Annotated in this window: 38 protein-coding genes; 18 read left to right on the plus strand and 20 right to left on the minus strand. The window is 51.3% G+C overall.

Annotated features, from left to right (window positions below; translation table 11 throughout):
* Positions 1-100: 100 nt before the first annotated feature.
* The 9 genes from CODIS_RS18065 to CODIS_RS18105 all read right to left on the minus strand — a co-directional run bounded on the left by CODIS_RS18065 (position 101) and on the right by CODIS_RS18105 (position 14,467).
* Positions 101-2,755, minus strand: coding sequence for a nitrate reductase (locus tag CODIS_RS18065; protein WP_069127826.1), 2,655 nt, complete (start codon positions 2,753-2,755; stop codon positions 101-103).
* A gap of 9 nt (positions 2,756-2,764) precedes the next feature.
* Positions 2,765-3,079: a nitrite reductase small subunit NirD gene (gene nirD, locus CODIS_RS18070; RefSeq protein WP_069127829.1), complete on the minus strand. Its 315-nt coding sequence runs from the start codon at positions 3,077-3,079 to the stop codon at positions 2,765-2,767.
* Positions 3,076-5,547 (minus strand): nitrite reductase large subunit NirB, encoded by a 2,472-nt coding sequence (nirB, locus tag CODIS_RS18075; protein WP_069127831.1) that lies wholly within the window; start codon positions 5,545-5,547, stop codon positions 3,076-3,078. Before nirB ends, nirD begins: the two co-directional genes overlap by 4 nt.
* The gene (locus CODIS_RS18080; RefSeq protein WP_069127834.1) at positions 5,544-6,896 is read right to left on the minus strand and encodes a CmpA/NrtA family ABC transporter substrate-binding protein; all 1,353 of its coding nucleotides are present in this window, start codon (positions 6,894-6,896) and stop codon (positions 5,544-5,546) included. The genes nirB and CODIS_RS18080 overlap by 4 nt, the downstream gene beginning before the upstream one ends.
* Complete coding sequence (locus tag CODIS_RS18085) at positions 6,893-7,750, minus strand: ABC transporter ATP-binding protein (RefSeq protein ID WP_069127837.1); 858 nt, start codon at positions 7,748-7,750, stop codon at positions 6,893-6,895. Before CODIS_RS18085 ends, CODIS_RS18080 begins: the two co-directional genes overlap by 4 nt.
* Positions 7,751-7,781: 31 nt before the next feature.
* Positions 7,782-8,813, minus strand: a complete 1,032-nt coding sequence (locus tag CODIS_RS18090) for an ABC transporter permease (protein ID WP_083220889.1) — start codon at positions 8,811-8,813, stop codon at positions 7,782-7,784.
* A gap of 50 nt (positions 8,814-8,863) precedes the next feature.
* Entirely contained in the window at positions 8,864-10,282 is a 1,419-nt protein-coding gene (locus tag CODIS_RS18095; RefSeq protein WP_083220890.1) for a CmpA/NrtA family ABC transporter substrate-binding protein, read from the minus strand.
* Positions 10,283-10,611: 329 nt separating this feature from the next.
* Positions 10,612-11,202 carry an ANTAR domain-containing response regulator gene (locus CODIS_RS18100; protein ID WP_069127840.1) on the minus strand — a complete coding sequence of 197 codons (591 nt, stop codon included), beginning with the start codon at positions 11,200-11,202 and terminating at the stop codon, positions 10,612-10,614.
* 343 nt (positions 11,203-11,545) lie between these two features.
* Positions 11,546-14,467 (minus strand): M28 family peptidase, encoded by a 2,922-nt coding sequence (locus CODIS_RS18105; RefSeq protein WP_069127843.1) that lies wholly within the window; start codon positions 14,465-14,467, stop codon positions 11,546-11,548.
* Between the two features lie 180 nt (positions 14,468-14,647).
* Between CODIS_RS18105 and CODIS_RS18110 the strand changes: the two genes are divergently transcribed.
* A complete protein-coding gene (locus tag CODIS_RS18110) occupies positions 14,648-15,337 on the plus strand; it encodes a hypothetical protein (RefSeq protein ID WP_069127846.1) in 690 nt (229 codons plus the stop codon).
* A 379-nt stretch (positions 15,338-15,716) separates the two neighbouring features.
* On the plus strand, positions 15,717-19,613 hold the full coding sequence (locus CODIS_RS18115) for a retention module-containing protein (protein WP_069127848.1): 3,897 nt from the start codon (positions 15,717-15,719) through the stop codon (positions 19,611-19,613).
* A gap of 199 nt (positions 19,614-19,812) precedes the next feature.
* Here the strand turns inward: CODIS_RS18115 and dsrE2 are convergent, their stop codons facing one another.
* From dsrE2 to CODIS_RS21060, 4 genes are all read right to left on the minus strand, one after another.
* Entirely contained in the window at positions 19,813-20,340 is a 528-nt protein-coding gene (gene dsrE2 / locus CODIS_RS18120; RefSeq protein WP_154723200.1) for a sulfur carrier protein DsrE2, read from the minus strand.
* A gap of 99 nt (positions 20,341-20,439) precedes the next feature.
* A complete protein-coding gene (locus tag CODIS_RS18125; protein WP_069127851.1) occupies positions 20,440-20,670 on the minus strand; it encodes a sulfurtransferase TusA family protein in 231 nt (76 codons plus the stop codon).
* Between the two features lie 74 nt (positions 20,671-20,744).
* Positions 20,745-21,353 carry a TetR/AcrR family transcriptional regulator gene (locus CODIS_RS18130; protein ID WP_069127854.1) on the minus strand — a complete coding sequence of 203 codons (609 nt, stop codon included), beginning with the start codon at positions 21,351-21,353 and terminating at the stop codon, positions 20,745-20,747.
* A gap of 281 nt (positions 21,354-21,634) precedes the next feature.
* Positions 21,635-21,835, minus strand: coding sequence for a hypothetical protein (locus tag CODIS_RS21060; protein WP_154723197.1), 201 nt, complete (start codon positions 21,833-21,835; stop codon positions 21,635-21,637).
* A 246-nt stretch (positions 21,836-22,081) separates the two neighbouring features.
* On the opposite strand from CODIS_RS21060, the gene CODIS_RS18135 reads away from it, so the two are divergent.
* From CODIS_RS18135 to CODIS_RS18175, 9 genes are all read left to right on the plus strand, one after another.
* Complete coding sequence (locus tag CODIS_RS18135) at positions 22,082-23,923, plus strand: copper resistance system multicopper oxidase (RefSeq protein WP_069127857.1); 1,842 nt, start codon at positions 22,082-22,084, stop codon at positions 23,921-23,923.
* A gap of 77 nt (positions 23,924-24,000) precedes the next feature.
* Positions 24,001-24,639 carry a copper resistance protein B gene (locus CODIS_RS18140; protein WP_235615275.1) on the plus strand — a complete coding sequence of 213 codons (639 nt, stop codon included), beginning with the start codon at positions 24,001-24,003 and terminating at the stop codon, positions 24,637-24,639.
* A gap of 12 nt (positions 24,640-24,651) precedes the next feature.
* On the plus strand, positions 24,652-25,155 hold the full coding sequence (locus tag CODIS_RS18145; RefSeq protein WP_069127864.1) for a c-type cytochrome: 504 nt from the start codon (positions 24,652-24,654) through the stop codon (positions 25,153-25,155).
* Between the two features lie 31 nt (positions 25,156-25,186).
* Positions 25,187-25,675, plus strand: coding sequence for a DUF411 domain-containing protein (locus CODIS_RS18150; protein ID WP_083220892.1), 489 nt, complete (start codon positions 25,187-25,189; stop codon positions 25,673-25,675).
* A gap of 23 nt (positions 25,676-25,698) precedes the next feature.
* The gene (locus tag CODIS_RS18155; protein ID WP_069127867.1) at positions 25,699-26,130 is read left to right on the plus strand and encodes a DUF4399 domain-containing protein; all 432 of its coding nucleotides are present in this window, start codon (positions 25,699-25,701) and stop codon (positions 26,128-26,130) included.
* Between the two features lie 109 nt (positions 26,131-26,239).
* Positions 26,240-26,683, plus strand: coding sequence for an Hsp20/alpha crystallin family protein (locus CODIS_RS18160; RefSeq protein WP_069127870.1), 444 nt, complete (start codon positions 26,240-26,242; stop codon positions 26,681-26,683).
* 19 nt (positions 26,684-26,702) lie between these two features.
* Complete coding sequence (locus CODIS_RS18165) at positions 26,703-27,098, plus strand: Hsp20/alpha crystallin family protein (RefSeq protein WP_069127873.1); 396 nt, start codon at positions 26,703-26,705, stop codon at positions 27,096-27,098.
* Between the two features lie 325 nt (positions 27,099-27,423).
* A complete protein-coding gene (locus CODIS_RS18170) occupies positions 27,424-28,878 on the plus strand; it encodes a DegQ family serine endoprotease (RefSeq protein WP_069127876.1) in 1,455 nt (484 codons plus the stop codon).
* Between the two features lie 238 nt (positions 28,879-29,116).
* The gene (locus tag CODIS_RS18175) at positions 29,117-29,434 is read left to right on the plus strand and encodes a hypothetical protein (RefSeq protein WP_154723198.1); all 318 of its coding nucleotides are present in this window, start codon (positions 29,117-29,119) and stop codon (positions 29,432-29,434) included.
* A gap of 6 nt (positions 29,435-29,440) precedes the next feature.
* Here the strand turns inward: CODIS_RS18175 and CODIS_RS18180 are convergent, their stop codons facing one another.
* Positions 29,441-30,589, minus strand: coding sequence for a hypothetical protein (locus CODIS_RS18180; protein ID WP_154723199.1), 1,149 nt, complete (start codon positions 30,587-30,589; stop codon positions 29,441-29,443).
* A gap of 348 nt (positions 30,590-30,937) precedes the next feature.
* Between CODIS_RS18180 and CODIS_RS18185 the strand changes: the two genes are divergently transcribed.
* The 5 genes from CODIS_RS18185 (at position 30,938) to CODIS_RS18205 (ending at position 40,650) form a co-directional block, all read left to right on the plus strand.
* Positions 30,938-33,187, plus strand: a complete 2,250-nt coding sequence (locus tag CODIS_RS18185) for a bifunctional diguanylate cyclase/phosphodiesterase (RefSeq protein ID WP_083220893.1) — start codon at positions 30,938-30,940, stop codon at positions 33,185-33,187.
* Positions 33,188-33,626: 439 nt separating this feature from the next.
* A complete protein-coding gene (locus CODIS_RS18190; protein WP_069127895.1) occupies positions 33,627-35,690 on the plus strand; it encodes a sensor domain-containing diguanylate cyclase in 2,064 nt (687 codons plus the stop codon).
* Between the two features lie 307 nt (positions 35,691-35,997).
* Complete coding sequence (locus tag CODIS_RS18195) at positions 35,998-37,863, plus strand: methyl-accepting chemotaxis protein (protein WP_162420281.1); 1,866 nt, start codon at positions 35,998-36,000, stop codon at positions 37,861-37,863.
* Positions 37,864-38,601: 738 nt separating this feature from the next.
* Positions 38,602-39,078 (plus strand): GNAT family N-acetyltransferase, encoded by a 477-nt coding sequence (locus CODIS_RS18200; RefSeq protein WP_069127901.1) that lies wholly within the window; start codon positions 38,602-38,604, stop codon positions 39,076-39,078.
* A gap of 645 nt (positions 39,079-39,723) precedes the next feature.
* Entirely contained in the window at positions 39,724-40,650 is a 927-nt protein-coding gene (locus tag CODIS_RS18205) for a M28 family peptidase (RefSeq protein WP_083220897.1), read from the plus strand.
* Between the two features lie 137 nt (positions 40,651-40,787).
* On the opposite strand, the gene CODIS_RS18210 is transcribed toward CODIS_RS18205, so the two are convergent.
* The 6 genes from CODIS_RS18210 to CODIS_RS18235 form a co-directional block, all read right to left on the minus strand.
* Complete coding sequence (locus tag CODIS_RS18210) at positions 40,788-41,597, minus strand: phosphate ABC transporter ATP-binding protein (protein ID WP_235615276.1); 810 nt, start codon at positions 41,595-41,597, stop codon at positions 40,788-40,790.
* A 31-nt stretch (positions 41,598-41,628) separates the two neighbouring features.
* Positions 41,629-42,444, minus strand: coding sequence for a phosphate ABC transporter ATP-binding protein (locus tag CODIS_RS18215; protein WP_235615277.1), 816 nt, complete (start codon positions 42,442-42,444; stop codon positions 41,629-41,631).
* Positions 42,438-43,307, minus strand: a complete 870-nt coding sequence (pstA, locus tag CODIS_RS18220; RefSeq protein WP_083220894.1) for a phosphate ABC transporter permease PstA — start codon at positions 43,305-43,307, stop codon at positions 42,438-42,440. The genes CODIS_RS18215 and pstA overlap by 7 nt, the downstream gene beginning before the upstream one ends.
* A gap of 6 nt (positions 43,308-43,313) precedes the next feature.
* The gene (gene pstC, locus CODIS_RS18225; RefSeq protein ID WP_083220895.1) at positions 43,314-44,246 is read right to left on the minus strand and encodes a phosphate ABC transporter permease subunit PstC; all 933 of its coding nucleotides are present in this window, start codon (positions 44,244-44,246) and stop codon (positions 43,314-43,316) included.
* 1 nt (position 44,247) lies between these two features.
* Entirely contained in the window at positions 44,248-45,324 is a 1,077-nt protein-coding gene (phoU, locus tag CODIS_RS18230) for a phosphate signaling complex protein PhoU (RefSeq protein WP_069127906.1), read from the minus strand.
* Between the two features lie 219 nt (positions 45,325-45,543).
* Complete coding sequence (locus CODIS_RS18235) at positions 45,544-46,419, minus strand: phosphate ABC transporter substrate-binding protein (protein ID WP_069127909.1); 876 nt, start codon at positions 46,417-46,419, stop codon at positions 45,544-45,546.
* Positions 46,420-46,828: 409 nt separating this feature from the next.
* Between CODIS_RS18235 and CODIS_RS18240 the strand changes: the two genes are divergently transcribed.
* Both CODIS_RS18240 and CODIS_RS18245 read left to right on the plus strand, forming a co-directional pair.
* Positions 46,829-48,199, plus strand: a complete 1,371-nt coding sequence (locus tag CODIS_RS18240) for an NfeD family protein (protein WP_069127911.1) — start codon at positions 46,829-46,831, stop codon at positions 48,197-48,199.
* A 2-nt stretch (positions 48,200-48,201) separates the two neighbouring features.
* A complete protein-coding gene (locus CODIS_RS18245) occupies positions 48,202-48,954 on the plus strand; it encodes a slipin family protein (RefSeq protein WP_083220896.1) in 753 nt (250 codons plus the stop codon).
* Positions 48,955-49,211: the final 257 nt, after the last annotated feature.

Below are 49,211 nucleotides of genomic sequence, written 5' to 3' on the forward strand. Positions count from 1 at the left end.
TTGCTCGTCGCTCATTTGGAATCACCAAACCTCTCTCCTCGCGCCTTGATTGGCGCTTTTTCAGGCACAACAGGGTGCATTGGATTAGTGTTAACAGGCCCTAATAAGACTCATGAGTGTCAGATAAGAGGCCTTTAATCTCTGGAATGCAGGAGCCACAGCTGGTACCTGCTTTTAATTTATTTCCTATTGCCTCGATTGAATCCAGTCCACAATGGTTGATCTCATGCAGTAGTGTTTTGTTTCCTACACTGAAGCAGGCACATATAGTCTTTCCACAATCGTCTGCGGGATTCATGGGATGACCTGCCAATAGACTTCTCCGGTCATGGTGTGAAAGCTCTTTTTTGCAGAACAGCTTTCCGAGCCATGCATGATCTGCGAGTACACGGTCACGGGAAATATAGAGACAACCGAGTAGTCTGCTGTCTTCGATGACGGCAAAGCGGAAGCGGTGTTGTGCGATATCACTGAACTCCAGCAATTCCACGTTTGATGAAAACGGGTACTTCAGCAGTTCGAGCCAGTTCACTTGTTCCTTCTCTCCTGCAATCTCGTAACGCCAAAAACCGTTTCCCCGGCTCTTGATGCAATAGCCGGTGTAGTCGATATCAATCTCTTTATTGATAAGGATGAATCCTTGCCATAGTGGTGTGTAAGCCGTAATTTGAACCGGTGAATGTTTGAATTCAGGCTGTCCCGATATGGGATCGACGTTTGAAGCTACCAGTTTGTTTACACTGCTGTTCTGTGCAGTGGCATCACTCCAGTGCATAGGTATGAATAGTGATCCGGGACGTTGTTCAGTGCTTACCACGGCACGTGCTGTGATTGTATGGCTGGCCGTGGAGATGTTGGCAAGTGTGCCATTCCTGATATCGAACAGCTCTGCATCGTCCGGGTTGATCTCTACAAAGGGCTCATGGATATGCTGGTTCAGACGTGGTGCTGAACCGGTTCGTGTCATTGTGTGCCACTGGTCCCTGATACGTCCTGTGTTGAGAATCAAGGGCAGCTTGGGTTGTGTGGAGTTTGCCGGTTTCCCCCTGGTTACTGCAACGAAACGCGCTTTGCCTGAATCCGTGAAAAACCGGCCGTTGCTGAGCAGACGGACATTAGCGCCACTGTCAGTCTGGGTGAAGGGCCACAGGGTCGGCCGCAGCTTCTCATACTGGGAAGAGGTGACGCCGGCGTAGGCACTAATGTCAAAATCCCGGGTGCCATGGTTGTCCAGACCGGATAGTGCAGCGTGTTCACGGAGGATTTCCTCAACCCTCCGATAAGAAAATGCCTCCGAATACCCCATCGCCCTGGCAACATCGGAAATGATTTTCCAGTCATCCCGAGCTTCACCCGGTGTGTCCAAGAAGGCCCGTTGCCGGGATATACGCCGTTCCGAATTGGTTACCGTGCCATTCTTTTCTCCCCAGGTCGTAGCCGGCAAGAGAACATCGGCATACTTGGCGGTATCCGTATTGCTTACGCAATCGGACATTACCACAAATTCACACTGTTCGAGCGCGGTCTTGATCCGGTCGGCATCGGGCATACTGACTGCGGGATTGGTGGCCATGATCCAGACCGCCTTTATCCTCCCCTCTATCATAGCGTCGAACATGTCCACTGCATTGAGGCCGGGTTGTTTGGCCATATTGGGTGCCTTCCAGAAGCGTTTGACCCGTTCTATATCCTGTGGCTCAAAATCCATGTGTGCAGCCAGTTGATTGGCCAGTCCACCAACTTCCCGCCCACCCATGGCATTGGGCTGTCCGGTAAAAGAGAAGGGGCCCATGCCGGCTTTTCCGATTCGGCCAGTGGCAAGGTGGCAGTTGATAATGGCGTTTACCTTGTCGGTGCCAAAACTCCATTGGTTTACACCCTGGGAGTAAACCGTGACGCTCTTTTCCCTTTCCAGAAAAAGGCGGAAGAACTGCTCCAGAGCCACAGGAGAAACTCCGCATTTTCGGGCGGTTTCCTTTATCGGATCATCATGTGTGCGCGCTCTTTCAAGCGCCATTTCGAATCCCTCTGTATGTTGCGCGATGTACTCCCGATCAAGCGCATCATGGCGATCGAGATAGTCCAACAGGGCGAGAAAAATATCGATGTCACTGCCTGGTACTAGGGGAAGATGGATGTCGGCAATCTCACAGGTGGCAGTCCGCCTGGGATCAATCACCACTACCTTCATATGGGGGCGCCGGACCTTGGCGTCCCGTATACGTTGATAGAGAACCGGGTGGCACCATGCGGTATTGGAACCTACAAGTGTAATGAGGTTGGCCTGTTCCAGGTCTTCATAGCTGCAAGGAACGGTATCGGAACCAAAAGCCCGTTTATGGCCGGCAACAGAAGAGGACATGCAGAGACGGGAGTTTGTGTCGATATTGGCGCTGCCGATGAAACCTTTCATCAGCTTGTTGGCCACATAGTAATCCTCTGTAAGCAGCTGCCCGGAGACATAGAAGGCCACCGCATCAGGGCCATGATGTTCAATTATGCGCTTGAATCCGGAAGCCACATTCTCGATGGCTTGGTCCCAACTCGTCTGATGGCTTCCGCTCATGGGATGCAAAAGACGGTGATTCAGTTCAATGGTGTCAGCCAGTGCAGCACCCTTGGAGCAGAGTCTGCCGAAATTGCTGGGGTGCTTTGGATCACCTTGTACAATGACCTTACCGTTTTTTTCCGTTGTGGCGATAACGCCACATCCCACGCCGCAATATGGACATGTGGTTTTTACTTCGTTGGCCATTTTCTTCCGTCAGCTATTCAATTCGAGATAGATTAAATTACCTTCGATCTTTACCGGATAAGTATTGGTGCAGCCTTCATCCGGCGTAACGGCGATGCCGTTATCCAGCTGTATTCTCCAGTTGTGCAAGGGACAGGTGACCGTGCGGCCCGATACTGTTCCTTCTGAAAGGGGCCCTCCCTTGTGCGGGCACTTGTCACCCAGGGCAAAGATCTCATCGTTGCTGTTACGGAAAATTGCGATGTTTCCCTGTGCTGCCTTGATGACACGGGAACCCAGACGCGGTATTTCGTGCATATAGCCTATTTCGATCCAGTTGCTCATGATGCTGCTACCTCACGCTGGTCCTCGATGGGAGCCTCGATAATCTTTATGGGTGTGAATCCATGGGATTCAGCGTCCTGCACTAGTTTCGCCCAGGGGTCGAATTGGGCGATGCGTTGGGACAAGTAGAACCGCTCCGCCAATGCTTTTCGGCCTTCTGCATCATCTAGAATCCGTTCCTTTACGTAGTTGAGCCCGACACGCTCCACCCATGGCGCCGTGCGTTCCAGATAGCGCGCCTTTTCCCGGTAGATCTGGATGAATGCGGCGCAATACTCCATCACCTCCTCCTCGGATGTGACTCGGCAAAGCATATCGGTGGCGCGTACCTTGACGCCCCCGTTGCCGCCGATGTGCAGCTCCCATCCAGAGTCGATGGCCACCACCCCGAAGTCTTTGATAGTGGCTTCGGCACAGTTACGGGGACAGCCTGATACAGCCATCTTGAATTTGTGCGGCATCCAGGATCCCCAGGTCATCTTTTCGAGCGCTATGCCCAGGGTGGTGGAGTCCTGGGTTCCGAATCTGCACCAAGTGGAGCCGACGCAGGTTTTGACCGTGCGTAGCGCCTTTCCATAGGCGTGACCTGAAACCAGGCCCCGTTCATTGAGGAAGGCCCACATGGCGGGCAGATCCTCTTTTTGTACACCCAGCATGTTGATGCGCTGACCGCCGGTGATGTTCACTTCACCCACGTTGAACTTTTCCGCTGCATCGGCGATGGCGCGCAATTCATCCGGTGTGGTTTTACCACCCCAGATGCGGGGAATTACGGAAAAGCTGCCGTCCTTCTGGATATTGCCATGTACACGCTCATTGACGAAACGGGACTGACTGTCATCTTTTGCCTCTTCCGGCCAGGTGGATATGAGGTAGTAATTGATAGCGGGGCGACAGGTGTGGCAGCCATCAGTGTTGCGCCACTCCAATGCCTGGAATACGGAGGCCATGTCTATCAGTCTCTGTTGGCGGATCGCATCCCGTACCTGATCATGGCTGAAGTCCGAACATTGGCAGATAGGCCGGTGTTCCGGTGTGGAGTAGTCTCCTCCCACTGTGCTTTCCAGAATCTGCTCCACTAGCCCGGTGCAGGAGCCGCAGGAGGCGGCCGCCTTGGTATGGGCCTTAACTTCATCCAGGCTGAACAGTCCTTTGGTCGTGATTGCCTTGATAATGTCGCCTTTGCAGACACCGTTGCAATCACATACCTGTGCATCGTCACTCATGGCCATGGCTTGCTTCTCGCCACCGTGCCCCGAATCACCCAGGTGGGCCTGTCCAAACAGTAGATTATCTCTCAGACTGGAGATGTCCGTACCTTCGCGCATCAATTGGAAGTACCAGGCGCCGTCAATGGTGTCGCCGTAAAGCACGGCACCGTCGATCCTGCCGTCTTTGATAACAAGTTTCTTGTATACACCCGCACCTGGATCCCTGTAGATGATGTCATCGCTGTCATCATCACCCAGGAAATTGCCGGCGGAGAAGAGTTCGATGCCTGTCACTTTAAGTTTGCTGGACGTGACCGAGCCCTCGTAGCGTCCATATCCGAGATTGGCAAGATGGTTGGCGCAAACCTTTGCCTGTTCGAAGAGCGGTGCGACCAGACCGTAACAGACATCACGATGCTGTACACATTCACCCACGGCGTAGATACTGGGATCAAAGGTCTGCATGGTGTCGCTCACCAAGATACCCCGCTCACAGTGAATGCCTGAGGTCTTGGCCAAGTCGATATTGGGACGGATGCCCACGGCCATTATGACCAGGTCAGCCTCTAGATGTTCGCCGTCAGTAAAGGTGATGCCGGTCACCCGGTTGCTGCCGGTGATCTCCTTGGTATTCTTCTCGAGCAGAAAATTGAGACCTTTCTCTTCAAGTGAGGTTTTGAGCAGATCAGCTGCCGGCATGTCCAGCTGATTCTCCATGAGACTGTTCATGAGATGAACCACCGAGACTTGCATGCCCTGCTTCATCAGGGCGTTTGCGGCTTCAAGTCCCAGCAGGCCGCCGCCGATTACAACCGCCTTGTTGTGGGAATTCGCCACTTCCAGCATTTTTTCCACATCTTCGATATCGCGAAAGCCAAGAACGCCATCGAGGTCGGCTCCGGGAATGGGTAGCATGAATGGCCTGGAACCGGTGGCTATGATCAGCCGGTCATACTCCATGCTGATGCCGGAGGCGGTAACCACCCTGTTGTGTATGCGGTCGATTTCGGTAACGGGGTCACCACTGTGGAGGGTGATGCCGTTGTCGTTGTACCACTCCGGCGGATTAAGAATGATGTCATCGAATTTCTGTTCACCAGCCAAAACAGGTGAGAGTAGAATTCGGTTGTAGTTCGTATGGGGCTCTTCACCAAATACGGTAATCTCATAATTGGCGGACTCGTCGAGCTTCAATAATTCTTCGATTGTCCGGATACCGGCCATGCCGTTTCCAATAAGTACCAGTTTCTGTTTCATCGGGGTATCTCCTGATCAACCGGGACGGCTGCCGGTTGGAGCGATTGGTATCTGATTGAATCCTGAAGCTGCTGCAGGGCCAAAGACATGTTGTGAATGGGGAAGCTTTTGAGATAGTCCAGGGGCGACATGGGATCGAATATGGAGTCATCGAAAAAACTGTCGGCACCCAGGAGCGTGGTGACAGAAGACTCCACCAGCTTCCAGTTTTGGTGATGGGCGCCTTCAAGCTTGTGATCCGCGGTCGGCGCGGCAATACCCAGTAGTTTCCCAGCTGCGCGATAGATGTCTGGGCGATATACCTCGGCGGCTGTAGCATGGATATCGATCGGTTCCTCAATCTGTCCCCAACGAATCATCTGGGTCATGAACCATACCGCGTGGGAACGCCATGGATAATTTGCCGCATAGCGATGGAACACATTGAAGTCGGGCAGTGCCTGGGGCATGCTGTTCGGTGCGAACTGATAGGTACCCGTCATCGACATGCGTACAATGTTTTCCGGTGCGTTGATATAGATGCTTCGGGAGATGATCTCCGTCACTTTAGCGCGGTTCTCCCGGCTATCCACCCAACGACTCGCTTCGAGCAACGCTCTCAGAAGTGCAAGATGCGTGTTGGGGTGTTGGACGGCCCACTCCTCGGTGACGCCGAAGACCTTCTCCGGGCTGTTCTTCCAGATTTCATACTTGGTGATCAGTGTGTGACCGAGTCCTTTCTGCACGGCTATGCTGTTCCAGGGTTCACCGACGCAGTAACCATCGATCAAACCCTTCTGCAGCTGTTCAACCATCTGGGACGGTGGGACAACGACCAGGCGTACGTCCCTGTCGGGATCGATACCTGCAGAAGCCATCCAGTAACGCAATTCGTAGTTGTGAGTGGAGAAGGGAAACACGACGGCAAAAGAGAGGGGTTCCAGTCCTTTCTTGTTGCGATTGTCGATGACTGTTTTCAGAGCCAGAACGGTGGTGGAATGTTGCAACATGTCATCACTATCAACAGCGAGCATCTCCCTGTATAGGTCACTGGAAACCGTAATTGCATTGCCGTTGAGATCCATTGAGAAGGCAGTCACCATGGGTTTTTGTATGGGTCCGAGGCCAAGTGACATGGCCAACGGCATGGGTGCAAGCATCTGTGCTCCATCCAGGATACCGATGGCGACTTTATCTCGGATATTGGCCCAGGAGGTCTCTTTGGAAAGAGAGACTTCGAGGCCGTACTTCTCAAAGAATCCCATCTCCTTCGCAATCACCAGAGGTGCGCAGTCGGTGAGCGGAATAAAACCCAGGATCAGTTCATTTTTCTCAAGGGTATCCGGATTCAATGAAAGATTGTCACTCATATGTTTGCCACCAGGCTCAATGCCGGTTCTTCCCCATCCCCGAACTTGTCGGATGAAGGTGTCGGGACATCCGGTTGCGCATGACGCTCGTGCAGGAATTTCACCACCTCGGCGCGGTAGTGGTTGTACTTGAGGTCTTCAGCCAGAGCCAGGCGGTCGCGCGGCCTAGGCAGATCTATGCTGAGAATTTCACCGATTGTTGCAGCAGGGCCATTGGTCATCATGATGATGCGATCGGACAATAACACGGCTTCATCCACGTCATGGGTAATCATAATGACCGTATTCTTGAGCCGTGCCTGGATCTCCATCAGCGAGTCCTGCATGTGGGTTCGGGTCAATGAATCCAGTGCGCCGAACGGTTCATCCATAAGCAGTACCTTAGGTTCCATCGCCAGGGCGCGGGCAATCCCAACCCGTTGTTTCATGCCTCCTGATATTTCATCCGGTCGACGATCGAGGGCGTGAGACATGTGTACCAGTTCCAGGTTATGGCGTGTCCATTCGTCACGTTTCTGTTTGGACCAGGTTTTTTTAAAGACCTGGTCGACGGCAAGGCGCACGTTGTCGTAGACGTTAAGCCATGGCATCAGGGTGTGATGCTGAAAAACCACGGCCCGGTCCGGACCCGGTTCCCGCACCTCCTTCTCTTCCAGAATGACTCCGCCTTCCGTAGCATTGAGCAGACCGGCAACAATATTGAGTACCGTGGACTTGCCACAGCCGGAGTGGCCAATAAGAGAGATGAACTCCCCCTTCTGCACTTTGAGGTTGACACTGTTTAGCACATTCAGCGGACCCTTGCCGGTCGGGAAGGTGATGCTGATGTGGTCAATGTTGAGATAACTGTTCATTGCTATAATCCTTGGTTATTTAGATCCTGCATTAGCGGAGCACGGCGTTCTTGTCCCAGCTGAACACGCGCTGTAGAGAGAGCATGCCGCGGTCGAGCAGGAAACCGATGAACCCGATCACCAGCACCGCAACCATAATGCGGGCCAGGGAGTTGGAGCTGCCGTTCTGGAACTCGTCCCAGACGAATTTACCGAGACCCGGGTTCTGAGCCAGCATCTCGGCCGCGATCAGCACCATCCAGCCGATACCCAGCGAGAGACGCAGTCCGGTAAATATCATCGGCATGGATGAGGGCAGTACTATCTTCATGGTTTTGGTGAACCAGCTCAGACGCAGTACGCGGCTGACGTTGATCAGGTCTTTGTCCACTCCTGATACGCCTACGGTGGTATTGATGATGGTGGGCCAGAGACAACAGAGCGTTACGGTAATGGCCGAGTTCAGGAATGATTTTTCAAACATCGGGCTCTCGGATACATATAGCGCTGAGACCACCATGGTAACCAAGGGCAACCAGGCCAGTGGCGATACGGGTTTGAAAACCTGTATCAGTGGATTTACCGCCTGGTAAAGGGTACTGCTCATACCGCAGACGATGCCGATGGGAACAGCAATCAGCGATGCGATCATGAAACCGAACATAACCGTCCAGAGACTTGTCAGAATCTGATCGAAAAAGGTTGCGCGGCCGGTGTATTGGCGGCTCATCAGCTTTTCAATCCTCTCTTCTGGTTTTCCGGCGGCAACTGCCTTGTCGATACGCTTTTGCATGCGATCATAAAACGCGACCTCCTTTTTCCGCTCGGCAGTGTGTTCTTTGTAAAGTGAAATAGTCTGTTCCCAGACCTTTGCAGGTCCAGGCAGCACACCGAGAGATGTCTGAACGTTCTTGGCGCCCGCGCTCCAAAGGCCAAGGAAAATAAGTAGCGCGATTGCCGGTATCAATATTCCTTTTGTAAAACGTACAAATGCCTTGTCGATGTGATCTCCCGCAAGGTAGGCAAACAGCTTGTCCTTGCGGGGCATGTTAAATGTCTTGGCGGAAATGGTTGGTGTACTCATCTTCTGGTCCTTTTTGCAGGGAAGCGTTGAGTAGCTCCCCTGCAAGTTGGTTAGATCTTGTCCATACCTTTCAGGCCGATCTTGAACTGTTTCAGATAATCGTTGGGTTTGGTGCCATCGAAGGTGATGCCATCGATGAACTCGGTTTGGGGTGGACGGTAGCCGGTCTCCTTGGCGAAGGCTGGAAATTCGTCCGCGCTCAGCTTGTCTTCATTGATCAGCTCTTCGGCCGCCAAGCGGTAGATATCAGGGCGGTAGACACTCTTCGCAGTCTCGTCGTACCAGCTGTCAGGTTTGTGATCGGAGATCTGGCCCCAACGGCGCATTTGAGTGAGATACCAAATTGCATCCGAATAGTAGGGATAGGTCGCGTTGTATCGGAAGAAGACATTGAAATCCGGTACTTCACGTTTGTCTCCCTTCTCGTACTCGAATGTACCGGTCATGGAGTTGGCGATAACATCGTAATCTGCGCCCACATAGTTGGACTGGGAAAGGATCTTCACAGCCTCCGGACGGTTGGCATTGTTGTTCTCATCCAGCCACTTTCCGGCACGGATTAAAGCCTTCACTATGCGTACGGTGGTATTCGGATATTTCTCCGTGAATTCCCTGGTAAGGCCGAAGACCTTTTCAGGGTTATCCTTCCAGATTTCGTAGTCGGTGATAACCGGTACACCGATACCTTTGAATACGGCCTGCTGATTCCATGGTTCGCCCACGCAGTAACCGTAGATGGTTCCGGCTTCGAGAGTAGCAGGCATCTGTGGTGGCGGTGTTACGCTGAGCTGCGCGTCGGCCTTCAGGGTGCCGCTGATATCACCCTTGTGGGGTGCATAGTAACCCGGGTTGATGCCTCCGGCTGCCAACCAGTAACGCAATTCGTAGTTATGAGTAGAGACCGGAAAGACCATGCCCATCTTGAAGGGTCTACCCTCGTTCTTGAACTTGTCCACGATGGGTTTGAGCGCATCGGCCGTGATGGGATGAACCGGCTTGCCGTCCGACTGCTTGGGAATATTCTGTTTCATCTGTTCCCAGATCTCGTTGGAGACGGTGATGCCGTTGCCGTTCAAGTCCATAGAGTAGGGGGTCACAATGTGGGCTTTAGTGCCGAAGCCGATGGTTGCGGCCAGTGGTTGGCCCGCAAGCATGTGCGCGCCATCCAGTTGTCCATCGATCACGCCATCCAGCAACACCTTCCAGTTGGCCTGTGCCTCCAGAGTCACGTAAAGGCCTTCATCTTCAAAAAAACCTTTCTCATAGGCGATGGCTAATGGCGCCATGTCGGTCAATTTGATAAAGCCGAACTTCAGATCCTCTTTTTCCGGTTCGCCGACCGCTGCCATGGCGGTACCGGTGTTCAGTATCATGCTGCCTACTGCACTGATAGTGACCAGTGCCAGCAAACCCTTCTTCAGAAAACAACGGCGACCGTGGCTGTGTTTGTGTTCGCTCATCTGCTTCATGGTCTATTTTCCTCTGCGTAAAAAATAAAAAAGGCGTCACACCCATACACCTACGTGTGGTGTACGGATGGACGCCGTTGTCCTCTGTTTCTCTACCGGCTTTGGCAGGAAACTAAACTTTTGAAACCATCCCGTCGCCGTTGACGGGATGATTGATCTTGTCCTGACTATTGCAGTGACCGTGCCAGAAAACAGAGGATAAGAGTAAATTATTGATCCGAATAGAGTTGTTCGGATAAGTCATATCTCGTTGCTCTCAGGGTGGGAAGAAGATCATGCCCCATTTTGTAGCATTAGGATTCTCTTATGCGTGAAAATAGGGCGAACATTCAGCCCAGCAGTTCCAGGGAAGCGATCAGGTTGCGTGCCACGTCCACCACGCGTTGATTACTGCCCATGGCTGTTTTGCGCAGCAGTTGATAGGCGCTTTCTTCGTCACAGTCCTTGCGTTTCATGATGATGCCTTTGGCCCGTTCGATGATTTTACGCTCCTCCAGCGTATTCTTGACCAGTGTCAGTTCATCCTTGAGGGCCTGGTATTCACGGAATCGGGCAATGGCCACATCCATCAAAGGTTTGATGCGCTTGTCATTCAGCCCATCCACCACGTAGGCGCTTACGCCGGCCACTATGGCCTGTGTAATCGTGTTACTGTCGTTATCGTCGGAGAACATCACCACGGGCCTGGGATTGTCGCGCGAAATAGTGTGCATCTGCTCCAGGATATCCCGGTCGGGCGATTCAAGATCGATAATGATTACATCTGGCTGCAATGCGGCCACTTGTGCACTCAGGTTTTCACCACTATCGAGAATGGCAATTACCTGCTGTCCATTGTCCACAAGGGCTCTTTCCAGGATGGCGGAACGCCCCCGGTTTTCATCAACCAATAGGATTTTCAAGTTTTCGGTTTCAGGCATGAGTAGCTTGGAAATGACAAAATACCCGAATTCCAAGCAAAGATCGGTCCAAGTTGTTAAATACCTGGCGAGAAGAACGATGGCTTTGATATGTTCAGTAGAAGTGTCTACTTTAAAATTGCATAAAACCTAAGCACAGTAATTTATAATACTGCCGCTATCGGCCATCTAGAGACCTTTGGTCTGTTATGATCAATGTTCACTTTATTAGATCGGAGCGGTGCGTAGTGAGCTCACCCGCACTGAAATAAATATTCTCATCTCACTATATTTCAGGTTATTTTCAGACATCGGATATTCATAATTTATAAGATTGAGGTACTATTCTTTATTGTCTACAGAGTCACTCTCTAGAGGTGGGTACAACACGAAGCGTTACAGATTCCCCATCTCTTATCACGGTCATCTCTGTCTCTTTGCCTGCCTTCAATCCGGCCAGTGCGTTCATGAAATCGTGAATCGTCTCAATCTTTACACCGGCGAGCCCCACCAGGATATCGCCGTTTTGGATACCTGCCTTTTCGGCCGGTGCATTTTTCACCGCACCCTGCAGCTTAACCCCTTTGATTGCTTCGTCCTGGCCATACGCGGGTATAGTGCCCAGATAGGCACGTAGGTGTTTTCTCGATAGGCCGCTATCCTTTCGTGCGACTTCCAGATAATCGGGTTCTGTTTCTGATCGCGCCAGGGATCGGGTGATACCCATCATCAATTGTGCGACCTTTTGCATGCCTTCGTAGTTGAGCTGGTCGGGTTTATCCCTCGGGGTCGAGTAGTCCTCATGGGCGCCTGTAAAGGCATTCAGAATTGGGACGCCTTTCATATAGAAGGGGGTCGAGTCCGTCGGTAGGTAGGGGTCTGCTTTGGTCGCAATGGCAAGGCCCACCGGTACATTCCTCCGTTCTATCTCGCGTGACCAGGTATTGCTCGAACCGGTTCCTTGCAGATAGAGTTTCTCCCGCAGGTGACCAATCATATCCATATTGAGATAGGCGCTGACCTTGCCGCTCAGCATACCGCCTTCAGACAGCTGATCGACGAAGTGGGCCGATCCGAGGGTGCCGAGCTCTTCACCCGACCAGGCCGAAAACAGAATGTCGCGTTGACTTCCCAGTTTGCCTGACTTTTTCAAGCCTGCGAGATATTGGGCACTCTCCAGCAGGGCGGCCACACCGGATGCATTGTCGTCCGCTCCATAGTGGATCTTGCCTCGCTCATCCTCCCTAGCGAGGGAACCCGATATCTCACCATGCCCAAGATGGTCCAGGTGGGCTCCCAGAATTACCGGAGCTTTCTGTGAGGGTGTATCAGCAGTCAGTCTGGCAATCACGTTACGCCCCCGACTTTTTTCCCGGATGATCGCAAGATTGGCGGAAAGGGCGATACCGGGTATATTGAAACCTTCAACCGATTCCCCTTTGTCGAGTTCACGCTGCAGTTCTGCCAGGTCCCTATCGGCAACAGCCAGGATACGTGATGCCAGCTCATCGCTGATCGAGATGGCTGCAAGGGAGCTGCTTGCGCTCTTTGCATCCATCTCGAGGTCCACCAATTGTTGTTTTGCTTCGGCCTCAGGGCCGGTTACCACAATCAGTCCCAGCGCGCCTCGTCGTTTGGCGACAGAGGCTTTGTAGGCCAAGTCGGAATAGTGAAGCAGATGACGCCTCCAATCCGCGGGTACCGACTCCGGTTGATATCGAAATACCATAACCCACTTGCCTTCTACCTCCAGATTACCATAGGAGTCGTAGTCAGGTACTTCATCCAGCCCTGGTGCGTCAACGCCATAACCGGCAAAGACAATGTCCGATTTTACGACTTGCCCACTACGGCTTATTGCCAAAGGGAGCCAATCCTGATGCAGCCGGATCGATTGGGTGTCGTTCAGGCCGGAGAATTCAAGGCTGTTTCCATCACCCAAAGCAGCGCCCGCGGTAAATGAGAAGGATTGAAAGAATCCATCATTGCCTGCCGGTTCAAGCCCCAGTTGGCGGAATGCTGAAGCGACATAATCTGTTGCGCGTAACTCACCTTCGGTGCCGGTGAGTCTGCCTTGCATCTCGTCACTGCTGAGTTGCATGACATGTTGGCGCAGATCATGGCTGCTGATGGTATCGGAAGTCGTTGTCAGGTTGGCGGAGGATGCCCCATGTTTCTCATAACCGCCCTGATCATCAAGGCCTAACAGGCGGCGGGCTTCTTGATCGTTCCAATCGGCAAGAAAGATCTGACTGGTTTTGTCGGTTCCGCGTTTCGATGTCCATGATAGTCGCTTGCCATCCGGCGAGAATACAGGCAGTCCGTCAAAACCCATGCTATGAGTGACGCGGACCGGCTTGTGACTACCTTGTGCATCCACTAAGTAGAGTTCGAAATTGGCGAAACCCTCCTGGTTGGAGGCAAAGATCAGATAGTCGCCGCCGGGATGAAAGAAGGGCGCCCAGGACATGACGCCTGTATGGGTGAGCTGCCGTTCTTCACCACTGGCAAGATCCATGGTGAATATTTCAGCCTGGCTGCCATCCACGGAGAAACGGCGCCAGGTGATTTTGCCGCCGTCGAAGCTGAAAAAGGGACCGCCGTCATAACCCGGTGAATCGGTCAATTGGCGTACATCAGAACCGTCGGCGTTCATCAGATAGAGATCCATCAGGAACGATTTGTCGTGTTCGAAGAGCTTCTTTTCCGTCTCACTCATCTCACCCGCATATGCCTGCCTGTTGGAGGCAAAGACAATCTGCCGGCCGTCGGGAGAGTAAGCGGCCTCCGCATCATAGCCAACGGTGTGCGTCAGATTTTTGCGTTGTCCCGTGGCGACTTCCTGTTCGTAGATATCGAAATGCTGATCATAGTCCCAACTGTAGCGGCGCTGCTGGCCGGAGGCTCTGAAATCCAGTTCCTGCTGCATCTTGCTGTGGGCATCGGGATCGTCATGAGTGGATGCATATAGCACCTTATCATTGGAAGGGTGTATCCAGGCGCAGGTGGTTTTGCCGTAACCTGCGGATATGCGTTCCACATCGCCGCTCTCCAGGTCCATCAGGTAGATCTGGTAAAACGGATTGGCATCGTCACGCTCTGATTGAAAAATCATGCGACTGCCATCGGCGCTGAAATATCCCTCACCGGCCCGCCGGCCTTCAAAGGTCAGCTGACGTATATTGGATAGCAGACGCATTTCAGATGCCACGGGCGTATCGGCATACAGGGGGAATACGGCATAGACTGATAACAGATAGGCTGCTGTGATCAGACCCTTCGACATCGCTGGACTCCTTACTCTTTTCCCAAGTGCTGAATATTGCAATTTAACAGATACCGGCATATCAAGGAGCATACCGGGAGTGTGGTATTTTTTCACACCCCATGTATGCAACGCTTAACTATCGCATTCCCGTACCAACACCCAAAATTACTGCATATAAAACTATACGGAGGCGAAGAAATGGGTGATTACACACTGGGTGCAAGAGGATCGCGATTCAATCTGGGTAATTATCAATTGCGGCTCGACCCCGAGATCGAAGCGCAAATGGCGCAGATGAGGGCAGGTACTCTACCACTACGGATTCAGCGCCTGTTTCTTCAACCCAATTGGCGTAACTTTGACCGTAACCTGCTTAACTACATATTGTTGCAGAGACCCGTTACAACAGCGAACTCGAGACAACCGGCTCCAGGACCGGCAGTACCCAGGCCGGGGCAGGTGGGTGATGTGTTGCGTGCTGTATGGTCACTCCCGGCGGTGCAACAGGCTGCCAATCGACTCTTGCAGGATAGCCAGCGAAGGCTGAGAAGAGAGTGGAATCAAGGTGGTGTCGGCAATCAGATCATGATGGTGACCGCAGCGGCCACCTTAGCAGGCACATCCCTGACCGCACTGCTTGTCAATCCACAAACGAGAGAACTTGTGCTGGATTTTGTCAACAGACGCGATATTCCCGTACCGGGTGTCCGGGGTTTGACAATACAGATGAGGGGGCGAGGTCGTGGCGCGGGATTAGGGATGCGCAATATTGGAGGGACCGGGTTGAGTGTCCGTGGTGGTGCATCCCATTCTGCTGCAACGGGGAACGTGGACTGGGACATTGGGATTACCCTCGATCTAACTCAACTGGTCCCGGACTTGCGGTGATGCCCCTCGATGGGGGGCATACGCGGGTTACTGTCATGCGTACAAATAGCACTTAATGGAATGTAGTTGCAAGCATTAGGGCTTCTGTCCGAACTAGGCTATCCGCCGTCACGACGTCAATACCAAACATGGGGAGATTTTAACGTATCCACTCCAGTGAACACTTCATCACGATGAACTGAGCGTAGTGTCTGGTCCTTGATATGGCATGTTTTACTCTGCTTATAGCAAATAATAATTAATAAAAACAGATAGATACGCATATTGTACCAAGGTACAATAGCAGATTTGCACCATCCCTTTAATAATTCCTCTAACTCAATAGGTGATTTCTCGTAGTTGCCTGGAAATAGAATTCAGTTTTTCTATAGAGGGATATATGGCTACTAATACTGTATCGGCAAGTGGAAAGGAAATTGGTTTCGTACGCCAGGTGATCGGCGAGGTCAAGGCGACAGCAAGTGATGGCGTCGTGCGTACCCTACAGGTGGGTGATCTGGTATTTGCCGACGAGCTGATCGAAACAGGAGGCTTGAGCAGTATCGAGATTGTCTTCAATGACGGCGGCAACCTGTCATTAGGGCGTAATTCACAGGGCCTGCTCGATGCCGATGTCTATGAGACCGTCACGCCAGAGGACGGATCGGAATATGCTGCGTCAATCGATGCCATTCAACAGGCAATTCTGTTGGGCGAAGATCCGGCCGCGATACAGGAAGCACCGGCAGCAGGGTCTGGCGAAGCTGCTGGTAACGAAGGTACAAGCTTCGTCACTGTGGAACGGACAGGCGCCCAAACAACACCGGAGAGTGGATTCGAGACTGAGGGGCTGACGTTAAGTATCAGCGACGGCGAAGATCTCGCTTCCTTAAACGCACCGCCAATCGCCGAAGACGATGAAGCGGTCATCGATGAAGATACGCCAATCAACATCTCGGTGCTCGGAAACGACAGGGACCCGAGTGGTGATCCGATCAGCGTGGTGGAAGTGACCCAGGGTGTACACGGCAGTGTCAGCATCGATACCGTGACCGGAAACCCGGTATATACGCCGAACCCCAACTACAATGGCAGCGACAGCTTCACCTACACTATCAGTGACGGAGCTGGCGGTTTGGATACCGCTACGGTGACTGTGGCAATCGATCCAGTCAACGATGCGCCAGTTGCCAGCACCATCAGTGTCGAGCCTGACGGCACCACCCTGCCTGATCCCAACTCAGTGGGTGCCGGGAATTACGAACATACCATTCCCGAAGATACATCCGTTTCCGGTCTTGTGATGGCCACCGACGTGGATGGTGACATACTGGTTTATACCCAGAACAGCAATCCATCGCACGGAACTGCGGTGGTCAATCCTGACGGCAGCTATACCTATACTCCCGACCAGGACTATAACGGTAACGACTCATTCGAAGTGCTGGTAGACGATGGCAACGGTGGTACTGCCATAGCTACGGTCTACATCATCATCACCCCGGTGCAGGATCCGTCGCTGATCACGGCGGGATCGGGTAGCGTGACAGAAGACACCATACTGTCCACATCCGGACAACTGGCGATAAGCGATGCGGATGGTCCGCAAGATGAAGCCTTTACTCCACAGAGCAATGTTGCAGGCGCGCATGGCACTTTTTCGATCGATGGCAACGGCAACTGGCGATACAACCTGAACAACAGTGACCCGGCAGTACAGGCTTTGGATGCCGGCGAGCGCATTACTGAAGTATTCACGGTCACGGGTGTCGATGGTACACCTTCAACTGTAACGGTGATGATCAACGGTGTGAATGAGAACAGTCCTCCGAATGCACTGAATGACAGTGTCAGCACCCGTGAGGATACACCCGTCACGTTTCATGTCCTGGGCAACGACAGCGATCCGGATGCCGATCCGTTGACCGTGACAGGCTTCACTCAGCCAGCCAATGGCACGCTGACGCAGCTGTCGAACGGTACATTCGAATACACTCCAGATCTAAACTTTTTCGGGGTAGATGCCTTTACATACACCATCACCGATGGTGTAACGGGCTCGGCTACAGCCAGGGTTAACATCAATGTGGGAGGTGTTGCGGAGTCACCGACAGCGGCAGATGATTCTGCAGCGAGTCCAGTACTAGGCGCACCGATCATTGTGGATGTCCTATCCAACGACAGCGATCCGGACGGCAACTTGGATCCGTCCAGCGTACAGATCGTGGGCAGTGCCAATCCGGGCGATTCACTAGCGGTCCCGGGTGAAGGTACCTGGACTGTAAATCCGACTTCCGGTGCAATCATGTTCACGCCGGAATCAGGCTTTAACAGCGATCCGACACCGATTGAGTACATCGTGTCGGATAATGAGGGCAATCCCTCTAATCCGGCGACAGTCACGGTTTCCTATGGTGATGGACCCGTAGCCGGAAACGATGCCAGCAGCGGTAATATGATCAATATGCCGGTCACCGTCGATGTATTGATCAACGACAGCGATCCGGACGGCAGCTTGGATCCGTCCAGCGTACAGATCGTTGGCACAGCCAATCCGGGTGATCCACTCCCGGTTCCAGGCGAAGGTGCCTGGACAGTGAATGCGACCACCGGTGCGATCACCTTCACACCGGAATCGGGCTTTCGCAACGATCCGAACCCGATCAGCTATACGGTTGACGATAACGATGGCAATACCTCGAACACCGCTACCGTCACGATTGACTACACTAGCCCTCCTGTGGCCACGGATGACGGCGCCGCTACATTTGAAGATACCCCTATTGCAGTAGATGCGCTGAGCGGTTTGTTGAGCAATGACACGGATCCGGACGGTGAGAGTTTTAATCTCACCCAGTTTGAGGTGGGTGGTTTGACTTATGCCGCCGGGGATACAGCGACAATTGCAGGTGTTGGCTCATTACAGATCAATGCTGATGGCAGTTACAGTTTCAGTCCGACAACCCATTACAGCGGTATAGCGCCGCCGGTGAACTACACAATCGTCGATGGTTCCGGGGATACAGCCAGTGCAACGTTGACTTTGGAGACTATCGCCGTAGCCGATACACCCAACTTGATTGTTACTTCGGACTCGTTTTCCAATACAGCTGACTTTGAGTCCGTAAATCTAGGTTCCAGGAGTTGGGGAGCGGTGGATCACGCTTCAGTTGGTGGTGGTATATGGGATACGGCAAATAGCGGTGGTCTGGTAGAAGTAGGTATGGAGTTTGTGTATTTACGCAATGGTGTGCGTGACAACCAGGTTATCGAACTGGAGCATAGACGGGGAGATACAAGCAACTTCTTCACTGATCTGGCCGTGAATGAAGGGGAGGTCTACACCCTGAACTTTGACTATGCCGCGCGGGCGGGCGCATTTACGCATTCGGCTATCGAGCTGTTTTGGGAAGGGAACCTTATCGCAACGCTCGATACCCGGGTTGCTGCGCTGCAATCATTCAACTTCAATCTCTTGGCTTCCGCAACAGGCAATGTGCGCCTTGAGTTTCGTGCAGTCGATACAAACAGCGTCGGTGGGTTACTGGATAACATTTCGCTCAATCTCCAGCAGAATACGGGCTATGAGAACCAGCCGATTAATTTACCCGAGCTGATGGGAACGCTCATAGACATGGACGGTTCGGAAACGCTCACCTTTTCAATCAGTGGTATTCCTGCCGATTCCATACTGACCGATGGTGTACATGCCTTTCCTGCAGCGCCTGGGGTGTCGACCGTTGATGTTACCGGTTGGAATCTGGACAATCTGCAGCTTACTCCACCCACGGGATTCAATGGGGGGCTGACGCTGGAATACCGGGCAACCGCAACGGAAGCATCGAATGGCAGCCAGGCTACACGGGCTGAAGATGTGCAACTCACCATTCTGCCGGCGAATGGCGGTCCGGTGGTGGATCCAGATGATCGAATTCTGTTTGACGCCACGAGCGCACTGATCGATGGTGGCGATGGTAACGACACCCTGCTGGTGCCCGGTAACGATGATCTTGACTTCAGCAATGTCAATACAATCAGAAATATGGAACAGATCGATCTCACAGCAGGTGATCATGCCATTACCAACCTGAGTGCCGCTGATGTCGTGGATATGACGGATGAAGACAATCTGCTTAAGATTTTGGGTGATTCTTCTGACAGTGTTGAACTATCCAGTGATTGGCATGAAACAGGGAACTCCCATACTCACAATGGTCATGTATTTGCCGAATATCTCAATACGCAAGGTAGTGCGGTATTGTTGATTGAAGATCAAGTGAACGTGACGATCATGTAGAGCAGGTGGTTTTGTACACGCAGTATTTCCAGGGATGCAGATCCTAACGAATTGAGAGGCGATTTCCGCTTGGCTACCATATAGCGGCTGGGGCATACGCCTTGTACAGAGAGATTCGGTAAAGCTTTCACCGGCCGAAGGCAGACCGCGATGACTAGGGCGCAGCACATGCCCCCCGGACAGGGGGCATTCCATACTTTTATATGAAAAGATTGACGTTAGCCTTCATTGCCCGAGGCAGAAAGCTGGCGGCACCGACCCACTCCTCGATTTCGGAGATGAAATCATCCTTACCGTAATCGAAGAGATCCACGGTCATCTGGCAGGCAACCAACTTGACCTCCGACTCGATGCACATTTCACGTAGCTGTTCTATGCTGGCGATACCTTTATTGTCCATAGTCTTTTTCATCAGGCCTGTCGCCATCGACTCAAATCCCCGCATAAGGGTCATGACCGAGGTCGGCATGGGTAGCGCCTTGCCCTTGATCCAGTTGGGTCCCTCGGGCAGTTTCATCGGCATGGCCGGATTGCCAAGGGGTGTCACCTTGAGATCCAGATCCTGCTTCAGCAGGTTCAAACCGTAAAAGGTAAAAAAGATGGAGACATCCCAACCCAGCGCAGCCGCCGTTGAGGCGAGGATGAAGGGTGGGTAGGCCATATCGAGGGTTCCCTTGGTGGCGATGATCGTCATCGAGGGGATATGCGCCGCCTCCCGTTCCGCCATCTTCTCCTCGAAACGCTGATCAAACCAGCTGTTCAGGTCTTTGGTGGGAATATCGATCTGTGATGCTGTGTTGCTCATGCTAGCCTCCTGTCAGGAATTTCAGACCTTGCGGATTCTAAAAAAGAAACCATTCTCGAGCTGTTCACTGGAGACCATCTCGTGACCAGTCTGGCTGCAAAATGAGTCCAGATCCTTTACTGAACCGGGGTCGGTTGAAGTGACTTCAAGAATATCTCCCGCTGCAAGTGCGGCGATCGCCTTTTTGGTCTTCAGGATCGGCAGGGGACAGTTAAGGCCTCTTGCATCGAGGGTGTGTATGTTCTCACTCATGACATTGCTCCTTTACAACAAGTGGACGAGAAAGTACAAGATGACCGGTCGGTCAAGTTATATATAAAAAAATATCAGTTAGTTTGCCTGTGCTCTATCCGTATGCTTTTGATAGCCGGACCCAGTGACCTCACCACATCCGGATCGTTGCGTGTCTTGGCGAGAAGAATCACACCTTCCAGGTAGGCCAACATGGCGGTTGCCGTGGCCTCCGTGTCCAGGGGGGGGATCTCGCCGTTCTCAACCGCTTCCTCAAGGGCCTGGTGAAAACGGGCGCTGGCCTTGTTGAAGACGGCATTAAGCCTGGCCCTGATCACCTCGTCGCGGGTGCTGATCTCAAGTGCCAGGTTGCCAAACAGGCAGCCGGGCATGCGGCCTTCCAAGTTCTTTGCCGCCTTCTGCCAGAAGTAGACTGCATCCACCATGTAATCGAGTCGTTCGAGAGGTGGAAGTGCCTCGTCAAATGCCTCGGCGACGAAGCCGTGTGCCCAGTCGTCAGCCATGCTGTCGATGACCGCCATCGCCAGGTCTCGTTTGGAGGGGAAGAAGTGATAGAAGCTCCCTTTCTGTACCTTGGCCAGGGTGCAGATCTCCTTGATGCCCACATCCGCATAGCTGCGGCCGTGAAACAGGTCACGGGCTGTGGCCAGGATACGCTCTTTGGTGTCGGGGGTGATACTCATGATCACTCAGTATATTAGACCGGTCGGTCAAGTCAAGTCTTTGTATTGATCAATTGGCCGCTATTCTTCCGATCCGTACCCATACAATCTAACTCTCCAGTTTGTAAAACCCGGAATTAAAATGGGGTTATATATAACAATTTTCATCTAGTCTCTTGTTAATCGGAACTTTTCAGTCAACCCTATTTCGAACTGGTAACTTCAACTGACAATAGACATCAGCTTCCCTGCCTGGTATGCGCGCATTCATTCGAAAAACAGTATTGGTGCTACTGGTTCTGTCACTGAACCTGATTCCCTTCCGGGGCGTTATGGCAGGACCACTCCTGGCAATCGATGACGGATCGTCTCATGAAGGAATGGCTCACGACCCACACTCTGCAGAAGCTGTTGTCGGAAACATGTCCGATGATAATTGCCATCTTGGTCAATTGAGCAGCGATGGAGGCTGTTGCACTGGTGATGCCTGTTCCCTCAGCCATTGCGCATCGACAGCCTATCTTGTCCCTTCACAATTGATCGACCTCTCTATTACTGCAAGTGCTGTTCAAGCGATATTCATCGACCAGTCAATACTTCAGCAAGCTGACTCTCCGCCCTTCAGACCACCACGTCTCTGATTCCGCCGCATTCTGACACCGGTTTCGCAGTGTCTTAACGAAAACATCGAAGATTGATAATGCAAAACAGCGCTTGTGTGTTGCTGAATTGCAGAGGAATTAGTCGCAATGAGAAGAGATTTAGACAGGTTACTGAATGAGGGTGTCAATTTACATCGTCGCAGGTTTGTCACCGGCCTCTCTTTGGGGGGTGCAGCGCTGGGATTGCAGCCATTCGGTTTATTGGCGGGTAGAGGGAATGAACCGGGTAGCACAACACTGCAGGGTAGGGTATTTAACCTGACCATTTCTCAAACTGCGGTGAACTTTACCGGCAGTGCACGTGTCGCTACGACAGTGAACGGTAGCTTGCCGGCACCGGTATTGCGTTGGCGGGAAGGCGATCAGGTCACCTTGAACATCACCAATCTGCTGCCGGAAACCAGTTCCATCCATTGGCACGGGATTATCCTGCCGAGCGCCATGGATGGGGTACCCGGTATCTCAACCGGTTTCAATGGCATCCGTCCCGGTGAGACTTTCAGCTATCGGTTTGACGTCAAACAGAGCGGTACCTATTGGTATCACAGTCACTCCGGTTTTCAGGAACAGACCGGTCTTTATGGCGCAATCATCGTCGATCCTAAAGAACCCGAGCCTTACGCCTATGACCGGGATTATGTGGTGCTACTGTCGGACTGGACAGACGAAGATCCCAACGATGTTTATGCGAAGCTGAAAAAGTTGAGCCACTACTACAATAACAACGAGCGCACCCATGGGGATCTAATGCGAGACCTGGAGCAAAAGGGTTTGAGCACTACCTGGAACGAGCGCAAGATGTGGGGCGAGATGCGCATGAGCCAGCGGGATCTCTCCGATGTCACAGGCTTTACCTATACCTACCTGATGAACGGGAAAAATCCGGCGGATGGGTGGATCGGATTGTTCAAACCCAAGGAGAAGATCCGTCTCAGGTTCATCAATGCATCGGCCATGACTTTTTTTGATCTGCGCATACCGGGATTGAAAATGACCGTGATCGCAGCAGACGGTCAGAATGTTGAACCGGTTACGGTTGATGAAATCCGCCTCGGTGTAGCAGAAACCTACGATGTATTGGTGGAACCGGCCGATAACGCCGCCTATACAATCTTTGCCCAGGATATCGCCCGCAGCGGTTATGCCCGGGGGACGCTTACACCCCACTTGTCGATGACCGCACACATCCCTTCGCTGGATAAGGTGGCCAACCTGGAGCATCGCGATATGGGCATGAGTATGCATCATCATATGGATCATGGCATGCCAGATGCGGGGCATAGTCAGCCCAACATGCCTGCCACTATGGATCATAGTCAACACAATATGCCAGGGGCCATGGATCATAGCCAACATACAATGACAGACCGCATCAAGCAGATGGCGCCCAATTCGTCCGACTTCAGCACCGGCCCCGTTAATCATGCGGCGACGGAATATGGGCCCCATGTGGATATGTTATCGGAGGACCCCCAATATCGACTGGATGATCCCGGTGTCGGCCTGAGGAACAACGGCCGCCGGGTATTGACTTATGCCGATCTGCGCAGCCTGCACACGACCAGGGGGCATCCTGATCCGGACCGGGAGATAGAGCTCCACCTGACCGGGAATATGGCTCGCTATATGTGGTCGATCAACGGTGTCAAACATGCTGACGCTGAGCCATTGCGATGGAAACTGGGGGAGCGGCTTCGTATAAACTTTGTCAACGACACAATGATGAATCATCCAATGCACCTGCATGGCATGTGGAGTGATCTGGAGAGTGGAGACAACTATTTCCTGCCTCGTAAACACACGGTAATCGTCCAGCCGGGATCTCGCATCAGTTATCGGGTCAGTGTGGATGCAGAAGGTGGATGGGCTTATCACTGCCATCTGCTTTATCACATGCTCGGCATGTTTCGCACGGTTATCGTGAGCTGAGTGGGGGCTATGCAATGAATAAAAAAGTGACGTTCTTTTCAAGTATATTGCTACCCGCTTCACTATCGGCGGGAGGTATGAACGATGATCCTTTGATCTATAAAGTGATGATCGAAAAGCTGGAGATACGTGAGGGTGATGAAGCGAATCCCCTGGTGCTGGACGCTGAGGCCTGGGTCGGCTATGACTTGAATAAGTTCTGGTTTAAGACAGAGCTGGAAAGACCTAACGGAGAGACCGAGGAGGCTGAGATACAGCTTCTCTACAGCCGGGCCATATTTCCCTTCTGGGATATTCAGGTAGGTTGGCGAAGAGATTTGATACCCGATCCCGAAAGAGATTGGCTGGCCATCGGTTTGAAGGGATTGGCTCCCTACCTGTTTGAAGTGGATGCGTCGCTGTTTGCCGGCGAGTCGGGACAGATTGGCGTACGTTTGGATGCCGAGTACGAATACCTGTTCACCCAAAGGCTGGTGCTGACGCCGGAAATCGAGGTCAACCTACACACAAAGGATGATGAAGAGGTGGGTATAGGTTCGGGGCTTTCCGATCTCTCTTTGGGCCTTCGGCTGCGCTATGAAGTAAAAAGAGAATTCGCGCCTTATGTTGGCGTCAACTGGTCGAAGCGTTTCGGCGACACGGCAGATTACGCCAGGGAGGAGGGCGAGGATGTCAGTGATCTAGAATGGTTGGTCGGTGTGCGTGCCTGGTACTGAGAGGTCTTTACTATGAAAAGAGAACAGATATTACTATGGCTCATACCCATCAGCCTAATTGTTTCCGCCTGCGATAAACCGCAGAGCGAGTCATCCAGCCGGACTGTTGTACAATCTCAAACCCAGGCTATGCCTGCCGAGCGTTGGTACAACAGTCAACAGGTTGTCAATGGAGGCAAACTCTACCAACAGTTTTGCGCGGAGTGCCACAAACCCGATGCCTCCGGCACAACCAATTGGCAACAGCTGGATGAAAAAGGTAACTATCCACCGCCTCCGCTCAACGGTACGGCACATACCTGGCACCATCCGCTTTCAGTCTTAAGAAGGACAGTGAAATTCGGCGGCATACCCCTGGGCGGTACCATGCCGGGATTTGGTGAGAAGCTGAAGCCACAGCAGATCGATGACATACTGGCCTGGGTGCAGTCCAACTGGTCCGATGAGATCTATGCAATCTGGTATGAGCGGGATCAGCAGGCCGGGACACTGTTACCGCTACAGAAAAAAGGGTGACACCACTGAGAATTGTTTAACGAGGTCAATTATGATTAGACTAGAGACGAGTAATTCGTATCGGAATGGATATCGTGCAGGTAAAATATGCCATCACTTCAAATCATTCCTTCTTCTGCTGGCGGCGCTGACCCTATCAACTCATTCATTCGCAGCCGATGTCATCGTCTACAAAAGCCCGACCTGCGGATGTTGCAACGATTGGGTAAAACATCTGCAACAGAATGGCTTTTCCGTGCAAGCGCATGACAGAAGAGATATGCAGTTGGTGAAGCGTACACTGAATGTTCCGCAAGGGCTTCAATCCTGCCATACCGCCGTGGTGGGTGACTATGTCGTCGAGGGTCATGTGCCGGCCAAGGAGATTGTGCGTCTATTGAGGGAGAAGCCGGCGGTCGAGGGAATCAGTGTTCCCGGTATGCCAATGGGCTCGCCCGGCATGGAAGGCCCAAGGAGGGATAATTATGATGTGCTTATCTTTGACGGGAAGGGTAAGACTGAAGTCTATTCCCGCTACTGAGTAAACGGTTGGTGGAGCAGACTATGCATACAACGCTTGTAAGGACCATCTATATACTTTGTCTAAGTGCCTTTGCTGTTTCAGTCACTGCCCATACACCACCCGAAGATGCGCGGGTGTTTTTTATCGGTTTAACCGATGGGGCTGTGGTGAGCACTCCCCTGAAGGTGAAGTTCGGTATTGAAAGATTCGGTATCGTTCCCGCCGGTACGAAGGATAAACGCCGTCATACGGCAGGCCATCACCATCTGTTGCTTGACCTGAAACAGCTGCCCGATCTGGACCAGCCGATTCCAAGGGATGATCATCATATCCATTTTGATCGGGGAGAGACGGAGGCGGTATTGGATCTGTCGCCTGGTAAGCACACCCTGCAACTCTTATTGGGTGACGAAACCCATGAACCCCATGATCCGCCCCTGATATCGGAGAAGATCACGATTACCGTCGAGTGACCCAATTGATTTGATTCAGTCAACGGCGGGCTTGAAAAAAGAATCGGCCATCCCTATCTAATAGGCAACGTAACGATTTATTGCATTTCAGTGCAAGGAGATGAGTCTAATGTTGCCAAGAATACACGGCTTCGATTCAGGCCTGTTCAATGAATTCAGGCGTCTGGAACAGGAGATGGATCAGCTTTTCGGTGCAGGGTTCTGGCCGAATACGATGCGGTCCGTTGCCAACGATAACATTCCGCCAATCAACGTCGGCGTAACACCGGAACAGGTTGATCTCTATCTGTTTGCGGCCGGCGTGAATCCTGAGGAGCTGGATATCTCAATCAATGATAACCGCTTGTCCATCAAAGGCGAGCGACACGTTGAGCGGGATGACGGACTGAACTATTTTCGAAAAGAGCGATATGACGGCGCTTTTCATAAGGTGGTCACACTGCCCGATGATGTGGACGCGGACAAGGTAGAAGCCCGTTACGACAATGGTGTTCTGCATATTGTCATCCAACGTCGAGAGTCTTCCAAACCACGACAGATCACCGTTCAGTAATTGGCGGGAGGTATAAGTAATGAGTACCAGTAAAGAGATAACCAAACAGGATCTTCAACCGCAACAACGGCGTGAATTACCGCAACGCAGTATTCGGCCCAATGTGGATATCCTTGAAGATGAGACAGGCATCACCCTCAGGGCGGATCTGCCCGGCGTAACGAAACAGGGGTTGGATATTCAAGTGGACAACGAGACCCTGTCCATAGACGGCAAGGCGGAGATCGACACCCCTGAGGCGATGCAGGCCCTGTATGCGGACGTGTGCGCTACCCGCTACCAGCGCAGCTTCTCATTGAGCAGTGAGTTGGACGGGGACAAGGCTGAAGCAAATCTTAAAGATGGCGTATTGTCGTTACGGATTCCGAAACGTGAACAGTACCAGCCCCGTAAAATTGAGATTCGCAACGGATAAGTAACCCCTCTACTTTTCATTGCGGAAGCTTGCCTCGGACTGCTTCAGTCCGGGGCTTTTTAATTGGTCTCTGTGAATGTCGCTTACTGCTGTGAACTTATCGAGACTCGGAGGGTCAATTAGATCGTTTTAGGGCCGACTCGATTAGTGTTAACAGGCACTAACAGGTCCTAATCCTAAAGCCCGGCGATCAGAAACGGGTGTGATGAGTTACAAGGACTGCATCAGTCTGCAAAGGCTGTTATCTCCGGTTATTATAATATTTGAGAGTCAGCCTAGTTGTATTGAATAGATAAGGTAAATACTGAACCGGTAGGAGATCGTCATGAAGCGGCATCTATCCATAATAATGCTTATTCTCTTCTGTTTGCTGTCGATGAGCCTAAGTGCTCAGCAAGGAGGTATCGAGAGCCTGCGCCAAACCGGTAAAGCCTTCGCCTCCGTGGCGCAAAAAGTCTCTCCTTCGGTCGTTTTCATTCAGATCGAGACAGTCAGGGAGCGTACGCCAAACAATGAATATTCCCCTTTTGGTTCGCCGTTTGGCGATGATCTTTTCCGGCGCTTCTTTGGCCCGCAATTTCCCGGTGCGCCGAGGCAGCCACAGAAACCGCGCAGACATCGTTCGCTGGGGCAGGGATCGGGGTTTGTCTTTTCCCACGACAAAGGGCTGTTTTCGAACAAAGCCTATGTCATGACCAACAATCATGTTGTTGAGGGAGCGGACAGGATAACCGTCAAATTCAAGAACGGTCATGAATTTTCCGCAACGATCAAGGGCAGTGATCCGAAATCTGATATCGCAGTCCTGGAGATAGTCGCCGATAACTTGCCGGCACTCTCGCTAGGCGATTCCAACAAGCTTGATGTTGGAGAGTGGGTGTTGGCATTTGGCAACCCATTCGGTCTCAGCCACACCATGACTGCCGGGATTGTCAGTGCAAAAGGACGTACAAGTCTTGGTATCAGCGATTACGAGGATTTCATCCAGACCGATGCTGCCATCAATCCCGGAAACTCAGGAGGACCCCTGGTAAACCTGGATGGAGAAGTCGTCGGTATCAACACGGCTATTTTCAGCCGTAGCGGTGGCTATATGGGCGTGGGATTCGCCATACCCATCAACATGGCCAAAGGCATTGCCAATCAGCTTCTCGACAAAGGGGAGGTTACGCGTGGATTTCTGGGCATCATGATCCAGCCCCTGACACCCGAATTGGCTGAATCCTTTGGTACGAAATATCAAAAAGGAATTCTTGTGGCAGAGGTTTCTGAAAATTCACCTGCGGATCGAGCCGGGCTCAAACAGGGTGATTTGATCTTCAAACTTGATGGAAAAAATGTTGGCAATGTAGGTGATTTCCGCAACCGTATATCATTGACCTCTCCCGGCAGTAAGGTGGTATTGGAGATCATACGAAGCGGCAAACCCAAAGCCGTTGAGGTGACAGTGGGCGAACTGAGTGAGCAATCATCAGTAGCCGGTTCGAACACAAAGACCACAGAGGAGCTGGGACTTACGGTACAGACCCTGAACAAAGAGCTTGCAGAATCCTTTGGCACCAATACAACACAGGGTGTGGTTGTTACCAATGTCTCACCGGGTTCAATTGCGGCAATGGCCGGGATTGACGCAGGAACGGTTATTACCCAGGTCAATCGTAATCCGGTAACAAATGCCGGGGAGTTTGAGAAACGGATCAACGAAGGGCGTAGTCAGCGTCAAGTCTTACTCCTGGTAACGAAAGGGGGCATGTCACGCTTTGTTGTGCTTCGCTGGTAATCCAGTTCAATGTCGGCCAGGCCTTTTTTAAGGCCTGGTCTTGACATCGTCACTGGGAACATTTTTCCTACACTAAATTATCAATCGGACATTCTATTTCGGAATGAAATTCTGAAAGCGTCGAAATAGTTTACACGCCGTTTATTCAACCATAGCCAACCTCCTGATTTTTATAGCATGGCATAATTACTGCTTAAATACTGGTATGTGCGGTTCAATAGACAGTAGGCTGTAAATCATGAACGGTTTAGAATCTTTTTCTCTTTCCAGACAGAAAAACTGCGAATACTACCTACAGAAGATTGCAGAACATACTCCGCCTGTAACTGAGAGTGATGAGCGTATGATTCGAATCTATCAGCGTATACTCATCAGGGATCGTTCACTGCTGTACAACCTGGATCTGCTCAAGATGATAGACACTCTACGTAAGGACTCTTTAGTAGGGATAGATCTGGCTGGCACATCATCCAATCTGCCTGAATCTCCAACCGCGCTGAATCTAGACGAGTTCAGAACGTTACTCGATGAAACTCAGGATACCCTGAACAGTTAAGGATTTTCATCGTGCTTCTTGCGATGCGAAACCGCTGCACTTTCGTTCCAGGCCTTTCTCCAGATATGTAACGAGTAACTTCATCAGTGCCACGGTCTTTTGATCTATCCTTGGATCCTCCGCAAAAAAGTGATCACTGCCCATTGCAACAATTGTCAGGCTGCTCGGTGCAATTGCATCAGTTAAAAGCGTTAAACCATCGTTTGGCCCTTCAGATCTCAGTATTGGATAATTTTCGCCAGAGTATCGACTGATTTGTCCGGAGAGGGGAATGCCTATGTAGTTGATGACTAAAATATCAGGATCTATTTGTAGGCGAGCATATCGTTTTCTGCTTTGTTTGGTACCCATGCTCAATATTGCCTCTTTGTCCCAGCCTTTGTGCCAAGTAGCCAAAGTCAATAACCAGTACCGATACCAGGTTTGGTAGTGATCAACAATCGGGCTGCCCTGAAGAATGCCGCCCAGATTGAGCCAGGCCGCGATATCGCCATGCTTTCGTTCGGAAAATCGATTGCTGAGCGCCAGATGAATCGCCGGTCCGGCAGAGCTCGCACCAACCAGAATTATCTTTTTATTGGAGAGCATATGCCTCGCGATATCCGCTGCCAGTACGGCTGCATTCTCTTCCACGCCTCCGGTAGGCGGTAAATTGACAAAATAGTTCTCAAGACCGAACTCATCGGCTAGTTCGCGAGGTCTTGCAAAATCCGATCCGGTGAAATACCCGGTTTCCACGTAGTCCCATCCTGGTACAAACAGCACTCTATATGAAGCGATGTCTGCGTTGACTGTCGTCTCTGTGTTGAGGTGGCGTGAGAAGGCCCGATTGATCTCTACATTGCATTTATAGTTCAAAAGACGATCCGCAAGAAATAGTGCTGCAAAATCGACCGAATATTTATGTGAGATTATCCTCAGCTCTTCTCGCGACGGAATGGATTGTTTATTCTGGCTATAAAGCGCAGAAATCTTTTTAGCCATCTCCGTGTTGTCATTATTTTCAGCGAGATAATTTTCAAGATAGTAACGCGCTATCTCAGAATCCACAGTGGTTTTAACAGGCTCCCCGAAAAACTCCCCCTCTACGGGTATCCTTGGAATGGAACCGCAGGCTCCAAGGAATATGCACGCTAACAGGGTAAGAGTCTTCATCAGGGTTTCAGTCATTGCAGAGTAGTGATCAGCTGGGCTTATGTGATGTGAGAAAGGTTCCCTATTTCATTGGTTACAGGGTAATAATAGTGATGACAAGATTTCCAGTAAAATATTGAATCACAAGAAGTTTCACTAATATAGCTGCTGATTCATAGAAGTGCACAGACATTCTGAATTGTCAGACTCATGAAGGCTTTGTAGATGACAGTGATCTCCCCTAAATTTTGGATGCCTATTTGCCTACAGCTTTTATTACAGAACAAATTGATTTGTACTAGGGTCGCATATGAATGTAGAAATAGTAGGATTTGTACATTGCCTGTCATGAACGGCCATAATTAAATAATGTCTAATGATAACAGTCAGTTAAAGCAACAACTAACTGCTGAGCATAAACTATTTCTCAGTGAAGAGCGTCTTACTCTGGCCTTGAAAGGGGCAAATGACGGGCTATGGGACTGGAATCTGGAGACAGATGAGGTCTATTACTCACGCCAGTGGAAAAGCATGCTCGGCTATGAAGAGAGCGAGCTTGCACATCATCTGAATACATGGGCAAGTCTGGTTCACCCGGATGATAAGGACAGGGTTTTAAAAACGGTTGAAGATCATCTGTCCGGAAATGCCGATTCATTTGAAGTTGAAATGCGTATGCGACACAAGGATGGCCATGAGGTCGTGGTGTTGTCCCGTGCATTTCTCGTCAATCGTGCATCTGACGGTAAAGCGATGCGATTGGTGGGAACCCATGTCGATATCACGGAACGCAAAAAGACTGAATCATACTTAGCAAAAAATGCTGAAATCCTGGAGATGATTGCAACTGGAAAACCAGCACCGGTGATTTATGACCAGATAGCGTTGATGTATGAGGGGCGTCATCCCGGCATGCGCTGTTCCATGCTTGAACTGGAGGAGGGAAAACTCCTGCATGGCGGAGCGCCGAGCCTGCCTAAGGCGTATTGCGACGCAGTACATGGCTTGAAATACGGACCTAACGTCGGGTCATGCGGCACTTCCACCTATACCGGTCAACGGGTGCTTGTGGAAAATATTGAAACGGATCCCAAGTGGGCAAAAATCAAGCATGCAGCACTGCCACACGGCATGCGATGTTGCTGGTCCGAACCCATTAAAAATTCTTCGGGAAAGGTGCTGGGCGCTTTTGGCATGTATTACAATCATCCTGCACTGCCCAATGATGAGGAATCAGAGGATCTGAAATCCGCGGCCCGGCTCGCTGGAATCGTTATGGAGCGCGATCAAGCCCAGAAACGCATCCGTGAGTTAGCCTATAAAGACGAACTGACCGGGCTCGCCAGTCGTGCGCGCTTTTATCAACAGCTTGAAGAGTCGATAAAAACATCCAATCGCAGTGGGCGACGTTTCGCGCTTCTGTATGTCGACCTGGATGATTTCAAAGGTGTGAATGACAGTCTTGGGCATGACGCGGGTGATCTGCTGCTCAAAGATATTGCCAAGTGTCTGAAGAGTATCAGCCGGGAGATTGATTTTGTGGCACGTCTCAGCGGTGACGAATTCTGCATCATTGTGAAAGACGTGGATGATGACTATGCAGCTGCACATGTGGCTCAACGTTGCCTGGATATGATTTCAGAACCGATTGAGTTATCTGCCAGAAAATTTATCCCAAGCTGCAGTATCGGTATCGCCCATTACCCTGATGATGGGGAATATCTCTCCTCCATGCTAAAGGCTGCTGATACTTCTCTTTACTCTGCCAAGGAGCACGGTAAAAACCAATTTGCTTTCTATAGGCCTGAACTTACCCATAGAGCAGAGCATCGGTTCCGGGTAGAGCAAGCACTAAGGGAGGCAGTTGAAAAACAGCAGTTGTCTCTTGTCTATCAGCCCCAAATACTGATGCGTACCGGTGAAATAATCGGTGTCGAGGCATTATCACGCTGGAATCACCCACAGCTGGGCCAGATTCCCCCAACAGAGTTCATTGCCACAGCCGAAAGAATAGGCATGATCAAACCACTCACTGAGTGGGTATTGCGTACAGCATGCAATCATGCAGTTGCGTGCAGAAAGGCAGGCCTACCGGCAGTCAGGATGGCAGTGAACATATCACCAAGCCATTTTCTCGAGAAGGACTTTGTTTCCCTTATCAATCGCGTCATTGAAGAGACAGGCATGAATCCAACTGAACTGGAACTGGAAGTAACAGAAAATGTTGTCCAGACAAATCCAGAAAACCTTACTGTATTTCGAGAATTGAAAGACCTTGGCGTGTTGATAGCGATCGATGATTTTGGAGTGGGTTATTCGTCGTTTGCATCGTTAAAACATCTAACAGCTGATTACCTGAAAATAGACAGGCACTTTGTCAATGACATGCTATCCGATGATGAAACACAGCTTCTGATTGCATCTATGATCGATTTAGGCCATAAGTTGCGGCACAGAATCATTGCCGAGGGTGTCGAGACCGCCGATCAGTTTGAAGTGCTGAACAATCTGGGATGCGACACTGCACAAGGTTACTTATTCAGCAAACCAGTCGACGCTGATGAGATTAGGCAAATTTTAAACAGTAATATTGATAATGGAAGAAGCATGTGGTCGTAACTCATCAATCAGAGCGATTTAGTATCATAATCCCAATATATTCTGAAATGGTGCTGTTTACAGCATTTCTTTGGCAGGACTTCTCAATTTCGGACAGCTGAAAGCCGACACTAGACATCCCGGCAGTAAAAATCGATTGAGTGCCCAACTGGGTAAATCGCATATTTAAAAAAATAGAATAATATGAATTTCTATTACCTCATTATGACCAATTTCGTACACTAGCGATCGTTTGAGTGAATTGCGAACAGTTATCGCTACCAGTGCTCAGCTGACATTCATAGGAATTGGTTTCTGTTGTTTTGATTGGCAGGTAATTACTGAATCAGACATGGTAGCAATTCATTAATATTATTAAAATATCAACAATATCAGTAGGAGATTTTCAATGTTATTCTTTAGTATAAATAACTGGTCTTTGTTTATTGAGTGATCGGAAATGGTGTCGAGCGAATCGAAGTCGTCGGATCATCCCGCAAACGATACGCGCATACAGCTGCGTGATATCCTGCGCTTTTTCCTGCCTGGGACAATATTGCTGGCGGCCGTACTCACCGGATTCTACTACCTCGACTATTCTATTGAACGAGAACTGATCGCGGAGCGGGAGAAACACGAGGTGGAGATTGGGTCCCGTGATATCGATCAGACCATCCAGGGAATCGCCAAGGATGTTGCCATACTGGCCAACTCGGTGAGTCTTCAGGCATTTCTCGAAGACGGATCGGCCTCTTCCCTGCAAAAACTCGGACAGGAATTTCTGAACTTCTCGCGCAGCAAGCAGAGTTTCGACCAGGTGAGATATTTGGACGCCAACGGGCAGGAGCGTGTCCGCGTCAACTACAACAACGGAGCACCGACCCTGGTCAGACCGGATCGGCTGCAGAACAAGGCCGGTCGTTATTACTTCAGCGATACTTTCGAGCTTTCGCGTGGAACCATTTTCGTGTCGCCACTGGATCTGAATATTGAACGTGGCGAGATCGAGCGCCCGCTCAAACCTATGATTAGAATCGGTACCCCAGTGTTCGATGCTCAGGGAAATAAGCGGGGCATTGTACTGGTGAATTATTTCGGACAGGAACTGCTCGATTCCCTGCGATCATCGGCGCGAGACACGGCGGGGGAGATCATGATGCTCAACCGTGACGGCTATTGGTTGCTGGCGGCCGATCCGGAAGACGAATGGGGCTTCATGTTCAAGAACGAGCGACGTTTCTCGAGCACCTACCCGGATGCCTGGGAGTCCATCAAGACCATGGGACAGGGGCAGCGATTCGTTGACGCCGGCGTATTCACATGGCGTACGGTATACCCGCTGCGCGCCGGGATAATGTCCGCCGATGGCAGTGTGGATGTGGCGGGTGAAAGTCATACCAGTCTTTTCGGACGAGAGTATTTCTGGAAGGTGGTAAAACTGGTTCCACAGAGTCATCTGGCCCGGGAATTGGAAAAGCGCTTCAAGTATGGCTTTACTCTGTTTCTGGCGCTCTCCATCCTTTTGATGGTCGGTAGTGCCGTTCTGTCCGTCGCGCTCCAACGTGAGCGGACTGCGGTGGATTCATTGAGGCGCAATGAACGACGCCTTCACACCATCACTTCGGAACTGGCGGAAGGCCTGGTCGTGCTGGGTGAAAAAGGCACGGTGACCCTGATGAACCCGGAAGCGGAGCGTCTGCTGCGTTGGTCGGAGGCGGTCACGCTCGGGCGCCGCTTCGCTGATTTGGTTTGGGGCGGTGAACGGGGGAAAGCACAAGGGGACTCGCCCATCGGGGATGTCCTGGAGAACGCGCAGGTGCAGCGGGTGGAAGAGGACACCTTCAACCGCAGTGACGGCAGTCAACTGCCGGTGGCCTATACTGCGGCACCTATGGAATACGACGGCACCGTCAGCGGGGTCATCGTCACTTTCGAGGACATCACCGAGCGCAAGCGGCTACGCGATGAACTGAAGCGCATGGCCAGCCACGACCCGCTCACTGGCCTCTGCAATCGACGGGAGACCGAGCGATCCCTCGCACAGATAATGCACCACAACAAACGGTATAGACGTGCGGTAGCCATCTGCATGATCGATATAGACCACTTCAAACAGGTGAATGACACCCATGGTCACCAGACGGGCGATCTGGTGCTGAAGACGCTTGGCGAATTGTTGCAGGATCAGACTCGGGATGTGGACTGCGCGGGGCGCTTTGGCGGCGAGGAGTTCATCCTGATCCTGCCGGAAACAACTTTGCAGGAGGCCTCCACCCTGGCCGAGCGTGTGCGTGTGGCGGCATCGAATCTGAAAATCAACGCACCCGGTCTGGAAACGCCTCTGTCCTTCACCATCAGTATCGGGGTTTCAGCCCAAACCGAGTCGCGTCTGACGGCAGAGGGTCTGATCAACGAGGCCGACCGTGCGCTCTACCAAGCCAAGGCCCGGGGTAGGAACCAAGTTCGGGTAGCCCAGGACATATCCCAGAATGTTTCCCCAGGAGAGTCGCCGGTTGATGCATAAGCTTCATCGCTCGTCCATTCCAAGAAGACTTAATTAGCAAGCCATGCCTTAGACCGTCGCGCTGCACCTGTTACCTTTTTAGCCCATTCCAGAAACTCTTCTGGGCTCTCCAGAATATCAGCAGGTATTTCATGGAAGTTCAGTTTTTGGGTGTTGTCTTTTCGTATGTATATTGAGCCATATAAAGATCTTTGAAATATATATATTTTCCTATGTGTGATAAGCGTCATTAAAGGATGTTGGATAGTGGTCGCTAGACAATTAAGGTAAAAAAATATTCAGCTAATACGTCATGGAGGATTCGCAAATGTCTATTAAACAACAATTTTTTCTGCTGATCAGTATAGTTGTCATCAGTATGATTGTTCAGATAGGCCTCGACCGCTACATAACCAATACACTTCTAGAGCTTGAGCAGGAAAAAACGCTCCTGGCCCAGATAGAAGCCGGGATGCTGATGTTGCGCCGAAATGAAAAGGATTTCCTCATGCGCAAAGACCTCAAGTATCTTGAGAAATTTGAGGCTAACCACAAGCTTCTGCAGCAAAAGGTTCAGGGATTATCTGAAAAACTCAAAAGCTCCGGTATTGAAAATAAGGATGCCATAGAGGTAGGAACGATCCTTGAGCAATATAGTGTCAAGTTTCGCGCACTGGTGTCTGTGCAGCAGGAGATCGGACTGCACCATAAAGATGGGCTCTATGGCAGCCTGCGAGATGCTGTTCATGGCATAGAAAAGCTTGTGAAAGAACAACGCGAGTACCAATTGCTAAGTGACATGTTGATGCTTCGCAGAAATGAAAAGGATTTCATGCTAAGGGATGATCTTAAATATGAAACCAAGTACAACAATAACATTGCCAAATTTGAACAGACACTGGCGGCAAGTACGATACCCGTCGAGTTAAAAAACGGGATTTCCCAGGCAGTGAAAAAATATAAGACCGATTTTTTATCCCTTGTTGACGGATATAAGCGCAAGGGCTTAAGTCCCAGCGAGGGGATTCGCGGCCAATTGCGTGCAACAGTACATCGAACGGAAACGCTGATAAAGTCACTCGTTGAGCAGGTAAACTCAGCAATTGCAGGCCACAAAAAGCAAGCCAATATCCTCAAGATCGGCAGTAGCCTGTTACTGGTACTGGTTTTGGCTGGTCTACTGCTTTGGCTATCCGGCTTTATTCGACATCCTATTCGGTTGTTTACCGATACGCTTAAACAGGCGGCGGAAAACCGTGATCTTACATTGCGGGCAAATATTAAAAACAAAGGCGAGATAAGTGAAATGGCATACTCCTTTAATGGCATGATGGATGAGTTCCAGAAATTGCTGAACAAGGTAACCGAGTCCGCCCATGCTGTAACGGAAGCCTCGCATCAGATTACGCAAGTAGCGTCCAGCACCTCTTCCGGCATGCAGCAACAACGGACAGAAAGCGACCAGGTGGCGACGGCAATGAATGAAATGGCAGCTACCGTGCAGGAAGTTGCACAAAGCGCCGCACGGGCAGCGGATACATCCAGTGCAGCCGATCAGGAGGCCAGTGCGGGTTCTGCTGAGGTGAAAAAATCTATTAAAGGTATACAGGAACTGGCAAAACAGGTCGAGGACGTGGCAACCACCATCAAGGAACTTGAGCAGCAAAGCGGGAATATCGATACAGTTTTGAGCGTCATAACGGGCATCGCGGAACAGACAAATCTATTGGCTTTAAATGCGGCAATTGAGGCCGCACGTGCAGGTGAGCAGGGTCGAGGATTTGCTGTTGTGGCGGATGAGGTGCGTACCCTGGCGCAGCGAAGCCAGGATGCTACCGAAGAGATCAAAAACATTATTGAAAAGCTTCAAAACAAGTCGCAGGAAGCCGTTGCGGCAATGGAAGCGGGAAGCAATCAGGTTCTCGTTACCGTGAAACAGGCTCAGCAGGGAGGTGCATCTTTGCAGGCCATATCCGAGTCAATCGCAACCATCCGGGATATGAACACACAGATTGCAACTGCATCCGAACAGCAATCGGCGGTAGCTGATGAAATAAACCAGAGCATAGTACGTATTGCCCAGGTATCGGATGAAAGTGCGACCGGCACGGAACAACTGGACCGTACAAGCATTGAACTGGCCGGACTCGCCAATCAGCTACAAGAGAATATTTCAAATTTTAAAGTAACCTGACATTTCAGTGTGGTGATGATAGCGATACTCTTATCTGTAGGGAATGGTGCATTCAATCAATAGCCGGTGCAGTGGGAAGAAGCATTGAGCAGACAATAAAAGGATCGAGCGCTGTGATAGGGGAGTCAAGTCGGATTACTTTGATTTGTAAAATGACTGATTACGGCCTAAAGCGGAAATGCACCTAGCCTGGAATTATTTGCCGAAATGCCACATAGCGGACTATTCAGCTAAATATGGTGACATGCCATTAGAACGAGGTTAGGTAGTCGTTTATGTGTAGAAGTTACGATTTGGTGTTATTACCTCAGGATTTTTTTATCAAAAATGCAAATTTCGACTCTGTCACGACTTGCAGTGAATGTATAGCGTGACAGCAAGAGACTAAATCATTGAATTTAAGTCTAAATTAATGTTACATAGCGGTCTTGCCATAATAGGGCCTGTTAACACTAATCCAATACACCCTGCTGGGGCTGTTTTTGTGTCCAGCAAGGCAGAATGAGCGAGGTGTAGTTATGCTACATGAGCGAATGATAACGCCGCTGGGCGCAAAAACAGCCCCAGCCCTTCGGGTTGCGCCTGAAAAAGCGCCACTCGACGTTGCTCGTCGCTCATTTGGAATAACCAAACCTCTCTCCTCGCGCCTTGATTGGCGCTTTTTCAGGCACAACAGGGCGTATTGGATTAGTGTTAACAGGCCCTAGACCCCAGCGTAACTGTTAGAAGTTACTAAATATGAGTGAAATTGAATATTTGGAGTTCAATCAAGTAGCTCCTGAGGAGTTTCTACCGGTTGTTAATGAGGAAATGTTGAGGAGGCATCTAGTTGACCACCCCCTATTTGACTCGAGCAGCATCAGAGAATGGATACGAGAAAAATCCAAATCAGAAACTACTCCTGGTTGCCGTGTTAGAGCTGTAATTATAGATGGCGCACTTGCAGGCTGGTGTGGCATCCTGCCGGACGACACTGGTTTTGAAATAGCAATTGTCATATCTAAGAAATTTTGGGGGTTTGGTATATTAATATTCAAAGAGCTGATGTGCTGGGCCAAAGAGCTAGGGCATAAGGAATTAGTGTTTCATTTGCTAGAGACTCGCGCTGAATACAAATTTTTAAAAAGAAAGGCCACAAAAGTTCAGAAAACAGAACTATTGGGTCGCAGCTTCACAACATTTTTCATATCCGTAGAGAAATGGCGCGGAAAGTAACTTCAAAAATATATAACGAGACGCGGGGTCTCGTTAACAACGCTGTTAGATTCACAAAGGGATATTAGGAATGCGCCAGATGTCATAGGTTATTTAATTGGTGGATTTCTATATCTTGTTTCACAAAAGTACAGGGATAAGAAGCAAAAAGAGTGGGACGGCATGAGTGAGCTATACAAGATCTATGAAATTGGAATGTGGGTGTCAATGCCGGTATTCATACTCACAGTTGTCGTTCTTGCTGTAGTTAGCAATGGAATCTAACAGTATGGTCAAGATCGTTCGCTACCACTCACCGGGACGCTCTGCTTCGCTTCGCGTTCCTTACCCAGGCCGTTAATGTCCGCATAAATCTTAGGGGTACAAAAAGGCTATTTGATGCTTGATAGCTCACAGATTATAAGATCAACTCTGCGAGTGGACGCCAATCTGGGTCATTCTTTTCATGGATATGGATGACTTGTTGCATAATCGACGTATGCAGGCCCAAAACCCTTTTACTGTACAAATAGTAGGTTCAATGTGCAGAGCGTCCCGAACATCTTTAACGGACTGGAATCAAAACCTTTGAATGCAAAAACCTGGGGCCCGGTTATTCTGCGTTGGTCGCTCATCATCAGTCTCACGTCGGTGGGGATAATCTATATGATACAAATGCCAGGCAAATCCTATTCCGGCCCTTTCCAACCACTGGATGAAGAGGAGGTCGAGTTACGTGATCGGCTGAAAAAGCAGGTAGAGGTCCTGGGCGGCAGCATAGGCGAACGGAATGTCTGGCACTATAGTGAACTGGAAGCAGCGGCGGATTATATCCGGGATCTTTTTGTGGAGTATGGCTACAGTCCGGAGGTTCAGGTCTTCAATTCCGGCCAAAAAATGGTCAGAAACATCGCCGTTGAACTCCCCGGAGAAAACATCCCCGAGGAGATTATCGTGGTCGGCGCCCACTATGATTCGGTCCACGGCAGCCCTGGCGCGAATGATAATGGAACAGGTGTGGCTGCGGTGCTTGAGCTATCCCGTCTTCTCAAGGATGAACAGCTGAACAGGACAGTGCGATTCGTTGCTTTCGCCAACGAAGAACCACCATTTTTTTACAGCAAAGAGATGGGTAGCCAGGTCTATGCCACTCGCTCCCGTGAGCGTGAAGAACGCATTGTCGCCATGCTCTCACTCGAGACCATCGGTTATTATTCAGATATGCCGGACAGCCAGCACTACCCGGCGCCCTTCAATCTGTTCTACCCGGATAGCGCCAACTTCATTGGATTCGTCGGCAATCTATCCTCGCGCGAGCTGGTGCGCCGTTCAATCGACACATTCCGCCGAACCACCGCATTTCCATCCGAAGGCGTTGCAGCCCCGGGTTGGATTACCGGCATAGGCTGGTCGGATCATCTATCGTTTTGGCAGGCCGGCTATGATGCCATCATGGTTACCGACACAGCGCTTTTCCGCTATGCCCACTACCATTCGTCGACGGATACGCCGGACAAAATCGACTACACGCGCACCGCCAGGGTTGTGAAAGGGCTCAGTCACGTTGTCACGACACTGGCTAACGAACGGTAGATCCTGTTGCTGTTTATTCCTGACCGATGTAAAGAGCATAGATTGGGTTGGAGGCGCAATACAGCCACATTTTCTGCTTGGCGAGTCCAATATCCCCGTGCGGATTCATGCTGAAATCTGCCGACAGTTTGTTTCTACTACCCGTAACGGCCCTCGATATAGTCGGCAGTCTCTTTTTGGTTCGGTGTGACGAACAGGTCTTCAGTCAGCTGGTGTTCGACGACCTTGCCCATCAGCATGAAAATGCACTCTTCGCTGGCGCGTCTGGCCTGGGCCATGTTGTGGGTGACGATGAGAATGGTGTATTGTCCGCGCAGTTCCCAGATCAGTTCCTCAACGGCGGCGGTGCCTTTCGGGTCGAGGGCGGAGCAGGGCTCGTCCATCAACAATACGCTCGGTTTTACCGGCAGCAGACGCGCGATGCAGAGTTTCTGTTGTTCTTCGAGGGATAGTTCGGTTGCCTTCTGGTTGAGACGGTCTTTTACCATGTCCCATAAAAGCACCTGCTGCAGTGCAGACTCGACGATCTCATCCTCATCGGTTTTGGAGGATTTACCCTTGGATGCATGTATCCGGTGACCGAACAGGATGTTGTCGCGAATTGAGATAGGCAGCGGATTGGGTCGCTGGAACACCATGCCTATCTGTTTACGTACCTGGACAAGCTCCACATCAGGGTCGTAGATATTCTTGTCCATGACATCGATGTTGCCTTCGATACGCACATAGCCAAGTCGTTCGTTGATACGGTTCACGCTGCGCAAGAAAGTCGATTTACCGCAACCGGAAGGGCCGATCAGGGAGGTGATCATGCCGTTGCGGATATTGAGGTCCACATCGAAGAGCGCCTGGAAGGTTCCGTACCAAAGGTTGAGTTTGCTGGTCTTGATGGCTAACTCAGGCACAGACTCGTTGATAGCATTTGCAGTGGCATTCATAACTGGCATTTACGCTTTCTTTTCATAGAGTGGATAGTGTTTAGCCGAACTTACCTTCGACATAGTCCCGCGTTCTCTGATCCTCGACTTCACCGGTGAACAGATCCTCGGTTATTCCGATCTCCACGCACTGGCCCTCGAGAAAAAAGGCTGTTCGATCGGCAAGCCGTCTGGCCTGCTGCACCAGGTTGGTGACCAGGATGATGGTCATATCCTTTTTCAGCTCTTTCAGCACGTCCTCTATGCGCATGGTGGTAACCGGGTCGACTGCGATGGAGAATTCATCCAGCATCAGCAGATCCGGTTCCTGGGAAAGGGCGCGGGCGATGGTCAGCCGCTGTTGCTGACCGCCTGAGAGAAGACTGCCCAGGGAGTTGAGCCTGTCTTTGACCTCGTCCCAGAGTGCGGCACGGGTGAGACAGCGTTCGACGATAATATCCAGATCACCCTTATTGTTGATACCGCGCAGGCGCGGTGATAATGCGACATTCTCGTATATCGTCAGGGGCAGTCCGACCGGTAGGGGAAATACAACCCCGATGCGGCTGCGCAGGGCATAGATATTTCTGAGATTGTGGATATCGAGGCCGTTGAAGTGAATCTGGCCCTCAACCGTCATGTTGGAGTTGAAGGTATCCATGCGGTTCAGGGCCTTGAGAAACGATGTCTTGCCGGCGTTGGCGGGCCCGATGATGCCGAAGATCTCATGTTCGTGTACCGACAGATTGACACCGCTCAGGGCCGGCGTAGCGCTATACTTGATGGTTACGTCGCTGACCTGGAGCTTGATAGGAGATTCAACGGCACTCTCCACTACTGTTTCGGGTACTGCCGCAGTGAGGCTCATGTCTACCATTTCTTTTTACCTCGCAGATACATGCGGAACGCGATAGAGATACTGTTCATCAGCAGAACCATGGCGATCAGTACCAGCGCGACGCCGTACGGCAGGTTCTCCGGCACACCCGGCACCTGGGTGGCGACGACGAAAAGGTGCAGCGAAAGGGCCATGGTCTGATCAAAGACACTTTGCGGCAGAAAGGGTAGAAAGAAGGCTGCCCCGGTGAACATGATGGGCGCCGTTTCACCGGTGGTGCGTGAAACCTCCAGAATGACACCGGTGAGGATTCCGCTTACCGCATTGGGAAGCACCACACGTTTTATGGTCTGCCAGCGTGTGGCGCCCATGTTCCAGCACGCCTCCCTGAATGCCTGGGGAACGGCACGCAAAGATTCCCGGGTGGAGACGATCACTACCGGCAGTGTCATGATGGCCAGGGTCAGACTGGCCGCCAGAATGCTGGTGCCGAAACCGAAAAAGATAACGAAGGCGCCGACCCCGAACAGGGCGTGCACGATCGACGGCACCCCCGCGAGATTGATGATCGCCAACTGGATCATCCGGGTAAACCAGTTGTCGCCGGCATACTCGTTGAGATAGATAGCCGCCGCCACGCCAAGGGGTACGGATGCCAGCAACGCGACGGCGACGATCCATACCGTACCCAGCAGCGCGGGAAAGATACCGCCCGCGGTCATACCGTTGGTTGGATCGGTAAACAGAAAATCGATCGAGATGATGCTGCCACCTTTGGCTATCAGAGTGCTCAAGATGATGATTACCGGGATAACCAATAGAACAGTCATCATGAGGAACAGGATACGGTACAGGTTCTGAACCCGTTTGTTCCGTACATTCAGTGCAGATTCGGCGAACATGGCAATTTAACCCTTACGGATGCCACGGACGATGAGATCCGCGGACAGGTTGATCAAAAAAGTGATGATGAAGAGGAAGATTCCGATCGTGAACAGTGCCTGATAGTGTGGTGACCCGACAGCGGTTTCACCCAATTCCGCGGCGATGGTGGCGGTCAGTGCGCGCACCGGATCGAATAGACTGCTGGGAATATTCACGGCATGTCCGGTGGCCATCAGCACCGCCATCGTCTCTCCAAAGCCGCGACCGACACCCAGCAGGACCGCGCCGAGCAGGCCGTTTTTCGCCGCGGGCAGGACGGTCTTGAAGATGACCTGCCAGCGTGTGGCTCCCAGTGCTTCCGCCGCCTCGCGATATCGGTCGGGTACCGCTTTCAGCGCATCCTCTGCGATAGAGGTCATGATCGGTGCCGCCATCAACCCCAGGATGATGCCGGCGTTGAGTACATTCAGCCCCACCGGCACATCAAACAGGTCGATAATCAGCGGATTCATGATGGAGAGGCCGATGAAGCCCCATACCACCGAGGGGATGGCGGCCAACAGTTCCACCAGGACCTTGAGGGACTCTCTCAGTTTGCCGGTGGCGAATTCGCCGATAAAGATGGCCGCCCCGAGCGAGAAGGGGATCGCCACCACCATCGCCAGCCCGGTAACACTGGCGGTGCCTGCCACCAGGGCGAGAATGCCGTACTCGGGGGCATCCTCGTCGGAGGGTTCCCAAAACGGCGAGAGAAAAAACTCCCTGAAGGTGAAGTCTTCCAGCAGAAAGCCAAAGCCCTCCATGGTGATAAAGACGAATATGCCTATGATGAAGATGATTGCCGAGATGCCGGCAATGAAGACCAGGGACTGGACAATCCTGTCGATATACCAGTCTAAATTTCGGCTATCGAAATCAGCAGACATCGATGGTTGCAGGTGTTGGATCTCTGACATTTCAGCCTGCTCCTTCACCACGAAGCAATTCCATCAAGTCCTTAATCAGTATTGCCAATTCGCGATAGATAGAATCGTATTCATGAATATCCTCATCCTCGGGCACTTCGCCCAGCCCCCATTCCAAAGCGGATGTGTGAAAGGGTATGCGGGACAGGTAGGAGGAGATCTCTCCCTGCAGAGACACCACCACGTGCTGCTCGGATATCTCTTTGGGTGTCAGCTGTTCGATGGAGGTCGGCTTGGCATCGCTGTAGTCGATGCCCTTTTCATCGAAAAACTTGGCCAGGTTTGGATCGAGGGCCTCAGCCTTGATCCGGCCGGCGCTAGCATAGTTGCCGACCGTGGGATGATTGATTCTGGCGATCGCTTCCGCCAACTGGCTCAGGCTGCTGTTGTCCTCATCGACAAACAGTATGTTGAATGTCTTTGGTGATTTCTGCTCTCCTGTAACAGCGAACACAGTATCTTCGCAAAGGTTCTTGGCCTGGTCCGCAACCCGTTTGAGTTGTGTGAAAACGACAAAGATCGCAAGTACCTCTTCCACTTTGGTGCGTTCATCGTTCTCCATCATCTCCGTATAGACGACATCCAGATTGTGTTCCATCTCCTTTGCCAGCGTCATGGTGCTCTTAGCGGCATCGGCGTTGAGCTCGGTAAAGGCACTGATGGCCAACTGCAACATGTTCATGGTTTCGCCGGCGATACGATCAAGCTCTCTGCCCAGGCCACCGCTGGGAGGTTGAGACAGCTGTGCCGCTTCACGGGCTATGGTGACGGCGTAATCGCCGATTCGCTCCAGTTCGATATTTGTACGTATCACCGATGAGAGCAGTCGCAAGTGTCCACCGCTGGGTATGTGGATGGCAAAAAAGCGGTGGCAGATCCTGTCGATGTCACGCATGCAGCGATTGATCGGGTTGTCATTCAACACCGTGTTATAGGCGAGTATTTTATCCCCTGTCTGCAGAGCCTTCACTGCATTTCTGACAGCTTCCTGTACCTGTGCGCCCATTTTCGCCACACGATCGTGGATATCGTTAAGGTCGCGCTCCAGTCGTTCTTCGAGGTGGGCCATTGTCTGGTGCTCCGCAATGTATACTGTCACAAAATGACAACGTATTATTTGTAATTGATGCAGTTATTCTTTCGATTAAAGGTATCGAAACAGTACGATTTATACTGTGTGATCATGCAAGACGTTCCATACATAGCTCATTAAAGTGAACAACCAGGCAGTGTATGGATTTCCCAATCCAGGTATATTTGAAACAACCTGGATTGGGATCGATTCTTATCAATTACAGCTTACGCCGCGTACCGGTGCATACCCCTTTTCCAGGAGAATGCACTGGCCTTCATCACTCTTTACCCAATCAAGATAAGTTTTGATGGCGCCTTGCGGTTCGCCATTGGTATACATGAACAACGGCCGTGCGATGGGATAGCTGCGGTCACTGGCAGTCTCCACACTGGGCGTGACGCAATCACCACCATCTTTCATAATACAGGCCATTTTGATGTGATCCGTGGCGTAGGCCAATCCGCTGTATCCGATGGCGCAGGGTGTCTTCTCAACAAGATCAACCACATCTTTCGAACCGTGCATGTCCAAAGTCCCCTGGCGGTACTTGCCTTTCTTGCCAAGCACCTCCTTTTTGAAATAGGCGTAAGTGCCGGAGTTGTTCTGGCGGCTCACGACGACAATTTCGTCACCCTTGCAGCCTGGCACTTTCAATCCCAGATCGGACCATTTTGTGGCCTTTCCACCGCGCCCAAAGACTGATTTCAATTGATCGTAATCCAGAGTATCCGCCGGGTTGTCCTGATGGATGAAGACAGCAAGGGCATCATATCCGACCACATGCTCGATTGGGTCCTGCCCCTTTGATTTTGCCAGCTTCAACTCTTTATTTTTCATCTGGCGGCTGGCATTGGCAATATCCACTGTACCGTTGATCATTGCGGCGATGCCCGTGCCGGATCCCCCACCCGATACCGCAACCGCCACATTGGCATCCACGCCACCATAGGCTTCAGCCCAGGCCTGGGCAACATTCACCAGCGTGTCAGAGCCCTTGTTCTGTATGACGGTACGATCCGCGGCCTGTGCCGTAAAAGCAATAAACAGACTGCTGGCCGCCACTGAGATGGCATAAGAGATTTTCCTCATTGTGAACACCCTTAGTAATAATTTAGATTAATCGTAAAAGCGTAAAAAACGATAGTCGACCACGCTATCCCATCTTGAGTGGGTAGCCTTCATATTGTTTTTTGATCTGCGTTGAATATTGCAGGTTAATGACGACTATATTCCAAAAATATTACAGTTTGATGACAACGAGAGACTATTCGGGAAATAATTTTTAAGCGAGGAAATTGAAAGGATCTGGCACTTGTTGAGTCTGCCCGATATTGAAATAGTATGCTCATGGTCCTGTGTCGCATGTCTCTTATTTATATCGATAGGTATTTGATATTGATGATAATAATTTACACGCAAGCGGGCAGTTGCCGGTTCGCTCCGAGCCAATGATATGACTAGCGTCTAGACTATAGGTAACAACATTGCGGGGTGGATAGTGTCTCGATATGCGATATCGCTTCTCTTCTTTATCTGCTTGGTGTGCGCTGGTGTCAGCCAGATATTCGCCGATACTCAAAGCCAAAGCCGTAGAGGATTTCTTCTGGAGATCTCAGGAGCTATAGGGCCTGCGACTGCCGACTATCTTGATCGCACACTGGAGAAGGCTGAAAACGAAGCCGTGGAGTTGGTTGTCCTGCAGATGGACACCCCCGGCGGTCTGGATACCTCGATGCGGGCCATCATCAAACGCATCATCGCCTCCCGGGTTGCGGTGGTCAGTTACGTTGCGCCAAGTGGCGCACGGGCAGCCAGTGCCGGTACTTATATCCTTTATGCCAGCCATGTCGCCGCCATGGCGCCTGCCACCAATCTGGGTGCGGCAACCCCGGTGTCCCTGGGGGGATTACCGAAATCCACACCGGAAAGAGGCAACTCAGGGGATGAGGCGGAGGGTCAGCAAGCCCCGACCGCTACAGATGCGAAGACGAGTAAAGTCGTCAATGATGCATCTGCCTATATTCGCAGTCTGGCGGCTTTACGTAATCGAAATGCCGATTGGGCTGAATCGGCGGTGCGGGATGCCGCCAGCCTTTCCGCGGATGAGGCATTAAAGCTGGGTGTCATCGATCTTGTTGCGGCAGACCTGGATAGTCTGCTGTCTCAGCTGGACGGCCGTCAGGTTGAATTGCCCCTGGGCAGCAAGACACTGAGTACCGAGGATCTGCAGATAGAGAAACACTTGCCTGATTGGCAGAGTCAATTGCTGAGCATCATCAGTAATCCCAATCTGGCCTACATTCTCATGTTGGTGGGAATCTACGGGCTGATCTACGAATTTGCCAATCCTGGTTCAATCGTCCCCGGCACCGTGGGCGCCATCTCTCTGTTGCTTGCCCTCTATGCATTTCATCTTCTGCCGATCAATTATGCCGGTGTGGCATTGATTCTGCTCGGCATATCGTTAATGGTGGCAGAGGCATTCGTACCCAGTTTCGGCACCCTGGGAATAGGGGGGGTGATTGCATTCATCATCGGATCCCTGATCCTGGTGGATACCGATCAGGCGGGATTCGGCATATCGCTGCCACTGATTCTGGGTGTTGCGGTAGGCAGCGCCTTTCTCATGGTTTTTGTTATTGGCATGGCTATCAAGTCACGTCACCGTCCTGTAGTGAGCGGACGTGAAGAGATGCTGACCAGTGAGGGTATCGTGATGGAGGATTTTACCGGTGAGGGTGACATCAGGGTACATGGGGAAGTATGGCGGGCTCACTCCAAGCAACCGTTGCAAAAAGATCAACTGGTACAGATTACCGGCAGAGACGGGCTGGTTTTAAAGGTGATACCGGCTGATAAGGAGAAGTGATCATGACGCTCTATCTATATGCGGTTATTCTATTTCTGATCGTCGCCTTTCTCGCTTCGGCGCTCAAGATACTGCGTGAGTATGAACGTGGCGTGGTATTTATGTTGGGGCGCTTCTGGCGTGTCAAGGGACCGGGCTTGATCATCATCATACCGGTGATCCAGCAGTTCGTAAGAGTCGATCTGCGCACGATTGTGCTGGACGTTCCGTCCCAGGACGTCATCTCGCGCGATAATGTATCGGTAAAGGTCAATGCGGTCGTCTATTTCCGTGTGCTGGATCCGGAGCGGGCCATTATCCAGGTAGAGGATTATATGGTCGCCACCAGCCAGCTGGCGCAAACCACTTTGCGTTCCGTCCTGGGTCAGCATGAGTTGGATGAGATGCTGGCCGAACGAGAGCGGCTCAACGATGATGTAAGGAATATATTGGATCAACAGACCGATACCTGGGGAATAAAGGTATCCAATGTAGAGATCAAACATGTCGATCTGGATGACAGCATGATCCGGGCAATAGCACGTCAGGCCGAGGCGGAACGGGCGAGGCGCGCAAAGGTTATCCATGCCGAAGGTGAACAGCAGGCCGCTGAAAAGCTGGTCGAAGCGGCGAAGACTCTCTCCGTACAGCCGCAGGCGATTCAGCTCAGATACCTGGAGACCCTGACAGAGATAGCCGGGGACAAGAGCCACACCCTGGTATTTCCACTGCCGATGGATCTGCTGGAACCGCTACTTAAAAAGCGAGAGGGTTGACGCCTGGCCTTTTTCTTCAAGCGTATAAACGTTCCCACGCTCATGGGTGGGAATGCATCCGGCATGTGAATTGGTAAAGCGATGTATGAGTTCCCACCCTGGAGCGTGGGAATCAGTTAATGGGTGGGAACTAGGGCCTGTTAACACTAATCCAATACGCCCTGTTGTGCCTGAAAAAGCGCCAATCAAGGCGCACCCCAAGGGCACTTCCTTCGGGGCGCGAGGAGAGAGGTTTGGTTATTCCAAATGAGCGACGA

This window comes from Candidatus Thiodiazotropha endolucinida (assembly GCF_001715975.1).
Lineage (GTDB): Bacteria > Pseudomonadota > Gammaproteobacteria > Chromatiales > Chromatiaceae > Thiodiazotropha > Thiodiazotropha endolucinida.

Excerpts from the sequence above, each read along its gene's own strand:
- CODIS_RS18065 (WP_069127826.1), bottom strand. The coding sequence starts at position 2,755 with ATGGCCAACGAAGTAAAAACCACATGTCCATATTGCGGCGTGGGATGT.
- nirD (WP_069127829.1), bottom strand. The coding sequence starts at position 3,079 with ATGAGCAACTGGATCGAAATAGGCTATATGCACGAAATACCGCGTCTG.
- nirB (WP_069127831.1), bottom strand. The coding sequence starts at position 5,547 with ATGAAACAGAAACTGGTACTTATTGGAAACGGCATGGCCGGTATCCGG.
- CODIS_RS18080 (WP_069127834.1), bottom strand. The coding sequence starts at position 6,896 with ATGAGTGACAATCTTTCATTGAATCCGGATACCCTTGAGAAAAATGAA.
- CODIS_RS18085 (WP_069127837.1), bottom strand. The coding sequence starts at position 7,750 with ATGAACAGTTATCTCAACATTGACCACATCAGCATCACCTTCCCGACC.
- CODIS_RS18090 (WP_083220889.1), bottom strand. The coding sequence starts at position 8,813 with ATGAGTACACCAACCATTTCCGCCAAGACATTTAACATGCCCCGCAAG.
- CODIS_RS18095 (WP_083220890.1), bottom strand. The coding sequence starts at position 10,282 with ATGAAGCAGATGAGCGAACACAAACACAGCCACGGTCGCCGTTGTTTT.
- CODIS_RS18100 (WP_069127840.1), bottom strand. The coding sequence starts at position 11,202 with ATGCCTGAAACCGAAAACTTGAAAATCCTATTGGTTGATGAAAACCGG.
- CODIS_RS18105 (WP_069127843.1), bottom strand. The coding sequence starts at position 14,467 with ATGTCGAAGGGTCTGATCACAGCAGCCTATCTGTTATCAGTCTATGCC.
- CODIS_RS18110 (WP_069127846.1), top strand. The coding sequence starts at position 14,648 with ATGGGTGATTACACACTGGGTGCAAGAGGATCGCGATTCAATCTGGGT.
- CODIS_RS18115 (WP_069127848.1), top strand. The coding sequence starts at position 15,717 with ATGGCTACTAATACTGTATCGGCAAGTGGAAAGGAAATTGGTTTCGTA.
- dsrE2 (WP_154723200.1), bottom strand. The coding sequence starts at position 20,340 with ATGGCGGAACGGGAGGCGGCGCATATCCCCTCGATGACGATCATCGCC.
- CODIS_RS18125 (WP_069127851.1), bottom strand. The coding sequence starts at position 20,670 with ATGAGTGAGAACATACACACCCTCGATGCAAGAGGCCTTAACTGTCCC.
- CODIS_RS18130 (WP_069127854.1), bottom strand. The coding sequence starts at position 21,353 with ATGAGTATCACCCCCGACACCAAAGAGCGTATCCTGGCCACAGCCCGT.
- CODIS_RS21060 (WP_154723197.1), bottom strand. The coding sequence starts at position 21,835 with ATGGCTGAGGGAACAGGCATCACCAGTGCAACAGCCTCCATCGCTGCT.
- CODIS_RS18135 (WP_069127857.1), top strand. The coding sequence starts at position 22,082 with ATGAGAAGAGATTTAGACAGGTTACTGAATGAGGGTGTCAATTTACAT.
- CODIS_RS18140 (WP_235615275.1), top strand. The coding sequence starts at position 24,001 with ATGAACGATGATCCTTTGATCTATAAAGTGATGATCGAAAAGCTGGAG.
- CODIS_RS18145 (WP_069127864.1), top strand. The coding sequence starts at position 24,652 with ATGAAAAGAGAACAGATATTACTATGGCTCATACCCATCAGCCTAATT.
- CODIS_RS18150 (WP_083220892.1), top strand. The coding sequence starts at position 25,187 with ATGATTAGACTAGAGACGAGTAATTCGTATCGGAATGGATATCGTGCA.
- CODIS_RS18155 (WP_069127867.1), top strand. The coding sequence starts at position 25,699 with ATGCATACAACGCTTGTAAGGACCATCTATATACTTTGTCTAAGTGCC.
- CODIS_RS18160 (WP_069127870.1), top strand. The coding sequence starts at position 26,240 with ATGTTGCCAAGAATACACGGCTTCGATTCAGGCCTGTTCAATGAATTC.
- CODIS_RS18165 (WP_069127873.1), top strand. The coding sequence starts at position 26,703 with ATGAGTACCAGTAAAGAGATAACCAAACAGGATCTTCAACCGCAACAA.
- CODIS_RS18170 (WP_069127876.1), top strand. The coding sequence starts at position 27,424 with ATGAAGCGGCATCTATCCATAATAATGCTTATTCTCTTCTGTTTGCTG.
- CODIS_RS18175 (WP_154723198.1), top strand. The coding sequence starts at position 29,117 with ATGAACGGTTTAGAATCTTTTTCTCTTTCCAGACAGAAAAACTGCGAA.
- CODIS_RS18180 (WP_154723199.1), bottom strand. The coding sequence starts at position 30,589 with ATGAAGACTCTTACCCTGTTAGCGTGCATATTCCTTGGAGCCTGCGGT.
- CODIS_RS18185 (WP_083220893.1), top strand. The coding sequence starts at position 30,938 with ATGTCTAATGATAACAGTCAGTTAAAGCAACAACTAACTGCTGAGCAT.
- CODIS_RS18190 (WP_069127895.1), top strand. The coding sequence starts at position 33,627 with ATGGTGTCGAGCGAATCGAAGTCGTCGGATCATCCCGCAAACGATACG.
- CODIS_RS18195 (WP_162420281.1), top strand. The coding sequence starts at position 35,998 with ATGTCTATTAAACAACAATTTTTTCTGCTGATCAGTATAGTTGTCATC.
- CODIS_RS18200 (WP_069127901.1), top strand. The coding sequence starts at position 38,602 with ATGAGTGAAATTGAATATTTGGAGTTCAATCAAGTAGCTCCTGAGGAG.
- CODIS_RS18205 (WP_083220897.1), top strand. The coding sequence starts at position 39,724 with ATGATACAAATGCCAGGCAAATCCTATTCCGGCCCTTTCCAACCACTG.
- CODIS_RS18210 (WP_235615276.1), bottom strand. The coding sequence starts at position 41,597 with ATGCCAGTTATGAATGCCACTGCAAATGCTATCAACGAGTCTGTGCCT.
- CODIS_RS18215 (WP_235615277.1), bottom strand. The coding sequence starts at position 42,444 with ATGGTAGACATGAGCCTCACTGCGGCAGTACCCGAAACAGTAGTGGAG.
- pstA (WP_083220894.1), bottom strand. The coding sequence starts at position 43,307 with ATGTTCGCCGAATCTGCACTGAATGTACGGAACAAACGGGTTCAGAAC.
- pstC (WP_083220895.1), bottom strand. The coding sequence starts at position 44,246 with ATGTCAGAGATCCAACACCTGCAACCATCGATGTCTGCTGATTTCGAT.
- phoU (WP_069127906.1), bottom strand. The coding sequence starts at position 45,324 with ATGGCCCACCTCGAAGAACGACTGGAGCGCGACCTTAACGATATCCAC.
- CODIS_RS18235 (WP_069127909.1), bottom strand. The coding sequence starts at position 46,419 with ATGAGGAAAATCTCTTATGCCATCTCAGTGGCGGCCAGCAGTCTGTTT.
- CODIS_RS18245 (WP_083220896.1), top strand. The coding sequence starts at position 48,202 with ATGACGCTCTATCTATATGCGGTTATTCTATTTCTGATCGTCGCCTTT.